We start from the raw sequence: 48,783 nt of genomic DNA on the forward strand, positions 1-48,783 counted from the left end.
ACTGCCGCTGCGATTGCTCACCAATTCGTGCACGCGATCCGACAGGAGCTGATAGGCGGCGGGCGGCATGATCTGCCGCAGATAGGCGAGCTGCGGCTCCACCGTCACCGGATCGAAGACCATGCCGTAGATCGAGATCAGCATGGTCATGGCGGGAAAGAGCGCGAGCGTCGCGTAGAAGGCGCAGCCCGCGGCGTTGAGGGACATGTAGTCCGAGATCATGGCGAGCGTCGTATCGCGCAGCACCCGGCCGCGCGGAGTCTTCATCTGCTCCTTGATCTCGCGCTTCAGCGTGTCGTTGACGATCGGCATGAAGAGGTCCTTGCGCGCTCCTCGTTAGGGGCGGATGCGCCCTCCGATCAACCGCAAAGATAATCTTGGCTCTTCTCCCGCCATTCAAGCCGCCGCCCGCTTTGGGCTCAGTGCGTGGCTGAGGTGCTGCGCGATCAGAGCCGCGGGGCAATCGACACTTGCGGTCGGGGGGCGGGGGGTCTATGTGCCACCCCCACGCAGCAACGCACGTGCCTCTGGCCCTCGGGTTTACGCAACGACGTCAAGCGTTCTGGCAACTCCTCGTTGGTCGCTGGTTCGTTCGACCGTTTCGCAACCTCGCCACCGCCTGAACAGGTGGCGCTCATCATAGGGGGACAGTGCGATGACACCAAAAATCGCGCAGTTTCTGGACAGCCGTCAGCCGGCAACGCCGTGCCTCGTCCTCGACCTGGACCAGGTGGAGGCGAATTATCGCACGCTTCGCCGCGTCCTGCCGCTGGCCACCGTCTATTACGCGGTGAAGGCCAATCCGGCCCCGCAGATCCTCGACCGGCTGACGCGGCTCGGCAGCGCCTTCGATGCCGCCGGCATCGAGGAGATCGAGCAGTGCCTGGCCGCCGGCGCGCAGGCGGCCGCCATCAGCTTCGGCAATACGATCAAGAAGGCGAGCGCCATCGCGCGCGCCCATGCGCTCGGCGTCGATCTCTTTGCCTTCGACTCCGAGGAGGAGCTGCGCAAGATCGCGGCGCATGCGCCGGGTGCGCGGGTCTATTGCCGGCTCATGGTGGTGAACGAGGGCGCGGAATGGCCCCTCTCCAAGAAGTTCGGCACCTCCGTCGGACAGGCGCGCCTGCTCCTGCCGCTTGCGGCCGAGCTCGGTCTGCGCCCTTGGGGCCTCTCCTTCCATGTCGGCAGCCAGCAGACCGATCCGTTGGCCTATGCCCGCGCAGTGGGACAGGCGGCGATGCTCTTCACGGATCTGAAGCGGGCCGGGCTCGACCTACGCTTTCTCAACCTCGGCGGCGGCTTCCCGACGCGCTACCGCCGCGACGTGCCGGCGCCGGATGCCTTCGCCGATGCGATCATGACGGCGATGACCGATCATTTCGGCAATGATCTGCCGGATATCGCGATCGAACCGGGCCGGGCCATGGTCGGCAATGCCGGCGTGGTGTCGAGCGAAGTCGTGCTGGTCAGCAAGCGCAATCCGGATCCGGACGCGCCGCGCTGGGTCTATCTCGACATCGGCCGCTTCGGCGGTCTTGCCGAGACCGAGGGCGAGGCTATCCGCTACCGGCTGACGACGGCCCATGACGGGGACGAGACAGGCCCGGTGGTCCTCGCCGGCCCCACCTGCGACGGGGCGGACATCCTCTACGAGCGCAGCGACTACCGGCTGCCGCTTGCGCTGAAAGATGGCGACCGGGTGACGATCGAGACGGCGGGCGCGTATGTGACGAGCTATGCCGCCCAGGGCTTCAACGGCTTCGCGCCGCTCGCCGAGCACTACATCTGAGCGGCTAGAGGTCGTAGGTCTCCTGCAGGGCGGAGGCGACGCGCGCGAGCGCCGCCTCCAGCTCTGACAGCGCGGCCCGGGTCGCGGGCTCATCCGCGAGCGAAAGCCCACGCAGACCGCGGCAGAGCCGCCCCACCTCTTCGGCGCCGATATTGACTGCCGCGCTGCTCAGCGCATGGGCTTCCGCCTGGAACAGCCCGTGATCGCGCACGGCGGCGGCGGCGCGCAGGCTCAGCACCAGACCTTCCGATTCCGCGATGAAATCCCGCCCGAGATCGGCGGCGAAGGCCGCACCGCCGAGGCTTTCGAGATCCTTCAGCATGCGGGCGCTCAGGACCTGGGCGGGCTTCTCGGCGCCCCCCTTGGCCGGCGCCGCCGACGGCCCCGCGCCCTGGCCCTCCGCGATCTCGGCGATAATGTCGAGCAGCTGTCCGGCCTCGACCGGTTTGACGATGCACATGTCCATGCCGGCTTCGCGGCAGCGCTCGGCCATTTCGGGTGTCGCATCGGCGGTGAGCGCCAGGATCGGCAGATGGGGGCGGCCGACGGCGCCGAAGCGGTAGAGCTTGGTCGCCTCGATGCCGTTCATCACCGGCATGTTCACGTCCATCAGCACGAGGGCGAAGTCCTCGCGCTCCAGCGCATCGAGCGCCTCCTCGCCATTGCCGACGACGACGAAGCTGTGGCCGCCGCGTTCCAGAATCTTGGAGACGACCGCCTGATTGATGCCGTTGTCGTCGGCGACCAGCACGTGCAGGGACCGGCCTTGGGAGCGGGCACCGAGCGGCCGCGTGGCTCCGGCTTCGGTCTGTGCGGCGAGGAAGCGGAGCACGTTGTCGAGCAGTGCAGGCTCGGGCTCCATCGGCAGGCAGGACAGGCAGTGCCGCTCCATGACGGGGTCGGCCGCGAGGTGGCCTTCCTCCGACAGGAGAATGACGGGCGGCAGCGCCTCCTCCAGACGCAGGGGCGAGTGGGCGAGTTGCGATAGTGTCGCCGCATCCAGCAGCAGGCCCTGAAGCCCGCTGGTTTCGGCGAAGGCCTGAAAGAGCCGTTCCGCGTCCGCGGTTGCGGGCAGGCGCTGAGTGAAGACCGAACAGCCGCGCGCCTCCAGTTGGCCGATCAGCGCTGCGCGGTCGCTCGGTTCCGGGGTGATGAGGGCGAGGCGAAGCGGGGGAACGGGGCTATCGGCCGGCGCGGCCGGATGCAGCGGCAGATCGAGGGTGAAGGTGCTGCCGGCGCCGACCTGGCTCTGGAGGGTGATGCGGCCCTCCATCAGCTCCGCCAGGCGCCGGGCGATGGCGAGGCCGAGGCCGGTGCCGCCGAACCGGTCGATGATCGTCTCGTCCGCCTGGGTGAAGCTTTCGAAGATGCGCGCCTGGGCGGCGGTGGCGATGCCGATGCCACTGTCTGTCACCGCGATCGCGAGCCGCGGCGTGCCGGCCTCGCTCATGGCGATGCGCGCGGTGATCAGCACGAAGCCGCTCGGTGTGAATTTCACCGCGTTGCTGGCGAGGTTGCGCAGCACATCCGTCAGCGCGCGGGGGTCGCCCATCAGCCGCGCCGGCAGCCCCGCGTCGATGAAGGTGGAGATGGCGAGACCCTTCGCCGCGGCCGGGACGGAGACGAGCCGTTCGATCTCGTGCAGCAACTGGGCCAGGTCGAAGGCCTGGGTCTGCACCGGCATGCGGCCGGCTTCCAGGCGCGAAAAATCGAGAATGCCGTTGATGAGGCCGAGGAGGGAGCGCGCGGCGGTGCCGGTGGTGCCCACCATCTCCTGCTGCTCGCGGTCGAGCCGCGTGCCTGCCAGCAGATCGCTCATGCCGATGACGGCGTTGAGCGGCGTGCGCAGCTCGTGGCTGACGCTCGCGAGGAACAGGCTCTTCGCCTGGTTTGCCTCCTCCGCCTGGCGCTTGGCCGCAGACAGCCCGCGGATGAGGGAGACCGTGTAGAGGGGAATGGCGATGAGCCCGGCCAGCAGGCCGGCCGACAGATAGGGGTCGTGGCGCCAATAGGGGGTGGTGAGGAGGCAGAGGCCGAAGCCCGCGACGGCGCAGGCGGTGGCCGCCCGCAGATAGCCGAGGCCGAAGCGGAAGCCGTACCCCAGCACGGCCCAGAGATAGATCGGGTAGAGCGGGGCAGCGATGCGGCCGCCGATATGCATGCCGGCGGACAGCGTGCCGGTATCGACGATCAGCTGAAGCACGAGCCGCAGCCGAGAGGGCCGGGCTCGGATCACGAGATCGAGAAAGAAGAGCAGGCCCATCAAGGCATAGAGGCCGCTCGTGAGCAGGGGCAGCAGCGGCCGCTCCAGCGCGCCCTCCACCCGCAAGATGAGCAGGTAGAGGAAGACACCGAGCCCGATCACCAGGCGGTTGATGATGATCTGATGTTCGGTACCCTGGCCCTGTTTCAGCCGCGCGACGAGCGCCGCGAGCCTGAGGCGGCCCCGCGCCGAAAGAGGCTGGGGCGGGCCGGCGGGCGCGGGACGGGCGTCTGCGTCGGGCATGGCATGAGACATGGTGTGGTGGGCGCGGGTTCGAGCCGCGGATCAGCCCGTCAGCCTTGGCCGCCCTCATAGCCGGGCAACCCCGTGACTGCCACATCACGATAGAACTGAGCCAGTTCCTCAGCCGGCAAGGGCTTGCTGAAAAAATAGCCCTGCACCTCGTCGCAGCCCTCGCGCCGCAGGGTCGCCAACTGCTCGGCCGTCTCCACGCCCTCCGCGATCACCCGCATGCGCAGGTTATGGCCGAGGCCGATCATGGCGCGGATCACGGCGAATGCCTCCGGCTGGGTGGAGATGTTGCGGATAAAGCCGCCGTCGATCTTCAGGCGGTTGACCGGCAGCTTGTCGATATAGGTGAAAGAGGCGTAGCCGGTGCCGAAATCATCGACGGAGAAGGTGACACCGCGCGCCTGCAGCCGGGCGATCTGCGTGCGGGCAGCCTCGTGATCCTCCAGCAGGATCGTTTCGGTCAGCTCAAGATCGATAAGGCTGGCGGAGACGCCGGTGCGGTCGATCGCGGCCAGTACCAGGCTGGCGACGTCGTGGTTCCGGAACAGAGAGGCGGAAAAATTGACGCCGACCCGTGTCGCCTGGCCCGCCTGCTCCCAGCGGGCGGCCTGCTGGCAGGCGGCATCCAGCACCCAGAGGCTGAGCGCCGTCATCAGATCGGCCTCCTCGGCGACGGGCAAGAACGCGTCCGGGTAGACGAGTTCGCCGCCGTTGCGCGCCCAGCGGATCAGCGCCTCCACGCCGAGAATCCGCCCCGTGACGAGGTCGACCTGTGGTTGGTAGTGCAAGACGAATTCGTCACGGGCGAGGGCGGCGCGCAGGTCGATCTCGATTTGCGCGGAGTCGCGGACGGCCGTCTGCAAAGCGGGTTCGAATTGGCAGACCGTGTTCCGGCCGAGGGATTTCGCACGATACATAGCGAGGTCGGCGCTCTGCTGCAGCACGTCCTGGTCCGTCCCGTCATGCGGGAAGAGAGCAGTGCCCAGGCTGCAACTGGTGTGGATGCTGCGCCCGTCGATGGCGAAGGGCACATCGAAGGCTGCACGTATCGTTTCGGCAAGGCGGCGCGCCGAGGCCCTGGCCTCCGCGCCCTGGCCGATCCCGGTCTGGATGATTGCGAATTCGTCACCGCCGAGCCGGCCGATGAGATCATCGGGCCCGATGAGGCCGGACATGCGCTGCGCCACCGCGCGCAGCAGCCGGTCGCCGTTGTGATGGCCGAAGGCGTGGCTGATGCTCTTGAAGCGGTCGAGATCGAGGAAGTGCAGCGCGAATTCCTGGGACCGGGCGGCGGCCGCGTCGATCGTGTCTTCCAGCCGCAGATGCAGGGCATGGCGGTTGGGCAGGCCGGTCAGTGCGTCGTGGTGCGCGACGAAATGCAGATGCTCTTCCGCGCGCTTCCGCTCGGTGATGTCGAGCGAGGTGGTCAACACACCGCTGACCGCGTGATCGGCGCCGCGGAGCGGCGTCTTGGTGGTGAGAAAGACGCGACGCAGCCCGGTCGGGTCCGTCACCTCCTCTTCGTAGGCCGGCAAGGGCAGGCCGGTCGCGAAGATCCGCGCGTCGAGCTGTCGCGAGCGCTCGGTCTCGGGGCCCGAGCCTTCGACGGCGTCGGTCTCGCCCTTGCCGAGAACGGCGGCCTGGTAGGCATTGGCGAAGATGCACTCCCCCCGCCGGTCGTGGGCGCTGATCATGGCGGGCACGGTGTCGATCACCTGGGCCAGACGGTCGCGGCTGTTGCGTAGCAGTTCCAGCCGTTCTTGCTCCACGCCCTCAAGTTCGCGGGCCAGAGCATTGGCACGATTGCGGATTTGCTTCTGGCGCGAGCCGATCTTCAGCAGGTTGCGGGCGCGGGTGATGAATTCCTGATGGTCGATGGGGGTCTGGACGAAGTCGGTCGCGCCCGCCTCCAGTGCCTCGAGGCGGAACGCCCGGTCGTCATAGGCGGTGATGACGATGATCGGCACATCGGCACCATTCGGGAGCGAGCGGATGTGCTGGGTGAAGGCTGCCCCCGTCATCTGCGGCATCTTGTAATCGGTGATGACGAGGTCCGGCATCTTGGCGCCGATGACGCGGAGCGCAGGGTCGGGATCGGCGAAGGCTTCGACCTCTACGTTTTCGTCAAGAAAGCCCGCTAATCGCGAGAAGATGCTGCGATTTGTGGCGCGGTCGTCGACGATTACTACAAAGGCCATGTCCACTCCGTGAGCCGCCGACCGGTGCACGCCGCAGGGGTGGGTGACTCCGCGCCGCCGCCAACCCTCTCATTATAGGGGCGATCGGGGTAGTTTTACCAAGGCCTCCCTCGATAGGCGTACTCGAAGCGGTTCGGACGACACATCCCTTTGTGCAGTGCGGGAATCTCGCGACAGGCGCCAAAAAAACGAGAGAGAATGGGATGCCCGATCATCGCCGGGATCGTCTCGGCGGGTCTCGGGTCGCGGAAAACTCCGCGTTCTCGCAGGAGAAGTCTCATGACTTTCGTAAACCCCGCGCTCGGCCTTGTCACCGCACCCGAGGAAATGTCGAATCCCGCAACCCTGCCGGCGCTGTCGTCTTTGCTTCGAAACTATCACCCGACGATGCAGGTGGAGCTGGATTCGGCGGCCCGCGCGCTTTTTTGCTTCATGCGCCCCGAAGGCCGCCCGAGCTATACCCCCGACCTGCTGCGGGACATGAGTCGCATTCAGGCCGACATCTATCGGGCGACGACGGAGGCCGAACCCTTTCGCTACGTCGTCGTCGGCTCCCGCGTTCCGGGGATCTTCAACCTGGGCGGTGACCTCGACCTCTTCGGCGCCAAGATCCGCGCCCGCGCGCGGGACGATCTGCGGCGCTACGCCCATGCCTGCGTCGACATCGTCTATCACAATGCCGTGGGATACGACCGGCGGGTGACGACGGTGGCGCTGGTGCAGGGGGCGGCTTTGGGCGGCGGGTTCGAGGCGGCACTCTCCTGCCACCACATCGTCGCCGAGCGCAGCGCGACCTTCGGCCTGCCGGAAGTGCTCTTCAACCTCTTCCCCGGCATGGGGGCCTATTCCTTCCTCACCCGCCGGCTGGATGCGGTGCGGGCGGAGAAGCTCATCCTCAGCGGCAAGATCTTTTCCGCGGCCGAGCTTTACGACATGGGCCTGGTGGACCATGTGGCGGAGGATGGGGAAGGCGAAGCCGCCGTTCGCGACTATCTCGCCCGGCTCGACCGTCGCTTCAATGCACATCAGGCGGTGCTCCAGGCGCGCCATCGCGTGCATCCGCTGACCCGCGCGGAGCTGATCGAGGTGGTGGATGTCTGGGTCGAGGCGGCGATGAAGCTCGAAGAGGCCGATCTCAAGAAGATGGGCCGCCTGGTGCGAGCCCAGACGCGGCGGCATGGAAGCGGCGCTGAAACCCGCCTTGCAGCGGAGTGAGCGCCGCCGAACATAGGGAGAGGCTCACGTCTCGGCTGGCGCCCGCAGGGCGCTATGACCGGGCGGAGGCTTGCCCTAGAGTGCCCCGGGATAGTCTGGAGATTGCCTGCCATGGTTCGAGTTGAGACACCGCAGCTGCCGTATGGCCCCGGCCAGGGGACGACGACCGGCGCGGTGGACCTGCCGTCCTGGAATCTCGGTGACCTCTATGACGGCATGGAAAGCCCGGATCTCGCCCGGGATCTGGAGGAGGCCAAGGCAGAGGCGGCGGCATTTCGCGCCGCCTTCGCGGGCCGCCTGAGTGGGCTTTCGGGTAGCGACCTCGCCGCGGCGCTCGGCCGTTACGAGGCGGTCGAGGAACGCCTGGGCCGCGTCATGTCCTATGCTCAGCTGCTGTTCAGCAGCGACAGTTCGGACGCGACGAACGCGCGTTTCTACCAGTCGATGAGCGAGCGGGTGACGGAGATTTCGACCGATCTCCTCTTCTTCACCCTTGACCTGAACCGGCTGGACGAAGCGGCGCTGGCCGAAAAGCTGGCCGATCCCGCGCTCGCCGGCTGGAAGTCCTGGCTCGACGATCTCCGGGTCTTCAAGCCGCATCAGCTGTCGGACGAGATCGAGCAGCTGCTGCACGAAAAGGAAGTGACCGGCGCCTCCGCCTGGAGCCGGTTGTTCGATGAGACCATGGCGGGCCTTCGGGTCGCGATCGGAAGCGAAAGCCTGACGGTGAGCGACGCGCTCAACCGCCTCTCCGATCGGGAGAGGAGCGTGCGGGAAGCGGCGGCCGCCGGCATCAGCCGGACGCTGGCTGACAACATCCGTCTCTTCTCCCTCATCACCAATACGCTCGCGAAGGACAAGGAAACGATCGACCGCTGGCGGCACTATCCGACCCCCGGCAGTTATCGCAATCGCTCCAACATGGTGGAAGACGAGGTCGTCGAGGCGCTGGTCTCGGCCGTCGTCGCCAATTACGGGCGGCTGTCCCACCGCTATTACACCCTCAAGGCTGGGTGGCTCGGTCTCGACCGGCTGCAGCACTGGGACCGCAACGCGCCGCTGCCGACGGACACGGACCGCAAGATCGATTGGCCGGAGGCGCGGTCTCGCGTGCTGTCCGCCTATGGCGCCTTCAGCCCGAAACTCGCGGAGATCGGCCAGCGCTTCTTCGACAATCCCTGGATCGACGCGGCGCTGCGGCCGGGGAAGGCGGGCGGCGCCTTCGCGCACCCGACCGTTCCCTCCGCCCATCCTTATATTCTGATGAACTATCACGGCCGGACGCGGGACGTGATGACGCTGGCCCATGAACTCGGCCACGGCGTGCACCAGGTGCTGGCAGGCGAAGCCCAGGGCTATCTCCGCTCAGGCACGCCGCTGACGCTGGCCGAGACCGCCAGCGTCTTCGGCGAGATGCTGACCTTCCGCGCCCTGCTCGACGCCGAGACCGATCCGGCGCGGCGCCGCATCATGCTCGCCGCCAAGGTCGAGGACATGCTGAACACCGTGGTGCGCCAGATCGCCTTCTATCGCTTCGAGACTCGGCTGCACGACGCGCGCCGTACGGGCGAGCTCCTGCCCGAGCGCATCGGCGAAATCTGGCTCGAAGTGCAGAGCGAGAGCCTCGGGCCGGCCTTCAGCTTCACCCCGGACTACGCAAACTACTGGGCCTATGTGCCGCACTTCGTGCACTCGCCCTTCTACGTCTATGCCTATGCCTTCGGCGATTGCCTGGTCAACGCGCTCTATGCCGAATTCCAGAGCGGGCATCCCGGCTTTCAGGAGAAATATCTCGACATGCTGCGGGCGGGCGGCACCAAGCGGCATCGCGAGTTGCTGGCGCCCTTCGGCTTGAACGCCGCCGATCCGGCCTTCTGGACGCGCGGGCTCGACGTCATCGCCGGCTTCATCGACGAGCTGGCGACGACGGACGGGAAAGGCGGGGTCTGACCCATGTCGGATAAGACAGGCGGGCGGGACGCCACTTTCCTCGGCAGCGTGCGCCGCTTCGCGCGCACATCGGGCGCGGTCGGCGGCATCGCGGCGCGTGTCGCGGGCGAGCGCGTCTTCGGCATCAAGACCGACCGCGCGGCCCATGCCGAGGATCTGCGCCAGGTGCTCGGCGGTCTCAAAGGACCGCTGATGAAGGTGGCGCAAATCCTCACCACCATTCCCGATGCCCTCCCGCCGGAATATGCGGCGGAGCTGTCCGAGTTGCAGGCGAATGCGCCCTCCATGGGCTGGGCCTTCGTGCGCCGGCGCATGGCGGGGGAGCTGGGGCCGGACTGGCAGTCCCGTTTCCTGAGCTTCGGGCAGGACGCGGCGGCTGCGGCGAGCCTGGGCCAGGTGCATCGCGCCGTCCTGCCGGACGGCACGCAGGTCGCCTGCAAGCTGCAATATCCCGACATGCCGAGTACGGTGGAAGCCGACCTCCGCCAGCTCAAGATTGCCATGGCAATCTACCATCGCATGGACAACGCCATTCACCACGACGAGATCTACAAGGAACTCTCGGAGCGGCTGCGTGAGGAGCTGGACTATACGCGTGAGGCGGCGCAGATGCGCCTGTATCAGGCGATGCTCTCGGGCGTGTCCGACATCCACGTGCCGACACCGGTTGCCGATCTCACCACCGCGCGCCTGCTGACGATGACCTGGCTGGACGGAGGGCCGCTGCAGCGCTGGCTGGACACCCAGCCCTCCCTCGAGGCCCGCAACCGGGTCGCCGAAGCCCTGTTCCGTGCCTGGTACGTGCCCTTCTATCACTACGGAATCATCCACGGCGATCCCCACCTCGGCAATTACCAGGTGCGGCCCGATGGTGCCGTCAACCTGCTCGACTTCGGCGCCATCCGCGTCTTTCCGCCGCACTTCGTGCGTGGGGTGATCGACCTGTTCGAGGCGGTGCGCGACGAGGATGACGAGAAGGCCGCTGCCGCCTATCGCAGCTGGGGCTTCGACGACGTGACCGAGCAGAAGGTGCGCGTTCTCAATGGCTGGGCACGCTTCCTCTACGAGCCGCTGCTGGACGACCGGGTGCGGCGCATCCAGGAGAATGGCGAGGGCAATTTCGGCCGCGCGGTCGCCGAGGAGGTGCATTCCGGCCTCAAGAGCATCGGCGGGGTGCGGCCGCCGCGGGAATTCGTGCTGATGGACCGGTCCGCGGTCGGCCTGGGCAGCGTCTTCCTGCGCCTCAAGGCGGAGCTGAACTGGAGCAAGCTGTACCGCGAGGTGACGGAGAATTTCGACGAAGCGGCGCTCGGCGAGCGCCAGGCACAGGCTCTGGCTGCGGCGGGTGTGCCGCCGCCGAAATAGCGGCGCCCGCTCCGGCTCCCGGATGATTGCCCCGAACATTACGACTTGGTAGGCAGGGCGCGTCGCGCCCGTCCGGGGCGCTGCCGGAGGACGCCATGCCAAAACCATCCCGCCCGCGCGCCAGCCTTTGGCGTGTTCTGCTCATCCTGCCCGTCATCGCCGTGCTCGCCGTCGGCTGCTTCAACCGCACCACGCCGACCCTCTGGGGCTTTCCCTTCTTCTACTGGTACCAGATGCTCTGGGTCGTGCTCTGCTCGGCGGTGGTGGGGGTGGTCTTCCTCATCGAGTCCGCCTCCGGCCCGCATGAGGATGACGCCTGATGGCTCCGCTCGCGCTCCGGCCCGTCGCCCTCGTCGTCTTTCTCGCCCTCTTCGCCCTCGTCACGGTGCTCGGCTTCCTCGGCGCCCGCTGGCGCCGCGGCGATCTCGACACGCTGCATGAATGGGGCCTTGGCGGCCGCCGCTTCGGCACGCTGATCTCCTGGTTCCTGCTCGGCGGCGATCTCTACACGGCCTATACCTTCGTCGCCGTCCCGGCGCTGATCTACGGGGCAGGTGCCATCGGCTTCTTCGCCGTGCCCTACACCATCATCATCTATCCGGTGCTCTTCGTCGTCTTTCCGCGCCTGTGGCGGATCTGCAAACGCCACGGCTATCTGACGGCGCCCGAATTCGTCCGCGGCCGTTTCGACAGCCGCGCCCTGTCGCTCGCCGTCGCCGTCACCGGCATTCTCGCGACCATGCCCTACATCGCCTTGCAGCTCGTCGGCATGGAGGTGGTGCTGGCAGCCCTCGGCCTGCAGGGCGGCCATGGCATCTGGGCGGACATCCCGCTCTTCATCGCCTTCGTCGTGCTCGCCGCCTTCACCTATACCAGCGGTCTCCGCGCGCCGGCGATCATCGCCATCGTCAAGGATCTGCTGATCTATGCGACGGTGATCGCCGCCGCGATCGTCATCCCCCTGCAGCTCGGCGGGTGGAGCCATATCTTCGCCGCCGTGCCGGCGGCAAAACTCACGCTGCCCGTGCCGGCCGCGGGGAGCCTCGGCAGCTACAGCGCCTATGCGACGCTCGCTCTCGGCTCGGCGCTCGCGCTCTTTCTGTATCCGCATTCCATGACGGGCATCCTGGCCGCCTCCAGCGGGCGGGTGATCAAGCGCAACGCCGCCTTGCTGCCGGCCTATTCCATCGTGCTCGGCCTGCTCGCGCTGCTCGGCTTCATGGCCATCGCCTATGGCGTTGCCAAGGATCCGCAATTCGCCGCGGGCTTCGCGCAGTACAAGGGCAACTTCGCAGTGCCGGCGCTGATGCTGAAGGCTTTTCCGGAATGGTTCGCAGGTGTCGCCTTCGCCGCCATCGCGATCGGCGCACTGGTGCCGGCCTCGATCATGTCGATCGCAACCGCCAACATCTTCACGCGTGACATCTACAAGGCCTTCCTGCGGCCGGATGCGACGGACCTGCAGGAAAGCCGGATGGCGAAACTCATTTCGCTCATCGTCAAGCTCGGCGCGCTCGGTTTCATCCTGGGCCTGCCCGCGGCGACCGCCATCCAGTTCCAGTTGCTGGGCGGAATCTGGATCATCCAGACGCTGCCTGCGATCTTCTGTGGTCTGACACGTCTGCGGCTGCGCGCAGGTGCACTGCTCGCCGGCTGGGCCTGTGGCATGCTGCTCGGCACGCTGATGGCCGCCTCGACCGGCTTCAAGTCGGCAACGTACGCGCTGCATCTCGGCGGCCTGCTCGCCCCGGGTTATGCCGCGCTCTACGCCGTCATCGTCAATCTTGTGGTGAGCTTCGCTCTCTCTTGGCTGCTCAACGCCATGAGCGGTGTGCGTTCGGCGGACGATCCCGCCGCGCGCTTCGAGTTCTGAGTGCGGACGGGGCGGGTGACAGCCTCACCCGCCCCGGCTGCGTCAGGTGCCGCTGCCGTTGCCGCCACCGGGCGCGGTGGGGGCGGCGCCCGTGGTGTTCGTGCTGGGCACGCTGCCCTGCACGGGGTTGACGGGCGCGGCCGAGGCCGGCGAGTAGGGCGCAGGCGAAGTGGGGGCGGGTTCCTTCGCCATCGTGCCGGGCTCGGCACAGGCGGCGAGGCCGAGGAGCATGCCGCCCACAGGCAGCATCAGCGCAAGTTTCCTGGTCACGTCTTCTTCCTTTTTCTGTCTGTCTCCGAGTTGTAGATGAAGCTCGGTGATGTCACTTCAACGCGTGGGCGGCGCACGATGCCGTGACGGCGCCCATCGTTTCGCAGGATTGCCGGTGCCGGAACCCACGATGCTGACGCGTCTGGACGACCTCTTCGACGAGGCGGATGCCTTTCTCCTCGATCAGTTCGGTACGCTGCACGATGGGGTCGCGCTCTATCCCGGCGTGGCAGAGGCCATGACGCGCGTGCGACAGGCGGGCAAGCGGGTGCTCATCCTGTCCAATTCCGGCAAGCGCGCCGCGCCGAACGTCGCCCGTCTCGCGCAGATCGGGCTGCCGCCTGAACGGTATGACGGCTTCCTGACCTCGGGCGAGGTGGCCTGGCGGCTGCTGGCCGAAAGGCGCCTGCCAGCGCTCGCCGGGGCGCGCCGCTGCCTCGTGCTCTCCCGCGGCAGGGACCCCGAGGCGCTGGCTGGGCTCGACCTGACGGAGACGGAAGATGCGGCGGAGGCCGACCTCGTGCTGCTGCTGGGCAGCGAGGCCGACCGCATCGGGCTCGAGGCTTATCGCGCCCGGCTCGCGCCCGCAGCCCGCCGCGGCGTGCCGTGCCTTTGCGGCAATCCCGACCGGCTGATGGTGCTGGGCGATGGCGGGCTTGCCCCGGCGCCCGGCCGCATCGCGGAGATCTACGCCGAGATGGGCGGGCCGGTCGTCTGGATCGGCAAACCGCATGCCGCGATCTATGAGGCGGCCTTCGCCATGTTGGCGCCCGTGCTGGAAGGCCCGCTTGACCGCCGCCGCATCTGGGCGGTGGGCGACAGCCTGGAGCACGACGCCGCGGGGGCCGCGGCGCAAGGCTGTCGGGCCCTGCTGGTTCTCACCGGCATCATGGCGGGCCGCGGCGCCCGCGCGGTGGAAGCCGAGATCGCCCGCACGGGCCTCAGCCCGGATGCGATCCTTCCTGCCTTCGCCTGAAGCTCAGTACAGTTCCGGCACGTGCATATCGTCCGGAATGGGGCCGCGGATGTAATCGGGGTTGCGCACGCGGGCCGGCAGCACGACCGGCGGATGCGCGACGGTGCCGTAGGGAATCTGCGTCAGCAGGTGGTGGATGCAGTTGAGGCGGGCGCGCTTCTTGTCGTTCGCCGCCACCACCCACCAGGGCGCCTCGGGAATGTGCGTGCGCTCCAGCATCGCTTCCTTGGCCTTGGTGTACTGCTCCCACCGCTTGCGGGATTCGAGATCCATCGGGCTCAGCTTCCACTGCTTGAGCGGATCGTTGATGCGCATCTGGAAGCGCAGATGCTGCTCCTCGTCGGTGATCGAGAACCAGTATTTGATGAGGATGATGCCCGAGCGGATCAGCATCCGTTCGAATTCGGGCACGTCGTGGAAGAAGGTTTCCACCTCTTCCTCGCTGCAGAAGCCCATCACCCGCTCGACGCCCGCGCGGTTGTACCAACTGCGGTCGAAAAGCACGATCTCACCGCCCGCCGGAAGATGCGAGACGTAGCGCTGGAAATACCATTGCGTGCGCTCCCGCTCGTTCGGGGCGGGGAGGGCGGCGACACGGCAGACACGGGGGTTGAGGCGCTGGGTGATGCGCTTGATGGCGCCGCCCTTGCCGGCCGCGTCGCGGCCCTCGAAGAGCACGACGACCTTCAGCTTGTTGTGCTGCACCCAGTCCTGCAGGCGAACGAGTTCGCCCTGCAGCCGGAAGAGTTCGGTGAAGTAGAAGCGGCGGTCGATGCCGGGATGATGCCCTTCGGCGGCGGGGCGATCGACGAGGCGGGCGAGACGGTCGTCATCCATCTCCATCTCAAGTTCCTCGTCGAAGCTGTCGAGGAACTCGTTCCGCACGTTGTCGAGGAGCGCCTTGTGGTCAACGGTCTCGGTCATCTTTGAACTCCGGCTCGGCCTGTCGTCCGAGACTAAGGGGCGCCTGCCGCTCTGACCAATGACGGTACGGCTGCAAAAGAAAACGGCCATCCGCCCGGGGCGGATGGCCGTTCCATACCACCCCGGTGAAGGGGTGACGGCTCAGTTCTTCGCCTTGTCGACCAGGCGGTTCTTCGAGATCCAGGGCATCATGCCGCGCAGCTTCTCGCCCACTTCCTCGATCTGGTGTTCGGCCAGACGGCGGCGGGTCGCCTTGAAGCTCGACTGGTTCACCTTGTTCTCCAGCATCCAGTCGCGCGCGAAGCGGCCGGACTGGATGTCGTCCAGCACGCGCTTCATCTCGGCCTTGGTCTCGGCGGTGATGATGCGCGGGCCGGTGACGTATTCGCCGTATTCCGCGGTGTTGGAGATCGAGTAATTCATGTTGGCGATGCCGCCCTCATAGATGAGGTCGACGATCAGCTTCACTTCGTGCAGGCACTCGAAATACGCCATCTCGGGCGCGTAGCCGGCTTCCACCAGCGTCTCGAAGCCGGCCTTGATCAGCTCGACCAGGCCGCCGCAGAGCACCGCCTGCTCGCCGAACAGGTCGGTCTCGCATTCTTCCTTGAAGGTCGTCTCGATGATGCCGGCGCGGCCGCCGCCGACGGCGGAGGCGTAGGAGAGGGCGATGTCCATGGCATTGCCGGACTTGTCCTGTGCCACGGCGACGAGGCAGGGCACGCCGCCACCCTTCTGGTATTCGCCGCGCACGGTGTGGCCGGGGCCCTTCGGTGCGATCATGAAGACGTCGATGTCGTCACGCGGGTCGAGCAGGTTGAAATGCACGTTGAGGCCATGCGCGAAGGCGAGCGCCGCGCCCGGCTTCATGTTGGCGTGCAGCTTCTCGCGGTAGAGATCGCCCTGGCCCTCGTCCGGGGTCAGCACCATCACGACGTCGGCCCACTTGGCCGCATCGGCCGGGTCCATCACCTGGAAGCCGGCGGCTTCCGCCTTTTTGGCGCTGCCGGAGCCGGCGCGGAGACCGATCGCCATCTCGCGCACGCCGCTGTCCTTGAGGTTCAGCGCATGGGCGTGGCCCTGGCTGCCGAAGCCGATGATCGCGACCTTCTTGCCCTTGATCAGGTTCACGTCGGCGTCGCGATCGTAATAGACTCGCATCTTCACTCGTCTCCCGTTGAAACAGTCTCGGTCCGCGGCCCGCCCGGGCCGCGGCGTCAGATGATGGTCCTGGGGCCGCGGGCGATGGCCGCGACGCCGCTGCGCGAAATCTCGGCCAGGCCGAGCGGGCGCATCAGGTCCAGGAAAGCGTCGATCTTCTCGGTGGCACCGGTGATTTCGAAGACGAAGCTTTCGATGGTGGTATCGACGATCTTCGCCCGGAAGGCATCGGCGATGCGAAGGGCCTCGACCCGCGCCTCGCCCCGGCCCGCGACCTTCACGAGGGCCAGTTCGCGCGCGACGTGCGGGCCCTCTGCCGTCAGGTCCGACACCTTGTGGATCGGCACCAGCCGGCCGAGCTGCGCCTTGATCTGCTCGATCACCAGATCCGTGCCGCGCGTCACGACGGTGATGCGGCTGCGCGACAGGTCCTGGTCGACCGGCGCCACCGTCAGGCTATCGATGTTGTAGCCGCGGCCGGAGAAGAGGCCGATGACGCGGGCCAGCACGCCCGCCTCGTTATCCACCAGCACCGCGATGGTGGCGCTGCGTTCAGCGGTCATTTCGGCCATTACACGAGCACCATGCCGGCATCGGTCACTTCAGCGTTGTTGCGGGTCTTGTCCGGACCCAGCAGCATTTCGTTATGGGCGGCGCCCGAGGGAATCATGGGATAGACGTTCTCGCCCTGGTCGACCGCGATGTCGGCGATGACGGGGCGGTCGCACTTGATCATCTCGAGGATGACGCGGTCGAGATCGCCCACCGTCGTCGCCCGCATGCCGACGCCGTGGAAGCTCTCGGCGAGCTTCACGAAGTCCGGCAGCGCTTCACTGTAGCTTTCGGAATAGCGGCTGCCGTGCAGCAGTTCCTGCCACTGCCGCACCATGCCCATATACTGGTTGTTGAGGATGAAGACCTTCACCGGCAGGCGATACTGCGCGAGCGTCCCCATCTCCTGGATGTTCATCAGGATGGAGGCTTCGCCCGCGATGTCGATCACCAGCGCATCGGGATGGGCGATCTGCACGCCCATGGCGGCCGGCAGGCCGTAGCCCATGGTGCCGAGACCGCCGCTGGTCATCCAGTGGTTCGGCCGTTCGAAGCCGAAATGCTGGGCCGCCCACATCTGGTGCTGGCCGACTTCGGTGGTGATGAAGGTCTCGCGGCCGCTCTGCCGGGTCAGCTCATAGAGACGGCGGATGGCGTGCTGCGGCTTGATGATGGCATCCGGCGCGTCGGACTGGACGAAGGCCAGGCTGCGCTTCTCGCGCCAGCCGTCGATCTGCCGCCACCAGGCGGTGATGGCGGCGCGGTCGGGCGCCGCGTTCTCGGCGCGGATGCGGGCGAGGAGGGCGCGCAGCACGGATGCGGCGTCTCCCAGGATGGGTACGTCGACCGGCACCACCTTGTTGATGTTGGAGGCGTCGATATCGGCGTGGATCTTCTTCGAGCCGGGGCTGAAGGCGTTCAGCCGGCCGGTCACCCGATCGTCGAAGCGCGCGCCGATGTTGATCATCACGTCGCAGCCGTGCATCGCCATATTGGCTTCGTAGGTGCCGTGCATGCCGAGCATCCCGAGGAAATGCGGGTCGCTCGCCGGCAGGGCGCCGAGGCCCATCAGCGTATTGGTGCAGGGGATTCCGGTTTCGGCCACGAGTTCGCGCAGCAGGGCGGAGGCTTCGGGCCCGGCATTGATCACGCCGCCGCCGGTGTAGAGCACCGGGCGGCGCGCATCGCGGATCAAGGCCACGGCTTTCTCGATCTGGGCGGCGTCGGGCTCGGTCTGCGGCCGGTAGCTGCGATGCGGCTCTGAGGGCGCCGGCGTATAGGGGGCCGGGTTGATCAGGATGTCCTTCGGCAGGTCGATCACCACCGGGCCGGGGCGGCCGCTGCGCGCGACGTAGAAGGCCTCGTGCACCACGCGGGCGAGATCCGCCGAGCGCTTCACCAGATAATTGTGCTTGGTCGCCGGCCGGGTGATGCCCACGGTGTCGGCTTCCTGGAAGGCATCGTTTCCGATGAGATGCGTCGGCACCTGCCCGGTGAGGCAGACGAGCGGAATGCTGTCCATCAGCGCGTCCACCAATCCGGTAACGGCGTTGGTCGCGCCCGGCCCGCTCGTCACCAGCACGCAGCCCACCTTTCCGGTGCTGCGGGCATAGCCTTCCGCCGCATGCACCGCCGCCTGCTCATGCCGTACAAGGATGTGGCGGATGGAATTCTGCTGGAACAGCGCGTCATAAATCGGCAGGACCGCGCCGCCCGGATAGCCGAAAATGACCTCGACGCCCTGCTCCTTGAGCGCGCGAAGGAGCACCTGGGCGCCCGCGGCAGGAGTTTCGGCGTGGTTCATTTCGGCATTCATGGCAGGTCCTCGACAGTGCAGCCTGATTGCTGGGAGCCGGTAATGGACCTGCCCCCGCCCTGCCGTCAACCAAGATCGCGAATAAAACGAGTCAGATCAGCTATTCCGCTTTCCGAAAATTGCGCAGGATACGTGATTTGCGCATGGATCATATGCACATGGCCGTCATCGGCTAATGCGTGGTGCCGGAACCAGGTCGCCTGCCGCTTGATGTAGCGGTGGGTATTGGTGACCGCCTGGGCGCGCGCGGTCTCCATCGTCATCTCGCCCCGCAGATAGGCGGCGAGTTCCGGCACGCCATGCGCCCGCATGGCCGGCAGCGCCGGGTCCAGCTTCTCCTCCAGCAAGGCGCGCACTTCCTCGACCGCGCCTGCGTCCAGCATGGCATCGAAACGGCGGGCGGCGCCCGCATGCAGGCTGCTGCGCGGCGGGTCGAGCTGGATGGCGCGGAAATGCCAGGGCGGCGGGGCCTGTCGCCGCTCCCGGCGCCAGGATTCGAGGCCACGGCCGGTACTGAGCCAGACCTCGTAGGCGCGGGCGATGCGCTGCCCGTCACTCGGCAGGATGAGGGCTGCGGTCTCTGGGTCTTCCGCCGCGAGCCGCGCATGCAGCGCCTCGGGCCCGAGAGTGACGAGTGCGGCGCGCGCTTCCGTGCGGGCCGCCGGCAGAATGGCTGGCACTTCGGCAAGGCCCTGGCGTAGGGCAGAGAAATAGAGGCCCGTGCCGCCGCAGAGAATGGGCATCAGCCCCTGGGCCTGGGCATCCGCCATCTGGCCCAGCGCCTCTTCGCGCCACCAGGCGACGTTGCCGGGCTCGGCCGCCGGGCGCACACCATAAAGGGCATGCGGCACCGCGGCTTCTTCGGCGAGGCTCGGCCGCGCCGTCAGGATCCGCAGCTCACGGTAGATCTGCATGGAATCCGCGTTGATCACCATGCCGCCGAGGGCCTGCGCCAGGCGTAGCGCCAGCGCCGACTTCCCGCTGCAGGTCGGCCCCGCGATGAAGAGTGCCAACGGCAGCCGCCGCGGCGTGGTTCGTGTCTCGGTTTTCGTCCCCGTCACCAGCCCATCCGCTTCGTCAATTCGACCCACCCATTCCCCAACACCACCTTGCGTGTCCTGCTGTGCGCGGCCACTCTCCGCGCCCCATGCGCCATATCCTGACCCTCGTCGCCGACCGTCAATCGACCACGCTCACGCCTGCCGTCCTCAGCAGGGTACAGGAAGCCGTCCGCGGGGGCGACCCCGCGATCCTGAGCGAGGGCGAGGCGGCCGACATTCCTGTCGATCAGCCGCCCGATCCCGTCCTCATGCAGGAGGTGCTGGAGAACGCGCCGATCGATTGGATCGTCACCAAGTCGCGCGGCCGCCGCAAGGGTTTGCTGGTGGCGGACATGGACAGCACGATCGTGACGAGCGAGACGCTGGACGAACTGGCCGCCTATGCCGGCGTGAAAGACGAGATTGCCGCCATCACCAAGCTCAGCATGAACGGCGAGATCGACTTCTCCGAGGCGCTGAGGCGCCGCGTCGCCATGCTGCGCGGCCTCTCGCTCGAGGCCTTGCAGAAGACCTGGGAGACGACCGAGCTGATGCCCGGTGCACGCGAGCTGATCGCCACCATGCGCGCGCACAACGCGCTGACCGCGCTCGTCTCCGGCGGCTTCACCTTCTTCACCGGGCGCGTCGCCGAAGTGGTGGGTTTCGACCGCCACCATGCCAACGTCCTGCGCGACGACGGCGTGGCGCTGACCGGGGAGGTTGCCGAACCCATCCTCGACCGCGATGCGAAGAAGGCGACACTCCTGGCCCTGGCGGAGGAGCGCGGGCTGAAGCTATCCGCGACGCTCGCGGTGGGGGATGGGGCGAACGACCTCGCCATGCTGGCGGTGGCGGGCTTGGGCGTCGCCTACCACGCCAAATCCATCGTCGCCCGGGAAGCGCGGGCGCGCGTCGACCATGGAAATCTGCGCGCGCTCCTCTTTGCGCAGGGCTATCCGGCGTCTAGCTTCCAAAGCTGATCTTCGACAAGGAACGGTCGCCATGCCGACGCCTGTGCATGACTGGGTGAAGCCGCGGCTTGACGCGCTGGTGGAAGAGGCGGTGGCCGCCGGGATGGACCGCGAGGTCATCGTCGCCGTGCTGACCGACATCGTCGAAGGTCCGGGCTACAATCGCGCGGTGGTGACGGAAGACGACGTGCCGCAGCCGGACGGCCGCACCGACCCGCGGCAGGAGCCGCTGTCGGACCGACCGCTCCCGGTAACCCGGGGCGAATGGTATCCCTATTCCATCGACACCCAGCCCGATCCGGAATAGCGGGCGGCCGCGCCCGTGGCGTCACCGATCGCCTTTTCCCTTCGCCACGGCCGACGCTGGTTGGCCGCACTGGTCCTGGCTCTCTGGCCCTGTGTGGTGTCTGCGCAACCCGCGTCCGTCGGGACAGCGTCCCAGATCTTTCCGCCCGGCCATCAGGTCACGGTCGGGGTGGCACCGCTGCCGCCCTTCGCCATGGAAGTGGGCGGGCACTACACCGGGCTTGCGGTCGACCTTTGGCAAGACGCCGCCACGCGCATGGCGCTCTCCTACCGCTACGTGGCCTATCCTAACTTCGAGCAGCTGCTGCAGGCGGTGATCAGTCACCAGGTCGACCTCGCGGCCGTCGACGTGACCATCACCAAGAGCCGCCTGCAGGAGATGGACCTCACACAGCCATGGTTCGACGGCGGGCTGCGGGTCATGATCGATCAGGACCGCCACCAGTCCTTCGGTTCCCTTGTGCATGCCCTCTGGGTGAGCGGTCATGTCCGGGTCTATCTCTGGCTGCTGGGCCTTATCCTCCTCGGCACCCTCGTCCTCACGCTGATCGACCGGCGTTTCGACGAAGAGTTTCCCCGCAGCTGGGGCGCGGGTCTGTCGCACAGCTTCTACCACGTCATGTCCATCGCGACCTCCGGCCGGGCGAGCGCGCATAAGCCGATGTTCGGCTCCTGGGGACGGGTGCTGGCGGCGATCTGGATGATCTTCGGCACGCTGGTCGTCGCCTATGTCACCTCTTCGGTGACGAGCGTCATGACGACGACGACCCTGCTGAACCAGATCAACGGCGTCGCCGACCTCGGCGGCAAGACGGTGGGCGTCGTGCAGGGGACGGTGGGGGAGGCCTATTGCCTGGATGCGGCGCTGAACACGCAGAGCTATCCGGACCTGCCGACAGCGGTTGCGGCGCTCGTCAAACATCGGGTGGATGCAGTCGTTTCGGACGCGGCGCTGCTCGAATATTACGACAACAGCCATCCCGAGTTGCCGATCACCGAAGTCGGCGCGCTGTTCCGCCCGGCGAAATACGGCTTCGCCTTGCCGCTCGGCAGCCCTTTGACCCGTCCGCTCAGTGTCCAGCTTTTGGCCGAGCAGGAGAGCGGTTTCATCGGCCGGCTGAAGCGGCGTTACCTGGGGTCCGAGCCCTAGGCGGCGGTCACGGTAGCGCTTGCCAGCCGTCGGGATGCCCGAATACACTCATCCAAGTTTCAACACCGAAGGCGGGAGGGTTGCATGTCGTCCTACAATCAGCACCACCCGCGCGGACCCGTTTCCGCCCTGCGATAGACCATCATCGCAGGGCAGCACCGGATGACGCTCAGCGCTTCATGACGGACTGCCCTTGTCGCATCCGCCGGACCCTCTTGGGCCGGCGCCCGCTCAGGCAGTCTCTCCATGTCTCTCATCCGTCTGCACGACCTCGGCGTCGTTTCCCCGCATCCCTTGTTTCGCGGTCTCACCCTCGATCTTGCGCCTGGTCAGCGTGTCGGGCTCGTGGCCGGCAACGGCCAGGGCAAATCCACGCTGCTCCGCTGTCTCGCCGGCCTGCAGGAGCCGGACCACGGCACCATCACCCGCGCCCGGGGCTTGCGGATCGGCTTCGTGCCGCAGGAGGTGCCGGAGACGCTCATGGGGCTTTCCCTGCAGGAGGTCGTTCGCCGCGCTCTGCCCTCCGCCGCGCGGGAGACGGAGAGCTGGCGTGTCGGCAGCATCCTCGATGCCTTCTCTGCGCCGGAGGCGCTGCGCGGACGCGCCCTAGGCGGTCTCAGCGGCGGTTGGCAACGGCTTGGGCTTCTCGCCCGCATCTGGGTGACGGAGCCCGATCTGCTGCTGCTGGACGAGCCGACCAACCATCTCGACGCGGAGGCGCTCGACCGGTTGGAGGGTTGGATCTTGGGTCTGGCAGGTGACACGCCGATGCTGGTCGCGAGCCATGACCGGAGCTTCCTTGATGCCTGCACAACCCACACGCTGTTCCTGCGGCCGGAGACGAGCCGGCTCTACGCGCATCCCTATGGCCGTGCCCGTCCCCTGCTCGACGCGGACGAGGCGGCGGCGTCCCGGGTTTTCGCCAAGGGCGTGAAGGAAGCGGATCGCTTGCGCCGTCACGCGGCCGAGTTGCGCAACGTCGGCGTCAACAGCGGCAGCGACCTGCTGCAGAAGAAGTCCAAGCAGCTACGGGACCGCGCCGAGAAGGTGGAGCAGGGCCTGCGGCCCGTCGCCAAGACGCGGAGCGGCGAGATCCGCCTCGCCACGCGCGAGAGCCATGCCAGGGTGCTGATCGCCCTCCGCGACCTCACGGTGACGAACCCGACCGGCGAACGACTGTTCCGGATCGAGCGGCTCGACATCCGCCAGGGTGACCGGCTGATCCTGTCGGGCGCCAATGGCAGTGGGAAATCCACTCTGATGGGCCTGCTCGCCCGTGCGTTCGGCACGGAGGTCGCGGGCATCCGTGTCAGCCCCGGTCTGGTCCTCGGGCATGTCGACCAGGCGATGCACCATCTGCCGCTGGCGGAAACGCCGCACCGGCTGGTGGCGGTGCGCGGCGAGACGGGGGATCAAAGGGCGACGAGCCTACTGGCGGCGGCCGGGATCGACGTCGCCGCGCAAGGGCGGCCCATCGCGCGCCTGTCTTCCGGCCAGAAGGCCCGGCTCAGCCTTCTGCTGCTGCGACTCACCGAACCGCACCTCTATCTGCTGGACGAGCCGACCAACCATATCGACATCCCAGGCCAGGAACGGCTGGAGGCGGAGCTGGTGACGCGCGGAGCCAGCGGCGTGATCGTGAGCCATGACCGCAGCTTCACTGCCGCCGTCGGCACGCGCTGGCTGAGGATAGAAGGCGGCCGATTGGTGGAGGAGGTGCCGCCGGCTCAGGCGGGGAAGAGCGGCGGCTCGTAATCGACGCTCATGAAGGTGAGGCCGTCGGGCGGCGCTGTCGGCCCGGCGGCCGCGCGGTCGCGGGCTTCCAGCGCCTCGGCCACACGGGCTGGTGCCCAAACGCCGTCGCCCACGAGCTTCAAGGTGCCCACCATGTTGCGCACCTGGTGGTGCAGGAAGCTGCGGGCCTCCGCCTCGATGATGACGTGGACACCATCGCGCCGGACCTCGAGCCGGTCGAGCGTGCGGAGCGGCGATTTCGCCTGGCAGCTCGCGGCGCGGAAGGAGGTGAAGTCGTGCCGGCCGAGCAGGTGGCGTGCGCCCTCCGCCATTGCGTCCGCATCGAGCGGATGGGGCAGGTGCCACACGCGCCCGGCTTCGAGGGCGGGACGCGCCCGGCGGTTGAGGATGACGTAGCGATAGCGCCGCCGCTTGGCCGCGAAGCGCGGGTGCCAGCCTTCGGGCGCGACACGTGCCGCCTGCACCACCACGGCATGCGGCTTCATGTGGAAGTTCAGCGCCTCCGCCACGCGGTCTGGCGGCAGGTCCTTCGGCAGCGTGATCATCGCGACTTGGCCTTCGGCATGCACGCCGGCATCCGTCCGCCCGGCGATGGCGGCCGCGACGGGCTGACCGCCCGAGAGCTTGGCGGCCGCCGTCTCCAGCACCTCTTGAATCGAAAGCCCATTGGGCTGGCTCTGCCAGCCGACGAAGCCCCGCCCGTCATATTCCAGGCGCAGGGCATAGGCCGTGGTCATGTGCCGAGCCGGGTGCCGGGTGGGATGGGAAGGCCGCGGAGGAAATCAGCGGCCTGCATCGGGCCGCGCCCTGCGCGCTGCAGGCGCAGGATGCGCAAGGCGCCTTCGCCGCAAGCGACGGTCAGCCGATCGTCCAGCACGGTGCCGGGTTCGCCTGCGCCGGCCGCGGCTTCGGCATCGAGGATCTTCAGCGTCTCGCCGCCGAGCGTGGTGAAGGTGCCCGGCCAAGGATCGAAGGCGCGGATCTGCCGCAGGCAGGCGGTGGCGGGATTCGCCCAGTCGATGCGCCCGTCCTCGCGCGTCAGACGCGGCGCATAGGTGGCACCCTCGGCTGGCTGCGGCACGGGCGTGGGGTTTTCGGTGAGCACGCGCAGCACCAGGGCCGCGCCGATCGTGGCCAGCCGGTCATGCACGTCTTGCAGCCGGTCAATCTCCGTGATCGGTGTGCGGCCTTCGAGCAGCATCGGGCCGGTATCGAGCCCTTCATCCATCTGCATGATGGTGACGCCGGTCTCCGCGTCCCCCGCGAGGATCGCCGCATGGATGGGGGCGGCGCCGCGCCAGCGCGGCAGCAGGCTCGCATGGATGTTGATGCAGCCGCGCGCCGGCACCGCGAGCCAGGCGGCGGGCAGAATCAGCCCATAGGCAGCGACGACCGCGGCCTCCGCCCCCAGGGCCTGGAACTCCGCCAGGGCTTCGGCATTACCGCGCAGCTTCGCGGGATGGCGCACCGGCAGGCCCAAGGCCTCCGCCGCGATCTGGACCGGGCAAGCCTGCAGCCGGTGGCGACGCCCGGCGGGTTTCGGCGGCTGGCAATAGACCGCCACCACCTCGTGCCCGGCCGCGACCAGCGCGCGCAACGCCGGCACGGCGAAATCCGGGCTGCCCATGAAGACGAGGCGCATGGCGGGCCGTCCCTCAGCCCTGCTTCCGCAGGCGCTTTTCCTTCACCATTTTGCGCATGATCATGTTGCGCTTCAGCGCCGAGAGGTGATCGGTGAAGAGCACGCCGTCGAGATGGTCAATCTCGTGCTGCAGGCAGGTCGCGAGAAGCCCATCCGCCTCCAGACGATGGGGCTGCCCGTCGAGATCCTCGTAGGCCACGGTCACGCGGGCTGGCCGGGTCACGTCAGCATATTGCCCGGGAATGGAGAGGCAGCCTTCCTCCCGCGTCGATTCCTCGGCACTCGCCTCTTCCACGCGCGGATTGATGAGGACGATCGGGGACTTCTTGTCGTCCGTCTGCAGATCGACCACCGCAAGGCGCAGGTTCACGCCGACCTGCGGGGCGGCGAGGCCGATGCCGGGGGCCGCGTACATCGTCGCCAACATGCGCGGCGCGAGGGCCTGCACCGTCGCCCGGTCCGCCTCCGTCACCGGTTTCGTTTTGGTCTTGAGTCGCGGATCGGGGGCGATGACGAGCGGCAGGGTATCGGCCGTCGGCGCGGCGGCGTCCTGGGGCTGGTCGGGGGTGGGAGCGGTGAGGGCGGTCATCGCCGGGATGTAGCGGGCTGGCCCGCATGGATCAACGGAGAGCGTTGCATTCCCGCTCTTGCAAGCGTGCGACGATCCACCCACTATATGTTGAGCACGAGTGCCGCTTCCGGGCTCGTCAATGCTTCGCTCTACGCAGAGGAGGCTCAGGCCTATGACGACGCGTGTCTTTACTTCGCCCTTGTTTCTCGGATTCGACCACCTGGAGCAGATGCTGGAACGGGCCTCCAAAACCCAGTCCGAAGGCTACCCGCCTTACAATATCGAGCAGACCGGCCCCGCCGGGCTGCGGATCACGCTGGCGGTGGCGGGCTTCAGCATGGAAGAGCTGCAAATCACCCACGAGGACAACCAGTTGGTGATTCGCGGACGGCAGGGTGAGGACGCGCAGAACAGGGTCTTCCTCTACCGCGGCATCGCCTCCCGCCAGTTCCAGCGTGCCTTCGTTCTGGCCGAGGGGATCGAGATCAAGGGGGCCTGGCTGCACAACGGATTGCTGCATGTCGATTTGATCCGGCCTCAGCCGGAAAGCCGGGTGCGGACAATTCCGATTGATACGGTGGCCAAGTCGACGACGGCCGTGCCGGGGCGTGCCCGGCGGGATGTTCGCGAAGTCGCGGATATCGCGCCGCAGATGGGCATCTCCCGGATCGTGGACGAGCATTAAGCCTCGCGTCTTGACGAGGACGGGCCTTTGGGCCGTCCGATGAAAGGAAATGGATCATGCGCAGTCACGACAGCGCTGATAACGGTAACAAGGTGGCGGCTCCGGTTCTCGACATCCGTCACATCACCACGGCCCAGCTGGCGCAGCTCGGCGTCTCCCAGCTCGCCTACATCAAGCCCGTCACGGTCGGCGGCGAGGACGTCTTCGCGATCCATGCCGCGGACGGTACGCCGATGGCCGTCGCGCCGAACCGCGAACTGGCCTGGGGCGCCATTCTCGAGCATGAGATGGTGCCGGCCCTGGTGCACTGAACGGCACCGTCCGGCTGCGCCGGCTATGAGCGGAATGGCCCCATGACGGGGGCGGCGGCGATTTTCGCTTTCGTCCCCGGCGGGTCCTCGGGCATGTCTCGCTGATGGCGAAATCCACTGCCCGCTACGTCTGCCAGAGTTGCGGCGCCGTCTTTCCCAAATGGGGCGGCCGCTGCGAAGCCTGCGGCTCCTGGAACACGATCGTCGAGGAGATCGCGCCAGCGGGGCAGGGGCGGGCCACTGGCCCCGCCGCATCCGGCCGGCGCATCCCGCTGGTCGGGCTGGAGGGGGAAGCCGCCCCGCCGCCGCGCCTCCAGATCGGTCTGACGGAACTCGACCGCGTGTTGGGGGGCGGGCTGGTACCGGCCTCGGCCATCCTGGTGGGCGGGGACCCCGGCATCGGCAAATCGACGCTGATGTTGCAGGCGGCAGCGCAGCTTGCGCGCTCCGGCCGCCGGGTCGTCTACATCTCCGGCGAAGAATCGGTGGATCAGCTACGGATGCGCGCCCGCCGGCTGGGGCTGACGGATGCCCCCGTCGAACTCGCGGCCGCCACCGGTGTGCAGGACATCGCGGCGACGCTGACCGGCACCGCACGCGGCGGGGGCGGGGCCGTTTCTCTGCTCATCATCGATTCCATCCAGACGATGGCGCATGAGGCGCTCGATTCCGCGCCCGGAACCGTCGGCCAGGTACGCGCCTCGGCTCTGGAACTCATCCGCCTCGCCAAGGCGGAGGGCTTCGCCCTCCTTCTCGTCGGCCACGTGACGAAGGACGGGGCACTGGCGGGGCCGCGGGTGATGGAGCACATGGTGGACGCCGTGCTCTATTTCGAAGGCGATCGCGGCCACCAGTTCCGCATCCTGCGCGGGGTGAAGAACCGCTTCGGCGCGACGGACGAGATCGGCGTTTTCGAGATGACCGAGCAGGGCCTGGGCGAAGTCGCCAATCCCTCGGCGCTGTTCCTGGCCGAGCGGCGGGGCAATATCGCGGGCAGCGCGGTCTTCGCCGGGTTGGAGGGGACACGCCCGGTTCTCATGGAAATCCAGGTTCTGCTCTCGCCCAATCCCGGCGGCTCCCCGCGCCGATCGGTGGTGGGCTGGGATTCGGGGCGGCTCGGCATGCTGCTTGCCGTGCTCGAGAGCCGCGGCGGGCTGCGGCTCGCGCAGCAGGACGTCTACCTCAACGTCGCCGGGGGCTTGCGCATCAGCGAGCCTGCGGCCGATCTCGCGGTCGCCGCCGCCATCGCCTCCGCCGCCTGTGGCCAGCCGACCGATCCGAGCCTCGCCTTCTTCGGCGAGATCGGCCTGTCGGGAGAGGTGCGCCAGGTGGCCCAGGCGGAGTCGCGCCTCAAGGAGATGGCGAAGCTCGGTTTCGCGGCCGCGGCCATGCCGCGGCGCCTCGGCGCGGGCAGCAAACGCGCCATTGCCTCGCCTCCTGGGCTCACTGTGCTAGAGATCGGGCATGTGAGCGACCTGCTGGGCCGCTTCAACCAGCCACCTCCGGGCGCCTCGCCCGCCTCGCCCTCGATTCGCAAAGCGGAGCCTGCCTTGGACGTTTCGGAATGACCTGGTTCGACCTCGCCATGCTGGGCGTGCTTGCGCTCTCCGCGATCCTCGCTTTCTTCCGGGGCTTCGTGCGGGAGGTGATGGGTGTGGCCGCCTGGGTCGGCGCCATCGTCGTCGGCTTCTGGTTCGAACCTTTCGTCGCGCCCAAGGTCGAGCACTGGATCGCCGATCCCAAGATTGCCGAGCCGGCCGCGATCGCCATCGTCTTCATCATCGCGCTGATCGTCTTCTCGGTGATCAGCGGCTGGGTGGGTGCACTGGTCCGCGGCTCGGTGCTCGGCGGGGTGGACCGCACCCTCGGCATCGTCTTCGGCATCGTCCGCGGCGCCGTGCTCCTCATCTTCTGCTATGTCGCCGCGGGATTGGTGACCACACCGCAGGACTGGCCCGAGCCGATACGTGATGCACGACTGCTTCCCTATGTGTATGAGGGTGCGCAGCAAGCGGTCTCCTACCTGCCGGCACAATTCCACCCGCATCTGGCGGCGCCGCCGACGACGAAACCGCCGAGCTTGAATGATCTGCTGCAGCCGGCGCCGAAAGGCTCGGCCTTGTCGCCGGCCCAGGGGCAAACCGGGCAGGCCCAGTGAGACCGCCCTGCGCGGGGGATCTGGCTGAGAGGATGGTTCGATGATCGACGTGTATGGCGCGGTTCGGGCGGAAGAGCCTGGTGACGACGACAAGATGCACGAGGAATGCGGCGTCTTCGGCGTCTGGAACGCCCAGGACGCCGCGGCCATCACCGCGCTCGGCCTGCACGCGCTCCAGCATCGCGGGCAGGAGGCGACGGGCATCGCCAGCTTCGACGGCGAACGCTTTCACATCCACAAGGGCCTCGGCCTCGTCGGGGACAATTACAGCGACGCCAAGGTGATCGCGGGCCTGCCCGGCGGCCATGCGATCGGCCACAACCGCTACGCCACCACGGGCGAGACCGTGCTGCGGAACGTGCAGCCGCTCTACGCCGATTTCGCCTTCGGCGGCTTCGCCGTCGGCCATAACGGCAACCTGACCAATGCCGCCGCCATCCGCCGCGACCTCGTGCGCCGCGGCTGCCTTTTCCAGTCCTCCATGGACTCGGAGGTCTTCATCCATCTCATCGCGATCAGCCTCTATTCCACGGTGCTGGACCGGCTGATCGACGCCCTGAAGCAGGTGGTGGGCGCCTATTCGCTCGTCGCTCTCAGCCAGGACGGGTTGATCGGCGTGCGCGACCCGCAGGGCGTGCGCCCGCTCATCCTCGGCCGCCTGCCGCATCCGGATGGCTCGGACGGCTGGGTGCTGGCGAGCGAGACATGCGCGCTCGAGATCGTCGGCGCCGAATTCGTGCGCGACATCGAGCCCGGTGAGGTCGTCGTCATCAACGACCAGGGTCTGCGCAGCGTGAAGCCCTTCCCGCGCACAACCTCGCGCTTCTGCATCTTCGAATACGTCTATTTCGCCCGGCCGGATTCGGTGATGGAGGGCAAGCCGGTCTATGAGGCGCGCAAGGAAATCGGCGCCGTGCTGGCGCGCGAATCGGCGGTGGACGCCGATGTCATCGTGCCCGTGCCGGATTCCGGCGTGCCTTCCGCCATGGGCTATGCGGCGGAGAGCGGCATCCCTTACGAACTCGGCATCATCCGCAACCACTATGTGGGTCGCACCTTCATCGAGCCGACCGACCAGATCCGCAATCTCGGCGTCCGCCTGAAGCACTCGGGCAATCGCGCGGTGCTCGAGGGCAAGCGGGTGATCCTGGTGGATGATTCGATCGTCCGCGGCACGACCAGCCGGAAGATCGTGGAGATGGTGCGCGCCGCCGGCGCGACGGAGGTGCATATGCGCATCTCCTCGCCGCCGACCACGCATTCCTGCTTCTACGGCATCGACACGCCGGAGCGCGGCAAACTGCTGGCCGCCCGGCACGACGTGGCCGAGATGGCGGAACTGATCGGCGCCGACAGCCTGGCCTTCATCTCCATCGACGGCCTCTACCAGGCGCTCGGCGTGGCAAAGCGCAATGCGGTCGATCCGCATTTCTGCGACGCCTGTTTCACCGGCGACTATCCCATCGCGCTGCATGACCTCGACGCCTCGGCCGGGCGCGTGACGCCGCTGCTCACCAAGGTCGGCTGAGCTTTCCGAGGCGCCTGGAACCCCCGGGCGCCTCTTCTCCTCTTCTGTCATCGGAAGCCCTGGGGGGCGGAGCGGCACGCTGCTTCGCCCCGATTAGCGCGCGCACGCAGGTGATAGGACCATTGTCCTAATCGTGAGCCGCGAACCGCGCCGCTTTTGTCGAAATGGCCACTTGACACAGAGAATGCGCCTCTCGCGGTTGCGTGAGCCGCCGTCGATGCTCTACCCATGCATCGCACGCGCAGATGGGCACTCTTCCTTGCGGATTCTGGAGAATTCTTTCGGAGAGATGCGTCGTTGTTTTATCATCCGCAGTGCGTGGATATGATGGTTTCTAGGCGAAGACTGAAGGCTTCATGATTCGACTACACAACGGTATTCGTCGCCAGCTCCTCCTCGCTTCGGCTCTGGTTGCTTGTCTCATCGGTCAGACGAGCCATGCCGAGGCGGCGTCGCATCACGCCAAGCACGCTTCGGCCAAGGCGACGCATCATGCGAAGCGCACGCATGTCGCGCATCGGACGACACATGCGTCCCGCCACTATGCCGCCCGCAGCCATGGCCGGCAGGCCGCCCACCGGGTCACCTGGCTGCAATGCGTGCCCTATGCCCGGCGGGTGTCCGGCATCGAGCTCAAGGGCGATGCCTATACCTGGTGGCGGCAAGCCGACGGGCGCTACGACCGCGGGCAGGCGCCCGAGCCTGGGGCCGTGCTGAGCTTCAAGCGCACGCGCGGCATGTGGCTCGGCCACGTCGCGGTGGTGACCGACACGGTGAGCCCACGGAAGATCCTGATCACCCAGGCGCATTGGCCGGCCCCCGGGCAGCGCCACGGGGATATTTCCAAGTCGGTCTCGGTGATCGACGTCTCGCCCGACAACGATTGGACGGCGGTTCGAGTCGAAATCGGCCATAGCGGCCGCTATGGTTCGGTCTATGAGACCAATGGCTTCATCTATGGCCGTCGCCCGGACGAGACGATGATGGCCGAGGCCTCCACCGCGCGTGACGCGGCGGCGACCGCGCTGGCCGGCACGGGTGGCTGGTCCCAGACGGTGCAGTTCGCCTCGGCGCCGAGCTTCGGCCCGACGGCGATTTCGGAATCGGCGCCGGATCGCTCGCTGCGCTAACCGGCGCAGCGTCATTGGCTCAGGCCCGGGCTGGACCGGGTTTGAGTCCGCGCGGAGGATAGGGCGGTGAAGATACCTCTGTCGGCGGCCATCGGCCTGCTGATGCTGGCCACGGCGCCCGCCCATGCGGCGGAGCATGTCGCGCGCTTCAAGGACTGGGCGGTGTCGAGCTACACCGCCAAGGGTCATCGCATCTGCTACAGCTTTACCCAGGCTCTCAGGACCCATCATGGCAAGGGTCGCTGCGGCGTCGCGGTTCTGGTGGTGACGCATGCGCCGCCGCGGCATGACCGTGTGGTGCTGAGCCCCTGCCAGCATTACGGCGCTGGACAGAAGGCCTTGACCATGGGGGTTGGCACCAAGCATCTCGGCTTCCACACGCGCGGCCAATATGCCTATGCCAATGAATCGGACGCCGCCATCGCTGCCTTCCGGCGCGGCATGAAGGCGCATGTGCCTGGGCCTGCTGGCAGCCGGGACGAGGTCTTCAGCCTACGCGGCTTTGCCGCCGCCTATGACGCCATGCGCAAGACCTGCGTGGGCTGAGGCCGCGGCATGCGGCAGGACGCGCAGTATCACGAGGCACGGCTCGTCGCCCTCTATGACCGGATGAACGGCGCCGATCACGACCACGCCTTCTACGAAACGCGCCTGGGCCCGGCGCCGCGGCGCGTGCTCGATCTCGGCTGTGGCACGGGGCTGCTCGCGCGCCGGCTGGCGCGGCTCGGCCATCAGGTGACGGGTCTCGACCCCGCGGCCGGCATGCTGGATTTCGGGCGCCGGACGCCGGACGGCGCGATGATCGACTGGCGCCACGGTACCATCGCGGCTCTGCCCGAGGCGATGCAGTTCGATACCGTCATCATGACCGGCCATGCCTTCCAGTGCCTCGTGACGGAGGCGGCGGTGGCGGAGACGATGGCGGCCGTTCGGCGTCACCTCCTGCCCGGCGGGCGCTTCATGTTCGAGAGCCGCAATCCGCTGGTACGGGAATGGGACGGCTGGACCCCGGAGGACGTCGACATCGTGACCGACGACCGCGGACTGCCGGTGCGGGTCTTCACGTCCATCGTTTCGGAAGAGCCAGGCCCGCGCGTGACCTTTCGCAATCATTTCGTCTTCCCGGAAGGTGAGGCATGGAGCGATTCGACGCTGCTCTTCCTCTCGCAGGAGGCGATCCTGCGCCATCTGCGCGCTGCGGGGTTCGAGGAGATCGCGGTCTATGGCGATTGGCACGGCCGCGATTTCACGGCGGCCAGTCCCGAGATCATCGTGATCGCGGGATAGAGCCTTCAGAGCTCGAAAGAAACGTCTTTTTAAAATCGTCATGCCCGGCCTTGAGCCGGGCATCTACCCAACTGAGTGCTCCGACAACGTACTGACTTCGCAACGGGTACAGCTGCGGGTGACGGTGACGGGGCCCCGCCAGCCACAGCGGACAAACCCTATCCCCCCAGCTCTTCCCGCAGCATTTCCAGTTCCAGCCAGCGTTCTTCGGCCGCGGCGAGTTCGGCTTCCGCGGTCGCCAGCTTTTCAGAGGCCGCCGCAAAGGCCTTCGCATCCTTGGCATAGAGTTCAGGATCGGCAAGCAGCGTCTGCAGCCTGGCGATTTCGCCTTGCAGCTTGGTCATCTGCCCGGGAAGTTTCTTCAACGCATCGACGTCCTTGAAGCTCATCTTGCGCGAGCCAGGCGTCGCGGCCGCCCTTTCGGTGGGCGCCGCCGCCTTCGCCGTCGTCGCCTGGGCCGCGCCACGCGCCGGCAGATCGGCCTGGCGTTGCGCCATCATGTCCGAATAGCCGCCGGCATAGCCGGTCCAGCGCCCGTCCCCTTCGGCGGCGAGCGTCGCGGTCACCACGCGGTCGAGGAAATCGCGGTCATGGCTCACCAGCAGCACCGTGCCCGCATATTCGGCCAGCATGTCCTGCAGCAGATCCAGCGTCTCGAAATCGAGATCGTTGGTCGGCTCGTCGAGGATGAGCAGGTTGGAGGGGCGGGCGAGGGCACAGGCCAGCAACAGCCGGCCGCGCTCGCCGCCCGACAGCGTGCCGACGGGCGTGCGCGCCTGTTCGGGCTTGAACATGAAGTCCTTCATATAGCCGATGACGTGGCGCTTCTCGGTGCCCACCTGCACCATCTCGCCATGCCCGTCGGTCAGCGTGTCGGCCAGGGTGCGCGCGGGATCGAGTGCTGCGCGCTGCTGGTCCAGCGTCACCATCTCCAGATTGGTGCCGATGCGGATGCTGCCGCGGTCAGGTTCGATCTGTCCGGTCAGCAGCTTGAGCAGTGTCGTCTTGCCGGCGCCGTTGGGGCCGACGATGCCGAGCCGATCACCCCGGATCACCCGCAGATCGAGATCCCGCACGATCGGCCGGTCATAGCTTTTGGACACGCCCTCGGCGACGAAGACGAGCTTGCCCGACCCTTCGGCCTCGCTCGCTGCCATCTTCGCGCCCGTCGCGATGGTCTGGCGGTCGCGATACTGTTGGCGCAGGGCGGCGAGTTCGCCGACGCGGCGGACGTTGCGCTTGCGCCGGGCGGTGACGCCATAGCGCATCCAGTCTTCCTCGCGCGCGATCTGCCGGGCGAGCTTGTGGTGCTCGGCCTCCTCCTGCGCCAAGAGCTCTTCGCGCCAGTCGTCATAGGCGGCAAAGCCGCGGTCGATGCGCCGGGTCGTGCCGCGGTCGAGCCAGACGAGGGAGCGGCCGAGATTGGTCAGCAGCCGCCGGTCATGGCTGATGAGCACGAGGCCGGCGCGCAGCCGCCCGAGTTCGCTTTCCAGCCATTCGATGGCCGGCAGGTCGAGATGGTTGGTCGGCTCGTCGAGCAGCAGCAGGTCGGGCTCGGGGGCCAGGGCGCGGGCGAGGGCGGCGCGGCGCGCTTCGCCGCCCGAGAGATGGGCTGGGCTTTCCTCCCCGGTGAGGCCGAGGGCGGCGAGCAGGCTGACGGCGCGGTAGGGGTCGTCGCCTGGGCCCATGCCGGCCTCGACATAGGCAAGGGTGCTGGCGAAGCCGGAAAGGTCCGGCTCCTGCGGCAGGTAGCGGATGGTGGCGCCGGGCTGGATGAAGCGCGTTCCTTGGTCCACCGGCAGTAGCCCGGCCGCGATCTTCAGTAGCGTCGATTTGCCGGAACCGTTGCGGCCGATGAGGCAGATGCGGTCCCCCGCACCGACGCCGAGCTCCGCCCCGCGCAGCAGCGGCGTGCTGCCGAGATTGACGTGAATGTCCTGGAGCATGAGCAGAGGAGGGGCCATGGCGGGCTTGTCGCCGATCCCGGCCGCCTCGCGCAAGCGGGGCGCCGGCGCAGCTGACCCGAGGCGCCGGGTGACGCTTCCTCCATGCGGGGCTGCCCTTGCTTGACAGGCCCACACCTTTCCGCGACATCGCCTCAGCGTCTTATGAGGTCAGAAACTCCTATGGCTCAGCGTAAAGCAGGCGGCTGGGGCGACAGCCTCAAGACGGTGATCTATGCCGCACTGATCGCGATCTTCATCAGAACGTTCCTCTACGAACCGTTCAATATCCCGTCCGGCAGCATGATCCCGACGCTGCTCGTCGGCGATTACCTGTTCGTCTCCAAGTTCAGCTACGGCTATTCCAAGTATTCCTTCCCCTTCTCGCCCAATCTCTTCCAGGGCCGCATCTTCGGCAGCCTGCCCAAGCGCGGTGATGTCGCCGTCTTCCGCCTGCCGCGGGACCCGAGCATCGACTACATCAAGCGTATCGTCGGCCTGCCGGGCGACAGCATTCAGATGATCCAGGGGCATCTCTACATCAACGGCAAGGAGCTGCCGCGCGACCCGGACGGCACCTACATGACCGAGGGCGACAATGACGGGCCGCCCATGCTGCTCAAGAAATACATCGAGACCATGCCGGACGGGCTGAAGCACCCCATCCTCAAGGCTTCCGATGACGGGCCGCTCGACAATACCCAGGTCTATCACGTGCCGCCGGGCTACGTTTTCGGCATGGGCGACAATCGCGACGACAGTCTCGACAGCCGGGTGCTGGATGCGGTGGGCTATATTCCCGTGCAGAATCTGGTGGGCAAGGCGGACTTCATCTTCTTTTCGATCGATGCCCGCTACCCCTGGTGGGAATTCTGGGAATGGCCGTTCGAGATCCGCTGGAGCCGCATCTTCCGTCCGATCCATTGACGTCTGAGCGTGCCGGCGGCGCGCCGCAGGGAAGGGCCGTTCCCCTGCCGGCCGCCGCCATCAGTGACGACACCTTGGCCGCGGCCGAAGCTCTGCTGGACCATCGCTTCGCCAACCCCCGCCTTCTCCAGGAAGCGCTGACCCACCGGTCGGCCGCCGGCAGTGGGTTTCTCTCCAACGAGCGGCTCGAATTCCTCGGCGACCGCGTGCTCGGCCTCAGCATGGCGCTCTGGCTCAGCGAGCAGTATCCGCGCGAGGCGGAAGGGGCGCTGGGCCGGCGCCTTGCCCATCTCGTTTCCCAGCCCGTCCTCGCCGAGATTGCCGAGACCCTCGGCCTGCCGGCCCTGCTGGCCGTCGCGCCTGGGGAGGCGCGCGCCGGCGTACGCCGCCGCGCCTCCGTCGTCGCCGATGCGGTGGAGGCGCTGCTCGGCGCGCTCTTTCTCGATGCCGGGCTGGACCCGGTGCACCGCTTCGTGCGCCAGCATTTCCTCGCCGCCATGAAGGCTGAGGCCGAGCCGCCCAAGGATGCGAAGACGGCGCTGCAGGAATGGGGCCAGGCGCGCGGTCTCGGCCTGCCCTCTTATGAGATCGCGGCACAGGAAGGCCCCTCGCACGCGCCGCGCTTCGTCATCCGCGTGAGCCTCGGCGGTGCGGCGGCGACCGGCGAGGCCGGCAACCGACGCGCGGCGGAGCAGGCGGCCGCGCAAACGTTGCTCGCCCGCATGAAGGAGGCTACGGACGGCGAAGCCGCCGCCCGCAAGACATCAGGACCGAAAAAGCCATGAGCACGCAGCCGACCGAGACCACCCGCTGCGGCTTCGTCGCCATCATCGGCGCACCGAACGCCGGCAAGTCGACGCTGCTGAACCGCATCGCTGGGGCGAAGCTCTCCATCGTCAGCCCCAAGGCGCAGACCACGCGCTTCCGCATCATGGGCATCCTCATGCAGGGCGCCTCGCAGATCCTGCTCGTCGATACGCCGGGCATCTTCAATCCGAAGCGCCGGCTCGACCGGGCGATGGTCAACGCCGCCTGGACCGGCATGCAGGATGCCGACCTCACCGTGCTGCTGGTGGATGCGAAGGCCGGGATATCCGAGCTGACCGATGCGATCATCCAGAAGCTCGCCGACAGCAAGCGCGCCGTATGGCTGGTGCTCAACAAGGTCGATCTGGTGGAGCCTGCGCGCCTGCTGCCGCTCATCGCCGAGATCAACAAGCGCATCCCCTGCACAGAGACCTTCATGGTGAGCGCGACCACGGGCGACGGTGTCGCCGAGCTGCGTGATGCGCTGGCGGCCGCCGTGCCGGAAGGCCCGCATCTCTATCCGGATGACGACCTCACCGATCTGCCGGACCGGCTGCTGGCGGCCGAGATCGTGCGCGAGCAGATCCTGCTGCAGACGCATCAGGAAGTGCCGCACGAAACCACGGTAGAGACCGAGAGCTTTCAGGAGCGGCGCGACGGCTCGGTGCGCATCGATGCCGTCATCACCGTCTCCCGCCCCGGGCACAAGGCCATCCTGATCGGCGCCGGCGGCGCGCGGATCAAGGAGATCGGCGCGCGCGCCCGCGTCGAACTTTCAAAGCTCTTCGACCGTCGCGTCCATCTCTTCCTCAACGTGAAGGAGCGGGCGGGGTGGGACGAGAAGACCCAGCATCTCCGCGCGCTCGGTCTCGACGACTGAGGCGCCGCCCGAACCCCTGACGGACTGGACTGCTCATGAGCCGCATCGCCTATGTCAATGGCCGCTACCTGCCGCTGGCGGCAGCCCGGGTTCGGGTCGAGGATCGCGGCTTCCTCTTCGGGGATGGGATTTACGAGGTCGTCTATGTCGCCCGCGGCCGGTTCATTGACGCGGAGAAGCATCTCGCGCGTCTCGAACGCTCGCTGGGCGAAACCCGCATCACCATGCCGATCGGCCGCCGCGCGCTTGAGGGTGTGCTGCGCGAGGTGATGGTGCGGAACCACATCCGCGAGAGCGGGCTGATCTATATCCAGGTGACGCGCGGAGCGGCACGGCGCGAGCATGTCTTCCCCAAGGCCGGCACGCGGCCGACCTTGGTGGTGACGGCGCGGGCACTGCCGCCTTTCCCGAAGGACGTGGATGCCTGGGCGACGGCGATCATCACCGGGCCCGACCAGCGCTGGGACCGCTGCGACATCAAGACGGTGAACCTGCTGCCCAATGTCCTGGCCAAGCAGGCGGCGAAGGACGCCGGTGCCTTCGAGACGGCCTTCATCGACGCCGAGGGCATGGTCACCGAATGCGCCTCCTCCAACATCTGGATCGTCGATGCTGCCGGCCGGCTGCGCACGCGGCCGCTGAGCCACGACATTCTGCCCGGCTGCACCCGCGCCGCACTGGCTGAGCTTCTGGCCGGGGAAGGGGTGACGCTCGAGGAACGCGCCTTCAGCGCGGAAGAGCTGCGCGCCGCGCGCGAAGTGTTCATCACCAGCGCCACGAGCTTCGTGCGCCCCATCACCCGCGTGGACGGTGCGGCGGTCGCCGATGGTGCGGTGGGTCCGGTCACCCGGCGGCTCTTCGCGGCCTTCAGCCGCCATGTTCTGGGCGGCTTGCCCAACGCTGCCTGAGCGCCGCAGGATAAGGCCGGCCCGAGGGCCGGATAGGGAAGGACGGTCCGTCATGAGCACGCTTCGCCGCTCGATCATTTTGCAGAGCCGCCCCAAGGGCGCGCCGACGCGGGAGAATTTCGCCCTCTCGGAGGAGGCGACGCCGCATCCCGGGCCGGGCGAGGTGCTGACGCGCACGCTCTGGCTCTCGCTCGATCCCTATATGCGCGGCCGCATGAGCGATGCCCCCTCCTACGCCGCGCCGATTGCGATCGGCGCGCCGATGACGGGGGAGACGGTGGGCGAGGTGGTGGAATCCGCCGATCCGCGTTTCGTGCCCGGAGACGTGGTGGCCGGCGCCTTCGGCTGGCAGAGCCACATCGTCACCCCGGGCGAGCGGCTGTTCAAGATCCCCAAGGGCGGCGCACCCTATTCCGCCTATCTCGGCGTGCTCGGCATGCCGGGAGCGACCGCCTATGCCGGCATGACCGAGATCGGCAAGCCGAAGAAGGGCGAGACGGTGGTGATCTCGGCCGCCTCCGGTGCAGTGGGCGCGGTCGCGGGGCAGATCGCCAAGCGCGCCGGTGCGCGCGTCATCGGCGTTGCCGGCAATGCCGACAAATGCCTCTACGTGCAGGAAACCCTCGGCTTCGATGACTGCATCGACCATCGCGCGGTGATGGACCTCGACGCAGCGCTCCGGGATGCCTGCCCGAACGGGATCGACGTCTATTTCGAGAATGTCGGAGGGGATCTGCAGGCGGCGGTCTTTCCGCTGCTGAACGACTTCGGCCGGATGATCATGTGCGGCATGGTCGCCGAGTACAACGATACGAAGCACCGGCCCGGTCCCAATCTGATGTCCGTCGTGAAGAAGCGTCTGCACATCGAAGGCTTCATCGTGACCGACCGGATGGCGCGGTTCGAGGAATGGCGGGCCATGGCGACCCCCTGGGTCATCGACGGCAGCCTGCATTTTCGCGAACATGTGGTGGACGGGCTGGAAAACGCGCCCGATGCTTTCATCGAACTGCTGCGCGGCCACAACTTCGGCAAGCTCGTGATCCGCGTCGCCGAACCCGCCAAGGGGGTCTGAGCCATGACGGAAGCCCTGAGCCCGCAGGATGCGGCCAAGCAGGCGGCGGCGGATGCCGCGGCGGCCCTCGTGCAGGACGGCATGCTGGTGGGCCTGGGCTCCGGCACCACGCTGCGCCGCTTCGTGCGCAGCCTCGGCCTGCGCTGCCAGGCAGGGCTGAAGATCACCGGCGTGCCGACCTCCGAGACGACCAAGGCGCTGGCCATCGAGGTCGGCGTGCCGGTGGCGGACCTGAACGAGGTCGGCGAACTCGACCTCGTGCTGGATGGCGCCGACGAGATTGACCCGCAGGGCCAGATGATCAAGGGCGGCGGCGGCAATCTGCTGTGGGAGAAGATCGTGGCGACGGCGGGCAGCCGCTTCGTTGCCGTCATCGACGACAGCAAGACCAAGGCGACGCTGGGCGCGTTTCCCCTGCCGGTGGAGGTGGTGCGCTTCGGCTGGCGCGCGACGGAGCGGCTGGTGCGCGGCCTGCTGGTGGAGAGCGGTTACCTGGAAGCGGCGATTACGCTGCGTGGCGGGATCGATTCACCTTTTGTTACGGACAGCGGGCATTACATCCTGGACTGCGCACTCGGGCGTATCGAGCATCCCGAAGCGCTAGCGATTGCCTTGAACCGTATTCCGGGCGTGGTCGAAAACGGGCTGTTCATCGATATCGCCCGCTCCGCGATCATAGGCCAGCCGGACGGCACGGTGCGGACGATCGTCTACGAATGAGCGGCGCAGGAGCCTGAGCAGGCGCCTTCTCCGCGATCGCCTGCGGGGGAAGGGTCGTCAGCGTGCCGCAATTCAATCTCGATCAATTCGTAAAGGCGCAAGCGCCGGTCTACGACCAGGTGGTGCGGGAGTTGCGGGCTGGGCGCAAACAGACGCACTGGATGTGGTTCATCTTCCCACAGCTTGTGGGCCTCGGCAGTAGCCTGATGTCGAAGCAGTTCGGCATCCCCGGCCTGAATGAAGCGCGGGATTATCTGAGCCATCCCATCCTTGGCCGGCGCCTGCTGGAATGCACGCGGATCGTCAACCGGTTGGGCGAGCGCTCACCGCTCTCGATCTTCGGCAATCCCGACGACATGAAGTTCCATTCCTCGATGACCCTGTTCGATCGCGCCCATCCCAGCACCAGCTTCAGGGAGGCGCTGGATACCTTCTTTCACGGTCGTGGCGACCCCCGCACCCTGGAATTGTTGCAGCGCGCGCGGGTCATCCGGCCTGGGGGAGGCTAGTCTCGGCGCTTGCGCGCCGTGACTTCGATTTCGATCTTCATGCGCGGATCGACGAGCCCGGCCACGATCGCCATCGATGCGGGCCGAACCTCTCCGAAATAGCGGCGCAGAACGGGCCAGCAGGCCGGGAAGTCGGCCCCGTTCGGCAGCACGTAATTGGCGCGTACGACGTCAGCGAGGCTTGCCCCTGCCTCGCCCAGAGCCGCGGCGATGTTCTTCAGCGTCTGCTCCGTCTGTTCGGCGACGTCCTCCGAGATCGTCATCGTCGCATAATCGAAGCCGGTGGTGCCGGAGACGAAAATCCAGTCGTCCACCACTACGGCGCGGGAATAGCCGATCTCGGCCTCGAAGGGGGAGCCGGAGGAAATCAGGCGGCGCATGGGAAGCCTCTCTCGGTGCGACGGGCCGCCGGCCTATCCGGTGGCCCACCGCGATCCTATGGCAAGCCCGGGTGCCGCGACAGCCGCGCGAGACGGCCTCATGGCCCGGTGCGCGTTCCAGAGACGGGGGAGGACCGGCGTCTCGCGCCCGCGAGGCCAAAGAGGCCGAGGAGGCCGACCAGACCCCACCAGCCACCGCCACCGGTGGGGCTTGCGGCGGCCGCTGCGCTGACGCCTGCGTCACCCGTGCCACTGCCGGGCGCGGCATTCGCCGAAGGCGCGGCCCCTGCGGCCGTGCCGGCATCCGTGCCCCCAGGCGTGCCGCCGCCCATGCCGACCGACCCGGTGCCGCCTGCCCCAGTGCCCACGCCGGAGCCGCTGCCGGCGCCGCCACCACCCGCTTGCGCAAATTGTTGACCGGCCAAGCGTCCCTGTGCATGGCCGCCGGGGACGGCGGCGAAGACGGGCGCGGCACCCAGGCTCACCCCCAGGGCGGCGGCCAGCGCGCAGGTCCGCAGGGACGCGGCCGGCGCATTCAGATGCATCATCATCTTGTTCTTGGTCGTCATGATCATGAAAATCTCCCTCGTCACTATTCGAAAGGTCGCCAGATGAGGGCGGAAATTCAATCGGAACCGAGTCCCGATGTCTTGAGACGCTCTGGCTGGCGATCAAGAAAGGATGAGACGGCGCCGGTCGCTTCCCGTGCCGTCAGAGTGCGCGCGCGTGCCGCGGGCTTTCGGCCGGCTGCTTGAGGTAGCCGTCGAAAAGGGCCGCCACGTTGCGCACGAAACTTCGGCCGCGCCCGGTGATGGTGAGGCGCCGGCCGTCCCACTCCACCAGACCGTCGGCGGCGAAGGTGGCGAGCGATCCTGCGTCCTGCAGCAAAGGGCTGGGGCTCATTCCCATCTCTGCGGCCTCCGCCACCAGATCGACGCTTTGGCCGCACATGATCGCTTCGATCACCTGTCGGCGCAGCCGGTCATCCGCGGTAAGCGCAACGCCCCGCGCGGTTGCCAGCCACTGCTTCTGCAGCGCAGCGGCATAGGCCACAGGCTGTGTCGCATTCTGCACATAGCCCTGCGGCAGGCTGCCGATGGCGCTGGCGCCGAGGCCGATCAGCACGGGCGCCGTATCCGTCGTGTAGCCTTGAAAGCCGCGGCGCAACTGTCCCTCGGCCATCGCGCGTGCCATGGAATCCTGCGGCAGGGCGAAGTGATCGAGCCCGACGGGCAGGTAGCCGCCTTCCTCTTCCAGGATCTGGCGGATCGCGGCCTCTTGCGCCAGGCGGGCGGTGGCCCCCGGCAGGCTGGTCTCCGGGATCAACGCCTGATGCTTCTTCATCCAGGGCACGTGGGCATAGCCGAAGACGGCGGCGCGTTCGGCACCGAGGCCGATCGCCTGGCGCGCCGTGCGGATGACGGAGCCTTCCGTCTGTCGCGGCAGCCCGTAGATGAGATCGAGGTTGATGGAGCCCACGCCGATGCGGCGCAGCCCGGCGATCGCGGCCGCCGTCTCCTCGAAGCTCTGCTGGCGGCCGATCGCCGCCTGCACACCCTCGTCAAAATCCTGCACACCGACGGAGGCGCGGTTGACGCCCATCTGCCGCATGGCGGCGAGGCAGGCTTCGCTCAGCGTCGTCGGGTCAACCTCGATGGCGACCTCCGCATCTGGGGCAACCGCGAAGCGCTGGCGGATATGCGCCATGATCGTCGTCAGGCAATCGGGCGGCATGGCGGTCGGCGTTCCGCCGCCCCAGTGGATCTGCCGCACCTCCACCCGGCGGCCGATGAGCGCCGTCACCGTCTCGATCTCGGCCATCAGCTGGGTGGCATAGGCGCGTTTCGGCGCCTCGCGCCGCATCACCGCCGTGTTACAACCGCAATAGAGGCACAGCCGCTCGCAGAAGGGCACGTGCAGATAGAGCGAGACGGATTGCCCCTCGGGCAGGGCGGCCAGCCATTCGGCATAGGTCTCGGCGCCGATACCGGGGTGGAAATGCGGCGCCGTCGGATAGCTCGTGTAGCGCGGCACCCGCCCGTCATAGCGGGCGATGAGGTCGGGCGGGGCGGCGGGCTGCGGCATCATGCGGGAAGGATCGCATGCGTCCGGTGGCCCGCGCCTTGATCGGGATCAAGGCGCGGGCATCAGCCCGCTTCGCCCGGATTTTCCGGCCAATCGTGCTTGGGGTAGCGGCCGCGCATGTCGCGCCGCGCATCCGCCCAGGCGCCTTGCCAGAAGCCGGCAATGTCCGCCGTCAGGGCGATCGGCCGCCCGGCCGGGGAGAGCAGGGCGAGGCGCAGGGGCACGCGGCCGCCGGCAAGCTTTGGCGTCTCCTTCAGTCCGTAGAAATGCTGGGCGCGGGCGGCCGCGATCGGCACCGGCTCGCTGTAATCGACCGCCGCCCGTCCGCCGGGCAGTGCGAGATGGGTCGGCAGCTCCCGGTCTAGCCGGCTCCTCAGAGACCAGTCCAGCCGGTCAAGCAGCAGGCTGGCGAGATCGAGGGAGGCGAGGTCGGCGAGGCGCGTGAGGCCGTGCAGATGCGGGGTAAGCCAGTCGTCGAGGTGCGCAAGCAAGCTCTGGTCGTCGCTCGCGGGCCAGACCTCCGGCTCCAGGCCGTGCATCAGTCCGAGCCGCGCCTGGATGCCGCGGGCCGCGTCGGTCCAGGGCAGGCGGCTCGGGTCCCTGCGGATCGCCTCCCGCAAGGCCTCCGCCGCTTCCGTCGCATCCGGTGGTCCCGAGCGGTCTTCCAGCACCAGGGCGCCGAGCCGGCGGCGTCGGCGGGCGAGGATGCTGCCGGTAACGGGATCGAGGCTGGTCTCCACCGTCTCCGTCACCCGGGCGGCCAGATGCGCGGGGAGAGCCGTGGGGTCCAGCGGCGCGGCCAGGCGGATGCGGGCCGAGGTCTTCATTTCGAGTGCAGCAACGGCCAGCAGCCCGGCGCGGGCCAGCGTGTCGGCGGCCGGCAGCTTGGCGCCACCGCCGCCCGAGAGGCGGAAGCTGCCCGGCTCGCTGCGGCGTTGGGCCAGCCGGTCGGGGAAGGCCGTCGCGATCAGCGGTGCCGGGTCCCCGGCCGCGACCGCATCGCCGCGCAGGCCGAGCCGGGCGCGATACTGCCGCGCGCCCTGGCGGATGCGGTGCAGGGTGCCGCGGTCGATCTCGGCGCCGCTCCGTTCGGCCAGCGCCTCCAGCCGCAGGGTGACGTCGGCCGGCGCGTCCGGCCCGCCGCGCAGCGGGTCGCGCTCCTCCAACAGCGCCGCGAGATCGCAGGCGAGAGCCCGCTCGGTCGGGCTTTCGGCGGCCAGCATCATGGCGGCGAGGCGCGGATGCGCGCCGAGCGCGCTCATCCGCTGGCCGAGCGTCGTGACGGTGCCATCAGGCGCGAGGGCGCCGAGATCGGTGAGCAGTGCACGGGCAGCCGCGAGCGCGCCTTCCGGCGGCGCATCGGGGAAGGGGAGAGCCGCCGGCGGGGTGCCCCAGGCCGCACAATCCAGCACGAGGCCCGCAAGCTCTGCCTCCAGGATTTCCGGCCGGTCGTAGGGGCGCATCCCGCGATGGGTCGCCGTCGTCCACAGGCGAATGGCGAGGCCCGGCGCCTCGCGTCCGGCGCGTCCGGCGCGCTGATCGGCCGCGGCGCGGCTGATCCGCTCAGTGGTGAGACGCGTGAGGCCGCTCGTACCATCGAGCCGGGGCGTGCGGCGATAGCCGCCATCGATGACGATGCGCACGCCCGGCACCGTCAGCGAGGTTTCGGCGATCGAGGTCGCGAGCACCACGCGCCGCCCCTCGGCGGGGCGGAGCGCGAGTTCCTGGGCGGCCGGGGGCAGGTCGCCATGCAGCGGCAGCACGCGCGCGGCGACACCGGCCAGGGCCGCTTCCGTCCGGCGGATTTCGCCCATGCCCGGCAGGAAGGCCAGGATGTCCCCCTCCGCCTCGGCCAGTGCCGCACGGATGGCGCGCGCCATGGCGTCCGGCAGGTCGCGCGGCTGGGCGATGTCCCGCTTCTCGTGCCGGATCTCCACCGGATGCATGCGGCCCGCACTCTCCACGACCGGTGCTGCCATCAGCTCCGACAGCCGGGCGCCGTCCAGCGTGGCCGACATGGCGAGCAGCCGCAGATCGGGCCGCAGCAGGCGCTGGGCGTCGAGGCAGAGCGCCAAGGCGAGATCGGCCTCCAGCGAGCGTTCGTGAATTTCGTCCAAAATGACGGCGGAGATGCCATCGAGGCCGGGATCGCCGATCAGCCGGCGGACGAGGAGGCCGGTGGTCACCACTTCGATGCGCGTGGCCGCCGAGACCGCGCTTTCGATGCGCGTGCGGAAGCCCACGGTCTGGCCCATGGGCTCGCCGATCAGGGTCGCCATGCGCTGGGCGGCGGCGCGGGCCGCGAGGCGCCGCGGCTCGAGCATGACGATGCGGCCGGTGGTCCAGTCTCCGCGCTGCAGCAGGGCGAGCGGCACCGTCGTGGTCTTGCCGGCGCCCGGGGGCGCCACCAGCACGGCATTGGGGCCTTCGGCGAGATGCGCGAGCAGCCGGGGCAGGGCCTCGGCGACGGGCAGGGTCGGGCTGGGATCGTTAGGCAAACGAGGCGTTCCGGTTTCGGGGGCACCGGCATTCTACCGTAACCCTGGAGGCTGCGGCTGCAGGCCGCTAAAAGAGGTGCATGACACATTCCGGCCGCCCGGCGAAATTCCCTCTCGGCGCATGGCTCGTCCTGGGGGCGATGCTCGTCTTGGGCCTGGTGCCGCGTGCGGTGCAGGCCGCGCAAAGCCTGCCGGCGACGACGCTGAACAACGAGGTCAGCCTGGTGTCGGACGTCGATGCCGTGGCGCCGGGCCAACCCTTCCGCATCGGCCTGCTCTTCGACCTCGGGCAGAAGTGGCACATCTACTGGGCCAATCCCGGAGATGCGGGGGCTGCGCCGCAAATGGCGGTGACCTTGCCCGAGGGCGGTACGGCCGGTCCGATCCAATGGCCGACCCCGAAGGTCATCAACGACGGGCCGGTGACGAGCTACGGCTATACCCGCAAGATGGAGCCGGTGCTGCTACCGCTCACCGTCACGCCGCCCAAGGACCTCAGGGGAAGCACCTACCATCTGCAGGTTGCGGCCCAGTGGCTGGTCTGCAAGGACATCTGCGTGCCGGGCAGCGCCACCTTCTCCCTGGCTCTGCCGGTAAAGGCGCAGCCCGCGCTGGCTCCGCAGGCTGCGCTGTTCAAGGCGGCCGAGAAGCGGATGCCTCTCTCCCGCCCCTGGAAGGGCTGGATCGAGCCGGACGGCAAGCTCAGCGTCGACGGCGCCGAAGCCTTTTCCGGCACCGTCGCCTCCGCCTATTTCTTTCCGAACGCACCGGGGCAGATCAACCCCGACTATTACCAGCCGCTGCGGCTCGATCACGGTCGGCTGATCCTGCGCCTGCATCCCGATTCTGCCTTCCAGCCGCAGGCGCCCCTCGCGGGGCTGCTGGCGCTGACGGCGCCGGATGGGACGGAGACGGCGGCCGCGATCACCGCCCAGCCCGGCATTCCCCCGGTACGGATACCGGATCATGCGCTGTGGTCCATGCTGCTCGCAACCGTCACCTCGGCCCGCTATCTCACCCTGGTGGGGGCCGCCTTCCTGGGCGGGCTGATCCTCAACCTCATGCCCTGCGTCTTCCCTGTTCTCGCGATGAAGGCCGCGCACCTGGCGCAGCATGCGCATGGGGCGGAAGCGCGTAACCGCCGCCTCGGCCTCTCCTATGGTCTCGGGGTGGTGCTGAGCTTCCTGCTGCTCGGCTGCCTGCTCTTCGGCCTCCGTCAAGCCGGCATCGCCGCCGGCTGGGGGTTCCAGTTCCAGTCGCCGGTCTTCGTGCTGGCCATCACCTGGCTGCTCTTCGCCGTCGGCCTCTCCTTCTCGGGCGCCATCGCCATCGGCAGCCGCTGGATCGGGCTCGGTCAGGGGTTGACCACGGGCGGCGGCGCGACGGGCAGCTTCTTCAGCGGCGTGCTGGCGGCGGTGGTCGCGACGCCCTGCACGGCCCCCTTCATGGGGGCGGCGCTAGCCGCGGCCCTGGCCGGGCCGCCACTGCCCGGGCTGCTGATCTTCCTGGCCCTGGGTGTGGGCCTCGCCTTGCCCATGGTCGTGCTGAGCCTGACCCCGGCCATCGGCCGCATTCTGCCGCGGCCGGGCCGCTGGATGCAGGTGTTGCACCAGGCGCTCGCCTTTCCGATCTACGCGACGGTGCTGTGGCTGGTCTGGGTCGCCTCCCAGGAGGGTGGGCCCTCCCTTCTGCTCGCCCTCGGCGGCGGCCTGCTGCTGATCGCCTTCGCGGCCTGGCTCTCCCAGCTCGGCGGCCGGATCGCGGCGGGTCTCGCTGCCGTCGCCCTGGTCGCGCTGCCCGCGATCCTGTGGACGGCGCAGGATCTGCGGGGGGGCGCGGCGGCGCAGGGACCGGCGACGGCCGAAGCCTTCTCCATCCCGCGTCTGGCCGAGCTACGGGGCGAGGGCAAGCCGATCTTCGTCAACCTGACCGCGGCCTGGTGCGTCACCTGCCTCGTCAACAACCGGGTGGCGCTGGACCGGGCGGACGTGCAGCGCGGCTTTCAGCGCGAAGGCGTTACCTATCTCGTGGGGGACTGGACCAATGCCGACCCCGCGATCACCGCCTATCTCAAGGCGCATGGGCGGGATGGCGTGCCGCTCTACGTCTATTATCCGCCACGCGGCGCCCCGGCGGTGACGCTGCCGCAGCTTCTCACCCCAGGGCTCGTCCTACGGACGATCGGCGCGACGGCGGATGGCGCGGCGGCTTCCTCAGGCCAGCTCGCGAGCACCGGGCGAGGCGGCTGAGCGCGCCTCGGCCTCAGCCGAGAGAATGGGGTGGCATCCGGCAGTCGGCCGGCGGCATCGGGCCGGTATAGCGGGACCAGAAGCGGGTGGCGCCGAGCATGGGCAGCAGAAAATAGCCGCGCAGGCGCAGCTGGTCCTGTGACATCAGGCGCACCTTGGCGCTGTAGCTGTGGCCGCTCTGCGGATTGACGATGCTGCCCATCCAGGCGCGCGTGCGCGGGTGCAGGTTGCGGATGAAGACGAAGCGGCATTGGGACTTGTGGTCCCAGGTCTGCGGCAGGGGATCGCCCGGATGGTCCATGGGAAAGCCGACCAGGGCCCCGCACAGCGTGTTCTCGCCGCAATGGTAGATCTGCACCACGGCCTGATCGCGGCCAGTGGACCACAGGCCGCTCGGATCCGGCGGCGCGGCCGCGGCGGGCCGCGCCAGCGCCGCGAGGGTCAGGAGGCCAAGCCCGAGACTGAACAGCTTCTGCATGCGGCCGAAACTAACACGGCGTCACCGGGGCGCGTCCAGCCTCCCGGCTGCCCCGTTCACGCCGCGCGGGCGAGGCTGTGCGAGAGTGCCTCCATCGCGTTTTGGACGCGGGCGGTTTGGTCTGGGGTGAGGCGGAGGCCGAGCTTGGAGCGGCGCCAGAGGACGTCGTCTGCGGAGCGGGCCCAT

General features: G+C 68.1%; 45 protein-coding genes (1 of these 45 running past the window's edge). 27 read left to right on the forward strand and 18 right to left on the reverse strand.

What is annotated here, in order from left to right:
- Nucleotides 1-312: the start of a YihY/virulence factor BrkB family protein gene (locus ACYQ6W_RS05230; protein ID WP_459673983.1), read on the reverse strand. It extends 672 nt beyond the left edge of the window; 312 of the gene's 984 nt are visible here — the first part of the coding sequence; it begins with the start codon at nt 310-312; its stop codon lies off the left edge, out of view.
- A 343-nt stretch (nt 313-655) separates the two neighbouring features.
- Between ACYQ6W_RS05230 and ACYQ6W_RS05235 the strand changes: the two genes are divergently transcribed.
- Entirely contained in the window at nt 656-1,789 is a 1,134-nt protein-coding gene (locus tag ACYQ6W_RS05235) for a type III PLP-dependent enzyme (protein WP_459673985.1), read from the forward strand.
- A 4-nt stretch (nt 1,790-1,793) separates the two neighbouring features.
- Here ACYQ6W_RS05235 and ACYQ6W_RS05240 read toward each other — a convergent pair whose 3' ends face one another.
- Together ACYQ6W_RS05240 and ACYQ6W_RS05245 are read right to left on the reverse strand one after the other, a co-directional pair.
- Complete coding sequence (locus ACYQ6W_RS05240) at nt 1,794-4,295, reverse strand: ATP-binding protein (protein ID WP_459673986.1); 2,502 nt, start codon at nt 4,293-4,295, stop codon at nt 1,794-1,796.
- Between the two features lie 50 nt (nt 4,296-4,345).
- Nucleotides 4,346-6,502 carry a GGDEF/EAL domain-containing response regulator gene (locus ACYQ6W_RS05245; protein ID WP_459673987.1) on the reverse strand — a complete coding sequence of 719 codons (2,157 nt, stop codon included), beginning with the start codon at nt 6,500-6,502 and terminating at the stop codon, nt 4,346-4,348.
- Nucleotides 6,503-6,781: 279 nt separating this feature from the next.
- Here ACYQ6W_RS05245 and ACYQ6W_RS05250 point away from each other — a divergent pair, with 279 nt between their 5' ends.
- The 5 genes from ACYQ6W_RS05250 to mctP all read left to right on the forward strand — a co-directional run bounded on the left by ACYQ6W_RS05250 (nt 6,782) and on the right by mctP (nt 12,905).
- Nucleotides 6,782-7,717, forward strand: a complete 936-nt coding sequence (locus ACYQ6W_RS05250) for a crotonase/enoyl-CoA hydratase family protein (protein ID WP_459673989.1) — start codon at nt 6,782-6,784, stop codon at nt 7,715-7,717.
- A gap of 111 nt (nt 7,718-7,828) precedes the next feature.
- The gene (locus ACYQ6W_RS05255) at nt 7,829-9,667 is read left to right on the forward strand and encodes a M3 family oligoendopeptidase (RefSeq protein WP_459673991.1); all 1,839 of its coding nucleotides are present in this window, start codon (nt 7,829-7,831) and stop codon (nt 9,665-9,667) included.
- A gap of 3 nt (nt 9,668-9,670) precedes the next feature.
- Nucleotides 9,671-11,032 carry an ABC1 kinase family protein gene (locus tag ACYQ6W_RS05260; protein WP_459673992.1) on the forward strand — a complete coding sequence of 454 codons (1,362 nt, stop codon included), beginning with the start codon at nt 9,671-9,673 and terminating at the stop codon, nt 11,030-11,032.
- 95 nt (nt 11,033-11,127) lie between these two features.
- Nucleotides 11,128-11,352: a DUF3311 domain-containing protein gene (locus ACYQ6W_RS05265; protein ID WP_459673993.1), complete on the forward strand. Its 225-nt coding sequence runs from the start codon at nt 11,128-11,130 to the stop codon at nt 11,350-11,352.
- The gene (gene mctP, locus ACYQ6W_RS05270) at nt 11,352-12,905 is read left to right on the forward strand and encodes a monocarboxylate uptake permease MctP (protein ID WP_459673995.1); all 1,554 of its coding nucleotides are present in this window, start codon (nt 11,352-11,354) and stop codon (nt 12,903-12,905) included. Before ACYQ6W_RS05265 ends, mctP begins: the two co-directional genes overlap by 1 nt.
- Before the next feature lie 42 nt (nt 12,906-12,947).
- Here mctP and ACYQ6W_RS05275 read toward each other — a convergent pair whose 3' ends face one another.
- Nucleotides 12,948-13,175 carry a hypothetical protein gene (locus ACYQ6W_RS05275; RefSeq protein ID WP_459673997.1) on the reverse strand — a complete coding sequence of 76 codons (228 nt, stop codon included), beginning with the start codon at nt 13,173-13,175 and terminating at the stop codon, nt 12,948-12,950.
- Between the two features lie 49 nt (nt 13,176-13,224).
- Here ACYQ6W_RS05275 and ACYQ6W_RS05280 point away from each other — a divergent pair, with 49 nt between their 5' ends.
- The gene (locus ACYQ6W_RS05280; RefSeq protein WP_459673998.1) at nt 13,225-14,151 is read left to right on the forward strand and encodes a TIGR01459 family HAD-type hydrolase; all 927 of its coding nucleotides are present in this window, start codon (nt 13,225-13,227) and stop codon (nt 14,149-14,151) included.
- A gap of 3 nt (nt 14,152-14,154) precedes the next feature.
- Here the strand turns inward: ACYQ6W_RS05280 and ppk2 are convergent, their stop codons facing one another.
- The 5 genes from ppk2 to miaA all read right to left on the reverse strand — a co-directional run bounded on the left by ppk2 (nt 14,155) and on the right by miaA (nt 19,665).
- Nucleotides 14,155-15,075: a polyphosphate kinase 2 gene (gene ppk2 / locus ACYQ6W_RS05285; RefSeq protein WP_459674000.1), complete on the reverse strand. Its 921-nt coding sequence runs from the start codon at nt 15,073-15,075 to the stop codon at nt 14,155-14,157.
- A gap of 141 nt (nt 15,076-15,216) precedes the next feature.
- Complete coding sequence (gene ilvC / locus ACYQ6W_RS05290) at nt 15,217-16,236, reverse strand: ketol-acid reductoisomerase (protein ID WP_459674001.1); 1,020 nt, start codon at nt 16,234-16,236, stop codon at nt 15,217-15,219.
- Between the two features lie 56 nt (nt 16,237-16,292).
- On the reverse strand, nt 16,293-16,808 hold the full coding sequence (gene ilvN / locus ACYQ6W_RS05295; RefSeq protein WP_459674002.1) for an acetolactate synthase small subunit: 516 nt from the start codon (nt 16,806-16,808) through the stop codon (nt 16,293-16,295).
- Complete coding sequence (locus ACYQ6W_RS05300; RefSeq protein WP_459674003.1) at nt 16,808-18,604, reverse strand: acetolactate synthase 3 large subunit; 1,797 nt, start codon at nt 18,602-18,604, stop codon at nt 16,808-16,810. The genes ilvN and ACYQ6W_RS05300 overlap by 1 nt, the downstream gene beginning before the upstream one ends.
- Before the next feature lie 65 nt (nt 18,605-18,669).
- Complete coding sequence (gene miaA / locus ACYQ6W_RS05305) at nt 18,670-19,665, reverse strand: tRNA (adenosine(37)-N6)-dimethylallyltransferase MiaA (protein ID WP_459674004.1); 996 nt, start codon at nt 19,663-19,665, stop codon at nt 18,670-18,672.
- 86 nt (nt 19,666-19,751) lie between these two features.
- On the opposite strand from miaA, the gene serB reads away from it, so the two are divergent.
- From serB to ACYQ6W_RS05325, 4 genes are all read left to right on the forward strand, one after another.
- Nucleotides 19,752-20,624 carry a phosphoserine phosphatase SerB gene (serB, locus tag ACYQ6W_RS05310; protein WP_459674005.1) on the forward strand — a complete coding sequence of 291 codons (873 nt, stop codon included), beginning with the start codon at nt 19,752-19,754 and terminating at the stop codon, nt 20,622-20,624.
- Between the two features lie 22 nt (nt 20,625-20,646).
- Complete coding sequence (locus ACYQ6W_RS05315) at nt 20,647-20,922, forward strand: hypothetical protein (RefSeq protein WP_459674006.1); 276 nt, start codon at nt 20,647-20,649, stop codon at nt 20,920-20,922.
- A gap of 96 nt (nt 20,923-21,018) precedes the next feature.
- A complete protein-coding gene (locus ACYQ6W_RS05320; RefSeq protein ID WP_459674007.1) occupies nt 21,019-22,071 on the forward strand; it encodes a transporter substrate-binding domain-containing protein in 1,053 nt (350 codons plus the stop codon).
- Nucleotides 22,072-22,317: 246 nt separating this feature from the next.
- Entirely contained in the window at nt 22,318-23,826 is a 1,509-nt protein-coding gene (locus ACYQ6W_RS05325) for an ATP-binding cassette domain-containing protein (RefSeq protein ID WP_459674008.1), read from the forward strand.
- Here the strand turns inward: ACYQ6W_RS05325 and truA are convergent.
- Genes truA through def form a run of 3 tightly spaced genes read right to left on the reverse strand, consistent with a single transcriptional unit; the run spans nt 23,799 to nt 26,057 of the window.
- Nucleotides 23,799-24,563 (reverse strand): tRNA pseudouridine(38-40) synthase TruA, encoded by a 765-nt coding sequence (gene truA / locus ACYQ6W_RS05330; protein WP_459674010.1) that lies wholly within the window; start codon nt 24,561-24,563, stop codon nt 23,799-23,801. The two genes, ACYQ6W_RS05325 and truA, sit on opposite strands and share 28 nt — an antisense overlap.
- Nucleotides 24,560-25,468, reverse strand: coding sequence for a methionyl-tRNA formyltransferase (fmt, locus tag ACYQ6W_RS05335; protein ID WP_459674011.1), 909 nt, complete (start codon nt 25,466-25,468; stop codon nt 24,560-24,562). The genes truA and fmt overlap by 4 nt, the downstream gene beginning before the upstream one ends.
- A gap of 13 nt (nt 25,469-25,481) precedes the next feature.
- Nucleotides 25,482-26,057, reverse strand: a complete 576-nt coding sequence (gene def / locus ACYQ6W_RS05340) for a peptide deformylase (RefSeq protein ID WP_459674012.1) — start codon at nt 26,055-26,057, stop codon at nt 25,482-25,484.
- A gap of 154 nt (nt 26,058-26,211) precedes the next feature.
- Between def and ACYQ6W_RS05345 the strand changes: the two genes are divergently transcribed.
- The 8 genes from ACYQ6W_RS05345 to ACYQ6W_RS05380 all read left to right on the forward strand — a co-directional run bounded on the left by ACYQ6W_RS05345 (nt 26,212) and on the right by ACYQ6W_RS05380 (nt 33,138).
- Nucleotides 26,212-26,724, forward strand: coding sequence for an Hsp20 family protein (locus ACYQ6W_RS05345; protein ID WP_459674013.1), 513 nt, complete (start codon nt 26,212-26,214; stop codon nt 26,722-26,724).
- A gap of 56 nt (nt 26,725-26,780) precedes the next feature.
- A complete protein-coding gene (locus tag ACYQ6W_RS05350; protein ID WP_459674014.1) occupies nt 26,781-27,035 on the forward strand; it encodes a DUF1150 family protein in 255 nt (84 codons plus the stop codon).
- A 104-nt stretch (nt 27,036-27,139) separates the two neighbouring features.
- A complete protein-coding gene (radA, locus tag ACYQ6W_RS05355; protein ID WP_459674015.1) occupies nt 27,140-28,603 on the forward strand; it encodes a DNA repair protein RadA in 1,464 nt (487 codons plus the stop codon).
- Nucleotides 28,600-29,193: a CvpA family protein gene (locus tag ACYQ6W_RS05360; RefSeq protein WP_459674016.1), complete on the forward strand. Its 594-nt coding sequence runs from the start codon at nt 28,600-28,602 to the stop codon at nt 29,191-29,193. The genes radA and ACYQ6W_RS05360 overlap by 4 nt, the downstream gene beginning before the upstream one ends.
- Before the next feature lie 40 nt (nt 29,194-29,233).
- Nucleotides 29,234-30,721 (forward strand): amidophosphoribosyltransferase, encoded by a 1,488-nt coding sequence (purF, locus tag ACYQ6W_RS05365; RefSeq protein ID WP_459674017.1) that lies wholly within the window; start codon nt 29,234-29,236, stop codon nt 30,719-30,721.
- A 356-nt stretch (nt 30,722-31,077) separates the two neighbouring features.
- Nucleotides 31,078-31,851, forward strand: a complete 774-nt coding sequence (locus ACYQ6W_RS05370) for a CHAP domain-containing protein (RefSeq protein WP_459674018.1) — start codon at nt 31,078-31,080, stop codon at nt 31,849-31,851.
- Between the two features lie 66 nt (nt 31,852-31,917).
- A complete protein-coding gene (locus tag ACYQ6W_RS05375) occupies nt 31,918-32,397 on the forward strand; it encodes an invasion associated locus B family protein (protein ID WP_459674020.1) in 480 nt (159 codons plus the stop codon).
- 9 nt (nt 32,398-32,406) lie between these two features.
- Nucleotides 32,407-33,138 (forward strand): class I SAM-dependent methyltransferase, encoded by a 732-nt coding sequence (locus ACYQ6W_RS05380; protein WP_459674021.1) that lies wholly within the window; start codon nt 32,407-32,409, stop codon nt 33,136-33,138.
- Between the two features lie 158 nt (nt 33,139-33,296).
- On the opposite strand, the gene ACYQ6W_RS05385 is transcribed toward ACYQ6W_RS05380, so the two are convergent.
- Nucleotides 33,297-35,102 (reverse strand): ABC-F family ATP-binding cassette domain-containing protein, encoded by a 1,806-nt coding sequence (locus ACYQ6W_RS05385; RefSeq protein ID WP_459674057.1) that lies wholly within the window; start codon nt 35,100-35,102, stop codon nt 33,297-33,299.
- Nucleotides 35,103-35,264: 162 nt separating this feature from the next.
- On the opposite strand from ACYQ6W_RS05385, the gene lepB reads away from it, so the two are divergent.
- From lepB to ACYQ6W_RS05420, 7 genes are all read left to right on the forward strand, one after another.
- Complete coding sequence (lepB, locus tag ACYQ6W_RS05390) at nt 35,265-36,008, forward strand: signal peptidase I (RefSeq protein ID WP_459674022.1); 744 nt, start codon at nt 35,265-35,267, stop codon at nt 36,006-36,008.
- The gene (rnc, locus tag ACYQ6W_RS05395; protein ID WP_459674023.1) at nt 35,960-36,793 is read left to right on the forward strand and encodes a ribonuclease III; all 834 of its coding nucleotides are present in this window, start codon (nt 35,960-35,962) and stop codon (nt 36,791-36,793) included. Before lepB ends, rnc begins: the two co-directional genes overlap by 49 nt.
- Nucleotides 36,790-37,695: a GTPase Era gene (gene era / locus ACYQ6W_RS05400; RefSeq protein ID WP_459674024.1), complete on the forward strand. Its 906-nt coding sequence runs from the start codon at nt 36,790-36,792 to the stop codon at nt 37,693-37,695. The genes rnc and era overlap by 4 nt, the downstream gene beginning before the upstream one ends.
- Nucleotides 37,696-37,730: 35 nt before the next feature.
- The gene (locus ACYQ6W_RS05405) at nt 37,731-38,603 is read left to right on the forward strand and encodes a D-amino-acid transaminase (protein ID WP_459674025.1); all 873 of its coding nucleotides are present in this window, start codon (nt 37,731-37,733) and stop codon (nt 38,601-38,603) included.
- Between the two features lie 52 nt (nt 38,604-38,655).
- Complete coding sequence (locus ACYQ6W_RS05410; protein WP_459674026.1) at nt 38,656-39,678, forward strand: NADP-dependent oxidoreductase; 1,023 nt, start codon at nt 38,656-38,658, stop codon at nt 39,676-39,678.
- Between the two features lie 3 nt (nt 39,679-39,681).
- Complete coding sequence (gene rpiA, locus ACYQ6W_RS05415; RefSeq protein ID WP_459674027.1) at nt 39,682-40,398, forward strand: ribose-5-phosphate isomerase RpiA; 717 nt, start codon at nt 39,682-39,684, stop codon at nt 40,396-40,398.
- 62 nt (nt 40,399-40,460) lie between these two features.
- Nucleotides 40,461-40,907 (forward strand): DUF1810 domain-containing protein, encoded by a 447-nt coding sequence (locus ACYQ6W_RS05420; RefSeq protein WP_459674028.1) that lies wholly within the window; start codon nt 40,461-40,463, stop codon nt 40,905-40,907.
- Here the strand turns inward: ACYQ6W_RS05420 and ACYQ6W_RS05425 are convergent.
- From ACYQ6W_RS05425 to hrpB, 4 genes are all read right to left on the reverse strand, one after another.
- A complete protein-coding gene (locus ACYQ6W_RS05425; protein WP_459674029.1) occupies nt 40,904-41,287 on the reverse strand; it encodes a RidA family protein in 384 nt (127 codons plus the stop codon). The two genes, ACYQ6W_RS05420 and ACYQ6W_RS05425, sit on opposite strands and share 4 nt — an antisense overlap.
- Nucleotides 41,288-41,385: 98 nt before the next feature.
- Nucleotides 41,386-41,862, reverse strand: coding sequence for a hypothetical protein (locus tag ACYQ6W_RS05430; protein ID WP_459674031.1), 477 nt, complete (start codon nt 41,860-41,862; stop codon nt 41,386-41,388).
- Nucleotides 41,863-41,998: 136 nt separating this feature from the next.
- Nucleotides 41,999-43,375 (reverse strand): oxygen-independent coproporphyrinogen III oxidase, encoded by a 1,377-nt coding sequence (gene hemN / locus ACYQ6W_RS05435; RefSeq protein WP_459674032.1) that lies wholly within the window; start codon nt 43,373-43,375, stop codon nt 41,999-42,001.
- Nucleotides 43,376-43,434: 59 nt separating this feature from the next.
- A complete protein-coding gene (gene hrpB / locus ACYQ6W_RS05440) occupies nt 43,435-45,870 on the reverse strand; it encodes an ATP-dependent helicase HrpB (RefSeq protein WP_459674033.1) in 2,436 nt (811 codons plus the stop codon).
- Nucleotides 45,871-45,950: 80 nt separating this feature from the next.
- Between hrpB and ACYQ6W_RS05445 the strand changes: the two genes are divergently transcribed.
- Nucleotides 45,951-48,119 (forward strand): protein-disulfide reductase DsbD family protein, encoded by a 2,169-nt coding sequence (locus ACYQ6W_RS05445; protein WP_459674034.1) that lies wholly within the window; start codon nt 45,951-45,953, stop codon nt 48,117-48,119.
- A gap of 13 nt (nt 48,120-48,132) precedes the next feature.
- On the opposite strand, the gene ACYQ6W_RS05450 is transcribed toward ACYQ6W_RS05445, so the two are convergent.
- Nucleotides 48,133-48,597 carry a DUF2147 domain-containing protein gene (locus ACYQ6W_RS05450; RefSeq protein WP_459674036.1) on the reverse strand — a complete coding sequence of 155 codons (465 nt, stop codon included), beginning with the start codon at nt 48,595-48,597 and terminating at the stop codon, nt 48,133-48,135.
- Nucleotides 48,598-48,783: the final 186 nt, after the last annotated feature.

Source organism: Acidisoma sp. 7E03 (assembly GCF_054665075.1).

Excerpts from the sequence above, each read along its gene's own strand:
- fmt (WP_459674011.1), bottom strand. The coding sequence starts at position 25,468 with ATGCGCCTCGTCTTCATGGGCAGCCCGGATTTCGCCGTGCCGGCGTTG.
- ACYQ6W_RS05385 (WP_459674057.1), bottom strand. The coding sequence starts at position 35,102 with ATGGCCCCTCCTCTGCTCATGCTCCAGGACATTCACGTCAATCTCGGC.
- ACYQ6W_RS05245 (WP_459673987.1), bottom strand. The coding sequence starts at position 6,502 with ATGGCCTTTGTAGTAATCGTCGACGACCGCGCCACAAATCGCAGCATC.
- ACYQ6W_RS05410 (WP_459674026.1), top strand. The coding sequence starts at position 38,656 with ATGAGCACGCTTCGCCGCTCGATCATTTTGCAGAGCCGCCCCAAGGGC.
- ACYQ6W_RS05240 (WP_459673986.1), bottom strand. The coding sequence starts at position 4,295 with ATGCCCGACGCAGACGCCCGTCCCGCGCCCGCCGGCCCGCCCCAGCCT.
- serB (WP_459674005.1), top strand. The coding sequence starts at position 19,752 with ATGCGCCATATCCTGACCCTCGTCGCCGACCGTCAATCGACCACGCTC.
- ACYQ6W_RS05235 (WP_459673985.1), top strand. The coding sequence starts at position 656 with ATGACACCAAAAATCGCGCAGTTTCTGGACAGCCGTCAGCCGGCAACG.
- ACYQ6W_RS05445 (WP_459674034.1), top strand. The coding sequence starts at position 45,951 with ATGACACATTCCGGCCGCCCGGCGAAATTCCCTCTCGGCGCATGGCTC.
- ACYQ6W_RS05255 (WP_459673991.1), top strand. The coding sequence starts at position 7,829 with ATGGTTCGAGTTGAGACACCGCAGCTGCCGTATGGCCCCGGCCAGGGG.
- lepB (WP_459674022.1), top strand. The coding sequence starts at position 35,265 with ATGGCTCAGCGTAAAGCAGGCGGCTGGGGCGACAGCCTCAAGACGGTG.
- ACYQ6W_RS05405 (WP_459674025.1), top strand. The coding sequence starts at position 37,731 with ATGAGCCGCATCGCCTATGTCAATGGCCGCTACCTGCCGCTGGCGGCA.
- ACYQ6W_RS05350 (WP_459674014.1), top strand. The coding sequence starts at position 26,781 with ATGCGCAGTCACGACAGCGCTGATAACGGTAACAAGGTGGCGGCTCCG.
- rpiA (WP_459674027.1), top strand. The coding sequence starts at position 39,682 with ATGACGGAAGCCCTGAGCCCGCAGGATGCGGCCAAGCAGGCGGCGGCG.
- ACYQ6W_RS05280 (WP_459673998.1), top strand. The coding sequence starts at position 13,225 with ATGTCACTTCAACGCGTGGGCGGCGCACGATGCCGTGACGGCGCCCAT.
- ACYQ6W_RS05345 (WP_459674013.1), top strand. The coding sequence starts at position 26,212 with ATGACGACGCGTGTCTTTACTTCGCCCTTGTTTCTCGGATTCGACCAC.
- era (WP_459674024.1), top strand. The coding sequence starts at position 36,790 with ATGAGCACGCAGCCGACCGAGACCACCCGCTGCGGCTTCGTCGCCATC.
- ACYQ6W_RS05325 (WP_459674008.1), top strand. The coding sequence starts at position 22,318 with ATGTCTCTCATCCGTCTGCACGACCTCGGCGTCGTTTCCCCGCATCCC.
- def (WP_459674012.1), bottom strand. The coding sequence starts at position 26,057 with ATGACCGCCCTCACCGCTCCCACCCCCGACCAGCCCCAGGACGCCGCC.
- ACYQ6W_RS05380 (WP_459674021.1), top strand. The coding sequence starts at position 32,407 with ATGCGGCAGGACGCGCAGTATCACGAGGCACGGCTCGTCGCCCTCTAT.
- ACYQ6W_RS05250 (WP_459673989.1), top strand. The coding sequence starts at position 6,782 with ATGACTTTCGTAAACCCCGCGCTCGGCCTTGTCACCGCACCCGAGGAA.
- ACYQ6W_RS05425 (WP_459674029.1), bottom strand. The coding sequence starts at position 41,287 with ATGCGCCGCCTGATTTCCTCCGGCTCCCCCTTCGAGGCCGAGATCGGC.
- rnc (WP_459674023.1), top strand. The coding sequence starts at position 35,960 with ATGGCCGTTCGAGATCCGCTGGAGCCGCATCTTCCGTCCGATCCATTG.
- mctP (WP_459673995.1), top strand. The coding sequence starts at position 11,352 with ATGGCTCCGCTCGCGCTCCGGCCCGTCGCCCTCGTCGTCTTTCTCGCC.
- truA (WP_459674010.1), bottom strand. The coding sequence starts at position 24,563 with ATGACCACGGCCTATGCCCTGCGCCTGGAATATGACGGGCGGGGCTTC.
- ACYQ6W_RS05260 (WP_459673992.1), top strand. The coding sequence starts at position 9,671 with ATGTCGGATAAGACAGGCGGGCGGGACGCCACTTTCCTCGGCAGCGTG.
- purF (WP_459674017.1), top strand. The coding sequence starts at position 29,234 with ATGATCGACGTGTATGGCGCGGTTCGGGCGGAAGAGCCTGGTGACGAC.
- ACYQ6W_RS05430 (WP_459674031.1), bottom strand. The coding sequence starts at position 41,862 with ATGATCATGACGACCAAGAACAAGATGATGATGCATCTGAATGCGCCG.
- ACYQ6W_RS05265 (WP_459673993.1), top strand. The coding sequence starts at position 11,128 with ATGCCAAAACCATCCCGCCCGCGCGCCAGCCTTTGGCGTGTTCTGCTC.
- hemN (WP_459674032.1), bottom strand. The coding sequence starts at position 43,375 with ATGATGCCGCAGCCCGCCGCCCCGCCCGACCTCATCGCCCGCTATGAC.
- ilvC (WP_459674001.1), bottom strand. The coding sequence starts at position 16,236 with ATGCGAGTCTATTACGATCGCGACGCCGACGTGAACCTGATCAAGGGC.
- ACYQ6W_RS05300 (WP_459674003.1), bottom strand. The coding sequence starts at position 18,604 with ATGAATGCCGAAATGAACCACGCCGAAACTCCTGCCGCGGGCGCCCAG.
- ppk2 (WP_459674000.1), bottom strand. The coding sequence starts at position 15,075 with ATGACCGAGACCGTTGACCACAAGGCGCTCCTCGACAACGTGCGGAAC.
- ACYQ6W_RS05450 (WP_459674036.1), bottom strand. The coding sequence starts at position 48,597 with ATGCAGAAGCTGTTCAGTCTCGGGCTTGGCCTCCTGACCCTCGCGGCG.
- ilvN (WP_459674002.1), bottom strand. The coding sequence starts at position 16,808 with ATGGCCGAAATGACCGCTGAACGCAGCGCCACCATCGCGGTGCTGGTG.
- ACYQ6W_RS05315 (WP_459674006.1), top strand. The coding sequence starts at position 20,647 with ATGCCGACGCCTGTGCATGACTGGGTGAAGCCGCGGCTTGACGCGCTG.
- ACYQ6W_RS05360 (WP_459674016.1), top strand. The coding sequence starts at position 28,600 with ATGACCTGGTTCGACCTCGCCATGCTGGGCGTGCTTGCGCTCTCCGCG.
- radA (WP_459674015.1), top strand. The coding sequence starts at position 27,140 with ATGGCGAAATCCACTGCCCGCTACGTCTGCCAGAGTTGCGGCGCCGTC.
- ACYQ6W_RS05370 (WP_459674018.1), top strand. The coding sequence starts at position 31,078 with ATGATTCGACTACACAACGGTATTCGTCGCCAGCTCCTCCTCGCTTCG.